At 41.7% G+C, this 57671-nt stretch carries 52 protein-coding genes; 48 read left to right on the top strand and 4 right to left on the bottom strand.

Annotated features, from left to right (window positions below; all coding sequences use genetic code 11):
* Positions 1–73 precede the first annotated feature (73 nt).
* From ACIQZD_RS07100 to ACIQZD_RS07045, 12 genes are all read left to right on the top strand, one after another.
* Positions 74–1033, top strand: a complete 960-nt coding sequence (locus ACIQZD_RS07100) for a polysaccharide deacetylase family protein (RefSeq protein WP_352921399.1) — start codon at positions 74–76, stop codon at positions 1031–1033.
* 46 nt (positions 1034–1079) lie between these two features.
* Entirely contained in the window at positions 1080–2306 is a 1227-nt protein-coding gene (locus tag ACIQZD_RS07095; protein WP_137019711.1) for a M16 family metallopeptidase, read from the top strand.
* Positions 2307–2468: 162 nt separating this feature from the next.
* A complete protein-coding gene (locus tag ACIQZD_RS07090; RefSeq protein WP_048684753.1) occupies positions 2469–2738 on the top strand; it encodes a YlmC/YmxH family sporulation protein in 270 nt (89 codons plus the stop codon).
* Between the two features lie 230 nt (positions 2739–2968).
* Complete coding sequence (gene dpaA, locus ACIQZD_RS07085) at positions 2969–3871, top strand: dipicolinic acid synthetase subunit A (protein ID WP_402901997.1); 903 nt, start codon at positions 2969–2971, stop codon at positions 3869–3871.
* Positions 3868–4470 (top strand): dipicolinate synthase subunit B, encoded by a 603-nt coding sequence (locus ACIQZD_RS07080; RefSeq protein WP_101224686.1) that lies wholly within the window; start codon positions 3868–3870, stop codon positions 4468–4470. Before dpaA ends, ACIQZD_RS07080 begins: the two co-directional genes overlap by 4 nt.
* A gap of 213 nt (positions 4471–4683) precedes the next feature.
* On the top strand, positions 4684–5739 hold the full coding sequence (gene asd / locus ACIQZD_RS07075; protein WP_402900151.1) for an aspartate-semialdehyde dehydrogenase: 1056 nt from the start codon (positions 4684–4686) through the stop codon (positions 5737–5739).
* A gap of 105 nt (positions 5740–5844) precedes the next feature.
* Positions 5845–7071, top strand: coding sequence for an aspartate kinase (dapG, locus tag ACIQZD_RS07070; protein ID WP_402900148.1), 1227 nt, complete (start codon positions 5845–5847; stop codon positions 7069–7071).
* Between the two features lie 49 nt (positions 7072–7120).
* Positions 7121–7987 (top strand): 4-hydroxy-tetrahydrodipicolinate synthase, encoded by an 867-nt coding sequence (dapA, locus tag ACIQZD_RS07065; RefSeq protein WP_402900145.1) that lies wholly within the window; start codon positions 7121–7123, stop codon positions 7985–7987.
* Positions 7988–8252: 265 nt separating this feature from the next.
* Positions 8253–9923 carry a ribonuclease J gene (locus ACIQZD_RS07060; RefSeq protein ID WP_402900142.1) on the top strand — a complete coding sequence of 557 codons (1671 nt, stop codon included), beginning with the start codon at positions 8253–8255 and terminating at the stop codon, positions 9921–9923.
* 127 nt (positions 9924–10050) lie between these two features.
* On the top strand, positions 10051–10797 hold the full coding sequence (locus ACIQZD_RS07055; protein WP_034313566.1) for a ClpP family protease: 747 nt from the start codon (positions 10051–10053) through the stop codon (positions 10795–10797).
* On the top strand, positions 10794–11021 hold the full coding sequence (locus ACIQZD_RS07050; protein ID WP_063231821.1) for a YlzJ-like family protein: 228 nt from the start codon (positions 10794–10796) through the stop codon (positions 11019–11021). Before ACIQZD_RS07055 ends, ACIQZD_RS07050 begins: the two co-directional genes overlap by 4 nt.
* Before the next feature lie 239 nt (positions 11022–11260).
* The gene (locus ACIQZD_RS07045) at positions 11261–13591 is read left to right on the top strand and encodes a DNA translocase FtsK (protein WP_402900138.1); all 2331 of its coding nucleotides are present in this window, start codon (positions 11261–11263) and stop codon (positions 13589–13591) included.
* A gap of 30 nt (positions 13592–13621) precedes the next feature.
* Here ACIQZD_RS07045 and ACIQZD_RS07040 read toward each other — a convergent pair whose 3' ends face one another.
* Entirely contained in the window at positions 13622–13921 is a 300-nt protein-coding gene (locus tag ACIQZD_RS07040) for a DUF6509 family protein (protein WP_402900135.1), read from the bottom strand.
* Between the two features lie 305 nt (positions 13922–14226).
* On the opposite strand from ACIQZD_RS07040, the gene ACIQZD_RS07035 reads away from it, so the two are divergent.
* The 27 genes from ACIQZD_RS07035 (at position 14227) to mutL (ending at position 46049) form a co-directional block, all read left to right on the top strand.
* Positions 14227–14952 (top strand): GntR family transcriptional regulator, encoded by a 726-nt coding sequence (locus ACIQZD_RS07035; protein WP_101224693.1) that lies wholly within the window; start codon positions 14227–14229, stop codon positions 14950–14952.
* Between the two features lie 160 nt (positions 14953–15112).
* Positions 15113–16201, top strand: a complete 1089-nt coding sequence (locus ACIQZD_RS07030) for a BMP family lipoprotein (RefSeq protein WP_214750721.1) — start codon at positions 15113–15115, stop codon at positions 16199–16201.
* A 203-nt stretch (positions 16202–16404) separates the two neighbouring features.
* Entirely contained in the window at positions 16405–17940 is a 1536-nt protein-coding gene (locus ACIQZD_RS07025) for an ABC transporter ATP-binding protein (RefSeq protein ID WP_402900130.1), read from the top strand.
* Positions 17933–18976 (top strand): ABC transporter permease, encoded by a 1044-nt coding sequence (locus tag ACIQZD_RS07020; RefSeq protein WP_101224696.1) that lies wholly within the window; start codon positions 17933–17935, stop codon positions 18974–18976. Before ACIQZD_RS07025 ends, ACIQZD_RS07020 begins: the two co-directional genes overlap by 8 nt.
* On the top strand, positions 18977–19936 hold the full coding sequence (locus tag ACIQZD_RS07015; RefSeq protein ID WP_214750719.1) for an ABC transporter permease: 960 nt from the start codon (positions 18977–18979) through the stop codon (positions 19934–19936).
* Between the two features lie 210 nt (positions 19937–20146).
* On the top strand, positions 20147–21427 hold the full coding sequence (gene yfmF, locus ACIQZD_RS07010) for an EF-P 5-aminopentanol modification-associated protein YfmF (protein ID WP_402900125.1): 1281 nt from the start codon (positions 20147–20149) through the stop codon (positions 21425–21427).
* A complete protein-coding gene (gene yfmH, locus ACIQZD_RS07005; protein WP_402900122.1) occupies positions 21427–22713 on the top strand; it encodes an EF-P 5-aminopentanol modification-associated protein YfmH in 1287 nt (428 codons plus the stop codon). The genes yfmF and yfmH overlap by 1 nt, the downstream gene beginning before the upstream one ends.
* Before the next feature lie 18 nt (positions 22714–22731).
* Entirely contained in the window at positions 22732–23457 is a 726-nt protein-coding gene (gene ymfI, locus ACIQZD_RS07000; RefSeq protein WP_241591249.1) for an elongation factor P 5-aminopentanone reductase, read from the top strand.
* 81 nt (positions 23458–23538) lie between these two features.
* Positions 23539–23796, top strand: a complete 258-nt coding sequence (locus tag ACIQZD_RS06995; protein ID WP_402839406.1) for a DUF3243 domain-containing protein — start codon at positions 23539–23541, stop codon at positions 23794–23796.
* 240 nt (positions 23797–24036) lie between these two features.
* The gene (locus ACIQZD_RS06990) at positions 24037–24828 is read left to right on the top strand and encodes a DUF3388 domain-containing protein (protein WP_402900117.1); all 792 of its coding nucleotides are present in this window, start codon (positions 24037–24039) and stop codon (positions 24826–24828) included.
* Positions 24829–24836: 8 nt separating this feature from the next.
* Positions 24837–25745 (top strand): helix-turn-helix domain-containing protein, encoded by a 909-nt coding sequence (locus ACIQZD_RS06985; RefSeq protein WP_402900114.1) that lies wholly within the window; start codon positions 24837–24839, stop codon positions 25743–25745.
* A gap of 163 nt (positions 25746–25908) precedes the next feature.
* A complete protein-coding gene (pgsA, locus tag ACIQZD_RS06980) occupies positions 25909–26493 on the top strand; it encodes a CDP-diacylglycerol--glycerol-3-phosphate 3-phosphatidyltransferase (RefSeq protein WP_034313524.1) in 585 nt (194 codons plus the stop codon).
* Between the two features lie 23 nt (positions 26494–26516).
* Complete coding sequence (locus ACIQZD_RS06975) at positions 26517–27749, top strand: competence/damage-inducible protein A (protein ID WP_307262640.1); 1233 nt, start codon at positions 26517–26519, stop codon at positions 27747–27749.
* Between the two features lie 347 nt (positions 27750–28096).
* Positions 28097–29143: a recombinase RecA gene (gene recA / locus ACIQZD_RS06970; RefSeq protein WP_101224704.1), complete on the top strand. Its 1047-nt coding sequence runs from the start codon at positions 28097–28099 to the stop codon at positions 29141–29143.
* Between the two features lie 353 nt (positions 29144–29496).
* Positions 29497–31056: a ribonuclease Y gene (rny, locus tag ACIQZD_RS06965; protein ID WP_063231807.1), complete on the top strand. Its 1560-nt coding sequence runs from the start codon at positions 29497–29499 to the stop codon at positions 31054–31056.
* 152 nt (positions 31057–31208) lie between these two features.
* A complete protein-coding gene (locus ACIQZD_RS06960; RefSeq protein WP_402900106.1) occupies positions 31209–32006 on the top strand; it encodes a TIGR00282 family metallophosphoesterase in 798 nt (265 codons plus the stop codon).
* Between the two features lie 174 nt (positions 32007–32180).
* A complete protein-coding gene (gene spoVS / locus ACIQZD_RS06955; protein ID WP_029281188.1) occupies positions 32181–32441 on the top strand; it encodes a stage V sporulation protein SpoVS in 261 nt (86 codons plus the stop codon).
* A 133-nt stretch (positions 32442–32574) separates the two neighbouring features.
* Positions 32575–33510, top strand: a complete 936-nt coding sequence (locus tag ACIQZD_RS06950; protein ID WP_402900103.1) for a dipeptidase — start codon at positions 32575–32577, stop codon at positions 33508–33510.
* A 216-nt stretch (positions 33511–33726) separates the two neighbouring features.
* The gene (locus ACIQZD_RS06945) at positions 33727–35484 is read left to right on the top strand and encodes a 2-oxoacid:acceptor oxidoreductase subunit alpha (protein ID WP_101224707.1); all 1758 of its coding nucleotides are present in this window, start codon (positions 33727–33729) and stop codon (positions 35482–35484) included.
* On the top strand, positions 35471–36337 hold the full coding sequence (locus ACIQZD_RS06940; protein ID WP_402900098.1) for a 2-oxoacid:ferredoxin oxidoreductase subunit beta: 867 nt from the start codon (positions 35471–35473) through the stop codon (positions 36335–36337). Before ACIQZD_RS06945 ends, ACIQZD_RS06940 begins: the two co-directional genes overlap by 14 nt.
* 150 nt (positions 36338–36487) lie before the next feature.
* On the top strand, positions 36488–36760 hold the full coding sequence (locus tag ACIQZD_RS06935; RefSeq protein ID WP_402900095.1) for a hypothetical protein: 273 nt from the start codon (positions 36488–36490) through the stop codon (positions 36758–36760).
* A 210-nt stretch (positions 36761–36970) separates the two neighbouring features.
* Complete coding sequence (gene tdh, locus ACIQZD_RS06930) at positions 36971–38011, top strand: L-threonine 3-dehydrogenase (protein ID WP_402901994.1); 1041 nt, start codon at positions 36971–36973, stop codon at positions 38009–38011.
* Between the two features lie 450 nt (positions 38012–38461).
* Positions 38462–40006, top strand: coding sequence for a tRNA (N6-isopentenyl adenosine(37)-C2)-methylthiotransferase MiaB (miaB, locus tag ACIQZD_RS06925; RefSeq protein WP_402900092.1), 1545 nt, complete (start codon positions 38462–38464; stop codon positions 40004–40006).
* Between the two features lies 1 nt (position 40007).
* Positions 40008–40436 (top strand): YlbF/YmcA family competence regulator, encoded by a 429-nt coding sequence (locus tag ACIQZD_RS06920; protein ID WP_101224709.1) that lies wholly within the window; start codon positions 40008–40010, stop codon positions 40434–40436.
* Positions 40437–40648: 212 nt separating this feature from the next.
* Complete coding sequence (locus ACIQZD_RS06915; RefSeq protein ID WP_034313495.1) at positions 40649–41188, top strand: outer spore coat protein CotE; 540 nt, start codon at positions 40649–40651, stop codon at positions 41186–41188.
* 272 nt (positions 41189–41460) lie between these two features.
* Positions 41461–44085 carry a DNA mismatch repair protein MutS gene (gene mutS, locus ACIQZD_RS06910; protein ID WP_402900088.1) on the top strand — a complete coding sequence of 875 codons (2625 nt, stop codon included), beginning with the start codon at positions 41461–41463 and terminating at the stop codon, positions 44083–44085.
* A gap of 23 nt (positions 44086–44108) precedes the next feature.
* Positions 44109–46049, top strand: a complete 1941-nt coding sequence (gene mutL / locus ACIQZD_RS06905) for a DNA mismatch repair endonuclease MutL (protein WP_402900085.1) — start codon at positions 44109–44111, stop codon at positions 46047–46049.
* A gap of 117 nt (positions 46050–46166) precedes the next feature.
* On the opposite strand, the gene ACIQZD_RS06900 is transcribed toward mutL, so the two are convergent.
* Entirely contained in the window at positions 46167–46817 is a 651-nt protein-coding gene (locus tag ACIQZD_RS06900) for a cupin domain-containing protein (RefSeq protein ID WP_402900082.1), read from the bottom strand.
* A 334-nt stretch (positions 46818–47151) separates the two neighbouring features.
* Here ACIQZD_RS06900 and ACIQZD_RS06895 point away from each other — a divergent pair, with 334 nt between their 5' ends.
* The 4 genes from ACIQZD_RS06895 (at position 47152) to ACIQZD_RS06880 (ending at position 51147) form a co-directional block, all read left to right on the top strand.
* Positions 47152–49044: an OPT family oligopeptide transporter gene (locus ACIQZD_RS06895; protein ID WP_402900077.1), complete on the top strand. Its 1893-nt coding sequence runs from the start codon at positions 47152–47154 to the stop codon at positions 49042–49044.
* The gene (locus ACIQZD_RS06890; protein ID WP_402900072.1) at positions 49034–49399 is read left to right on the top strand and encodes a PqqD family protein; all 366 of its coding nucleotides are present in this window, start codon (positions 49034–49036) and stop codon (positions 49397–49399) included. The genes ACIQZD_RS06895 and ACIQZD_RS06890 overlap by 11 nt, the downstream gene beginning before the upstream one ends.
* A gap of 219 nt (positions 49400–49618) precedes the next feature.
* A complete protein-coding gene (locus ACIQZD_RS06885) occupies positions 49619–50428 on the top strand; it encodes an SDR family NAD(P)-dependent oxidoreductase (protein WP_402900069.1) in 810 nt (269 codons plus the stop codon).
* Between the two features lie 110 nt (positions 50429–50538).
* The gene (locus ACIQZD_RS06880; protein ID WP_402901991.1) at positions 50539–51147 is read left to right on the top strand and encodes an SAM-dependent methyltransferase; all 609 of its coding nucleotides are present in this window, start codon (positions 50539–50541) and stop codon (positions 51145–51147) included.
* Between the two features lie 534 nt (positions 51148–51681).
* Here the strand turns inward: ACIQZD_RS06880 and ACIQZD_RS06875 are convergent.
* Complete coding sequence (locus ACIQZD_RS06875) at positions 51682–52398, bottom strand: GntR family transcriptional regulator (RefSeq protein ID WP_402901988.1); 717 nt, start codon at positions 52396–52398, stop codon at positions 51682–51684.
* A gap of 278 nt (positions 52399–52676) precedes the next feature.
* Between ACIQZD_RS06875 and ACIQZD_RS06870 the strand changes: the two genes are divergently transcribed.
* Genes ACIQZD_RS06870 through chbG form a run of 5 tightly spaced genes read left to right on the top strand, consistent with a single transcriptional unit; the run spans position 52677 to position 56772 of the window.
* The gene (locus ACIQZD_RS06870; RefSeq protein ID WP_048684685.1) at positions 52677–52985 is read left to right on the top strand and encodes a PTS sugar transporter subunit IIB; all 309 of its coding nucleotides are present in this window, start codon (positions 52677–52679) and stop codon (positions 52983–52985) included.
* Positions 52986–52989: 4 nt separating this feature from the next.
* Positions 52990–54339: a PTS sugar transporter subunit IIC gene (locus tag ACIQZD_RS06865; RefSeq protein ID WP_402900065.1), complete on the top strand. Its 1350-nt coding sequence runs from the start codon at positions 52990–52992 to the stop codon at positions 54337–54339.
* 17 nt (positions 54340–54356) lie between these two features.
* On the top strand, positions 54357–54704 hold the full coding sequence (locus ACIQZD_RS06860; protein ID WP_289317078.1) for a PTS sugar transporter subunit IIA: 348 nt from the start codon (positions 54357–54359) through the stop codon (positions 54702–54704).
* Positions 54701–56044, top strand: a complete 1344-nt coding sequence (locus ACIQZD_RS06855) for a 6-phospho-beta-glucosidase (RefSeq protein WP_402900060.1) — start codon at positions 54701–54703, stop codon at positions 56042–56044. The genes ACIQZD_RS06860 and ACIQZD_RS06855 overlap by 4 nt, the downstream gene beginning before the upstream one ends.
* The gene (gene chbG, locus ACIQZD_RS06850) at positions 56041–56772 is read left to right on the top strand and encodes a chitin disaccharide deacetylase (protein ID WP_402900057.1); all 732 of its coding nucleotides are present in this window, start codon (positions 56041–56043) and stop codon (positions 56770–56772) included. Before ACIQZD_RS06855 ends, chbG begins: the two co-directional genes overlap by 4 nt.
* A 95-nt stretch (positions 56773–56867) precedes the next feature.
* Here chbG and ACIQZD_RS06845 read toward each other — a convergent pair.
* The coding region (locus ACIQZD_RS06845) for an NAD(P)/FAD-dependent oxidoreductase (RefSeq protein ID WP_402900054.1) at positions 56868–57671 on the bottom strand (804 nt) is incomplete at its 5' end.

The following is a 57671-nucleotide window of genomic DNA, read 5'->3' as shown; positions in this document are numbered from 1 at the left end:
TGGCGTTAAAAGGATGTCAAGTTCTACCTTGTCCGTTTTCTTCATACATTTTTGTATGAAGGGGGCGTAAAAAATGAATAATAAATGGAAGCAGATAGTTGCGATAAGTGCCATTGCAGGTATATCATGGTTATTAGTGCAAAATCCATATACACAAATTTATTTGACCCAATTAACCGATGATTCAGTTGCTTCAATGAAGCAAGAAGACGAGCTTCTTTTACAAATAAAAGAATCAACAAAAAAATATGAGATTGCACCACAGGATGCACGAATAGATTCTGTCTGGAAAACCGTTCCTGCATATAACGGCCTGAAGGTAAATATTGATGATTCGTATAAAGCCATGAAGAAGGAGGGCGTGTTCGATAAGGATAAGCTGGTGTTTCAGCAGGTTCCTGCGAAGATACATATGGAGGATCTGGATCCGGCTCCGATTTACCGGGCCCATCCCGAAAAGCCAGTCGTTTCATTTTTAATCAATGTGGCCTGGGGGAATGAATACTTACAAGATATGTTGGCCGTGTTAAAAAAGTATAATGTCAAGGCCACTTTTTTCCTGGAAGGCAATTGGACCAAGAAAAACCCAGATTTGGCCAAAATGATCAAGGGTGGCGGACATGAAATTGGAAATCATTCTTATTCACATCCCGATATGAAAAACATCTCCGCACAAGCTACACGTGAGGAAATTCGAAAAACGAACGAAGTCATTGAAGCGGTGACGGGTTTGAAAATGAAATGGTTCGCACCACCAAGTGGAAGCTACCGGGACGAAACGGTGAAAATCGCGGATTCTTTCGGTATGGAGACCGTCATGTGGAGTGTGGATACGATCGACTGGCAAAAGCCAAGCCCTGAAGTCCTTCAACAAAGAGTGCTTTCTAAGGTACACCCAGGAGCATTTATATTGATGCATCCGACGGAATCAACTGCAAAATCATTGGAAACGTTAATAATTGAAATAAAAAAGAAAGACTTAGATGTTGTTACCGTTTCGGAAGCAGTAGATGAAGAGCGATCGAATCCATAATGTATTGGTTAAGATAGCAGCATAGAATGATTGGGAGGAATGTTAGTTGATTAAGAAATACACGTGTCAAAATGGAGTTAGAATTGTATTGGAAAATATTCCAACTGTACGCTCTGCAGCAATTGGAGTATGGATCAAAACAGGTTCAAGAAATGAAACACCGGAATTGAATGGGGTTTCACATTTCTTGGAGCATATGTTCTTCAAAGGGACAGCTACGAGAAATGCGCGTGAAATTGCCGAGTCATTCGATAGTATTGGCGGACAGGTGAATGCATTCACTTCAAAAGAATATACATGCTATTATGCTAAAGTAATGGATAACCATGCAAGCTATGCGCTTGAAATCCTTGCTGATATGTTCTTCAACTCAACATTTGATGGGGAAGAATTGAAAAAAGAAAAAAATGTCGTCTACGAAGAAATCAAAATGTACGAAGATACACCAGATGACATTGTCCATGACCTCTTAAGCAAGGCGGTATATGAAAATCATCCCCTTGGCTATCCGATACTTGGCACGGAAAATACGCTTGAAACGTTCAATAGTGATACATTAAAAAAATACGTCCATGACATGTATACACCCGATAAAGTAGTTGTATCCATTGCTGGGAATGTAGATGAAAAAATGATTAAGGAAGTCGAAAGCTACTTTGGCTCGTATCAAGGAGGGGAAGATCGTCTTGAATTGGTCAAGCCTTCCTTCCATGAAAATAGGATCACCCGTAAAAAAGATACGGAACAAGCCCACTTATGCCTTGGTTACAAAGGGTTGGAAATCGGCAATGATAAAACATACAGCCTTATTACCTTGAATAATATTCTTGGAGGAAGCATGAGCAGCCGCCTATTCCAGGACGTCAGGGAGCAACGAGGCCTTGCCTATTCCGTTTATTCCTATCATTCCAGCTATCAAGATAGCGGTATGGTGACAGTATATGGGGGGACAGGCACAAATCAGCTTGACAGCCTGTATGAAACCATTCAGGAAACACTGGATACTTTAAAAAGGGATGGCATTACGGAAAAGGAATTACGGAATAGTAAAGAGCAACTTAAAGGCAGTTTGATGCTTAGCCTTGAAAGCACGAATAGCCGCATGAGCCGGAACGGAAAAAATGAGCTGATGTTGGGTGAGCACCGTTCCCTTGATGATATCATCATCAAGATTGACGAGGTGACGGAGGATACCGTCAATGAATTGGCAAACCAGATCTTTACGGAACATTCCTTGTCATTAGTGAGCCCGCTGGAAAACTGGGATAAATAATGACGAACAAGTCTGCACCTTCCTTTAATTAATGGGAGGTCAGGCTTTTTTTCTTTGAAAGCGGGAGGGTCCAATGTTATGGACAATATTTGGATAAATGCCTTCTAAGTTTACCTTTTTCGGATATAGATTGAATAGAAGGCGAAAAAGGGGGAACCAAATTTGAGGTTGAGCGAATTGAGCGGTAAGGAAATAGTCGATGTGAATAGGGCGGAAAGATTAGGGATCCTTGGTCAGACCGATTTGGAAATAGATGAAACTGGACAAATTACCTCGTTGATCATCCCATCTGTCAAATGGTTCGGCCTTTTAAGGAATGGCAGTGAAATAAGAGTTCCTTGGGAACATATAAAAAAAATCGGTGCGGATATGGTCATCATTGATTTTCAGGAAGGACTTTCACTTAAAGACGGAGAGCATATGGACGGATGATTACGCTCGCGCCAAGGCTCCTTGAACTTCTTGGAATGCAAGCTCGAAAACGCCTTAGCTGGCAATAGCTATGGCGTTTTTTCTTTTCTTATCACCGTTTTTTAAGTGAAAACATAAGATGGCAGGGTAACTAGAGAATGTAGCAAAAACCGAATTGCTTCCTGAAGGAATTGTATATCATGAGGCAAGGAATGTTTAGGATCTTTTATATAAAGAAGGTGACGGTTTTAATGCTAACAGGCATGCAAATCGCTGTAATTGGTGGAGATGCGCGTCAGCTTGAAGTTGTCCGTAAACTGACGGAGCTTGATGCAAAGCTATTATTGGTAGGTTTTGAACAGCTCGACCATGCTTTTACCGGAGCGGTTAAGGAAAAAATGGAAGATATAAACTTCAAGGAATTAGATTCAGTTATTTTACCTGTCCGGGGCACGGATTCAGATGGGAAAGTAGAAACGATCTTTTCCAGTGAAGAGGTTGTTTTGACTGAAGAAATGATAAAAAATACCCCGGAACATTGCATTTTTTATGCAGGAATCAGTAACGACTACCTTAATGAGATATTCAAGAAAGTGGATCGCAAACTCGTTCTATTGTTCGAACGTGATGATGTGGCTATTTATAATTCGATTCCCACTGTTGAGGGGGCAATCATGATGGCCATTCAACATACGGATTTTACTATCCATGGATCGAATGTAGCCGTTCTCGGACTGGGAAGGGTCGGAATGAGTGTAGCCCGGTCATTCCATGCACTAGGAGCAAAAGTGAAGGTGGGGGCAAGAAAAAGCGAAGATATTGCGAGAATCAGTGAAATGGCATTAGCCCCTTTTCATTTAAATGAACTCGCTGCAGAAATGAAAGATGTTGATATATGTATCAATACGATTCCTTTTCCGATAATTACCGCAAAAGTTATAGCCAATATGCCCGTTCATACATTAATCATCGACCTTGCTTCAAAACCGGGGGGGACGGATTTTCGTTACGCTGAAAAAAGGGGAATTAAGGCGCTGTTGGCACCGAGCCTACCGGGTATAGTTGCCCCGAAAACAGCTGGTCAGATATTAGCGAATGCACTGGGACTATTGATTCAAGGCGAGTTCTTGAAAAGGAAGGGGAAAATGATATGAGTCTCAAAGGGAAACGTATTGGTTTCGGATTAACAGGATCACATTGCACATATGATGAAGTGTTTCCGGAAATAGAAAAACTTGTAAATGAAGGTGCGGAAGTCATTCCAATCGTAACATCCACTGTCCAAAACACGGAAACCCGTTTTGGAAAGGGAGAGGACTGGGTTGAAAGAATAGAAAAATTGACGGGGAACCATGTCGTTGATACAATCGTCAAAGCAGAACCTTTAGGACCTAAATTGCCACTTGATTGCATGGTGATCGCTCCTTTAACGGGTAACTCAATGAGTAAAATGGCAAATGCACTTACCGATTCGCCAGTACTTATGGCTGCAAAAGCGACGATGAGAAATCACCGTCCAGTCGTGGTCGCGATATCAACAAATGATGCACTTGGGTTAAATGGTGTCAATCTAATGAGGCTGATGGCAGCTAAAGATATTTATTTCGTTCCATATGGCCAGGATAATCCCAAAGGCAAACCAAGTTCCATGGTTGCAAGGATGAGCATGATAAGGGATACGATCATAGCGGCACTGGAAAGGGAACAGATTCAACCTGTCATCGTCGAAAGGTTCAAGGATGATTTAGTCTGAACAAGTATTTCTGCCTCAAACCAGCTTTCTAACGACTGACATATATGCATAAATTTGTAGGTTGAAGTTATAAAAAACCACTCCACTACCAGAATATTTTGTTAAAGTACGACCCTTTGGAATGTTAATGTGTTAAAATAAATGATATTCTGAAAAAGAAGCAGTAAATCCAATAAATAACTAATTTAAGAGATAGAAAAGGAGTATGTATAAATGACTGAGACACAGGGATTGCGTATTGCAGTTGTGGGAGCAACTGGAGCAGTAGGACAACAAATGATTTCAACACTCGAACAAAGGGACTTACCGATTAAGAAAATCATCTTTTTATCATCGGCTCGTTCCGCAGGAATCAAACTTACGTTTAAGGGCGAAGAAATCGAAGTGCAGGAAGCAAAACCTGAAAGCTTTGAAGGCATCGATATCGCTTTATTCAGTGCTGGAGGAAGCGTGTCTAAGGAATTGGCTCCAGAAGCAGTGAAACGCGGTGCGATAGTAGTGGATAATACAAGCGCATTCCGCATGGATGAAAATGTGCCGCTAGTCGTTCCTGAAGTAAATGAAGAAGACTTGAAACAGCATAATGGGATCATTGCTAATCCGAATTGTTCAACTATCCAAATGGTTGTGGCATTGGAACCTATTCGCAAGACATACGGCTTATCAAAAATTGTTGTTTCTACCTATCAGGCTGTTTCGGGTGCAGGTGCAGCTGCGATAAATGAATTAAAGGAACAAGCTCGCGACTTGCTTGATGAAAAAGAAATAGATCCGAAAATTTTACCGGTAAAAGGGGACGAAAAGCATTATCAAATCGCATTTAACGTCATTCCCCAAATCGATAAATTCCAAGATAACGGGTACACATTCGAAGAGATGAAAATGATTAATGAAACAAAGAAAATCATGCATATGCAAAACCTTCCAGTGGCTGCAACTTGCGTGAGGCTTCCTGTTGTAACAGGTCATTCTGAATCTGTATACATTGAAGTTGAAAAAGAAGGCATAGCGGCTTCTCAAATCAAAGATTTAATGAAAATGGCACCTGGAATAGTGTTAGAAGATGAACCGGAACAACAAGTTTACCCTACGCCTGCTTCATCCGTCGGCAAGAATGATGTATTCGTCGGTCGGATTCGCAAAGATTTGGATGAAGATAAAGGCTTCCATTTGTGGGTGGTTTCCGATAATCTATTAAAAGGAGCAGCTTGGAATTCCGTTCAAATTGCTGAGAGCCTTTTGAAATTAGGTTTGGTTACCGTTAAGTAAAATTTTATTCTTAATGAACTCGACAGAAAATTAAATTCCAATAGGATAGAGAGTTTTTGTCAGCTTCCCGGATTGGGAAGCTGGCTTATATTTGGGGTGCATATTATGAAAATTATCGTCCAGAAATACGGTGGGACATCCGTTCGTGATGAGGAAAGCCGTTCATTCGCCAAGGGGCATATTGAAAATGCGATTAAAGAAGGCTATAAAGTGGTGGTTGTGGTTTCAGCAATGGGAAGAAAAGGCGATCCTTATGCAACGGATACCTTACTTTCCCTTGTGAATGGAGCGAAAGCCTGCCTTTCAAAACGGGAACAGGATTTACTTATGTCAGTAGGGGAAACGATATCATCTGTCGTATTTACGAACATGCTCTTGGAACATGGTATTGATGCGGTCGCATATACTGGAGCTCAAGCGGGATTCTTGACGAATACCGACTATTCAAGTGCGAAAATTATCGAAATGAAATGCGACCGTCTCATGAAAGAACTTGAGGTGAAGGATGTTGTCGTTGTAGCAGGTTTCCAGGGAGCGGCTAAAAACGGGGACATCACGACCATCGGGCGTGGTGGAAGTGATACTTCAGCCGCAGCATTAGGTGCGGCATTGCAAGCTGAACGGGTCGATATTTTTACGGATGTGGAAGGAATCATGACGGCAGATCCACGTATTGCCGATCATGCTCGTCCATTATCAATCGTTTCATATACGGAAGTTTGCAATATGGCATATCAAGGGGCAAAGGTCATTCATCCGAGAGCTGTTGAAATTGCGATGCAGGCGAAAGTCCCGATTCGGATAAGGTCAACATACAGCGAAGGCTTGGGAACACTTGTTACTAGCATGAACAAGGGAAGCCAGGGCAGTGACATACGTGAAAGGCTCGTGACTGGGATTGCCCATGTACCAAAGATCACTCAAATCAAGGTCCGTGCGAAAAAAGATCAATATAATCTACAGGCAGAAGTTTTTAAAGCAATGGCCAATGCCTCCATTTCAGTGGACTTTATAAATATATATCCAAGTGGCGTAGTTTATACCGTTTCCGAGGAGATGACAGAACTTGCCCTCTCGATTTTGGCCGAGCTTGGTCATGAACCGGTCATTGAACGGAATTGTGCCAAGGTTTCTGTAGTCGGTGCAGGCATCAATGGAGTGCCAGGCGTTGCAGCGAAGATTGTCACAGCGCTTTCCGAAAAGGAAATTGCCATTCTCCAGTCAGCGGACAGCCATACGACAATTTGGGTACTCGTAAAAGAGGAAGATTTAATAGAAGCTGTTAATTCCTTGCACTATGCGTTTCAATTGCATGAAAGGGAAGTCCAATAATCAGGTTTTTAATAAATAAAGGTTTTAAAAATTAAAGAGGTGTTAGATAATGATATTTGGTAGAGTATCAACCGCAATGGTCACCCCTTTCGATAGCAAGGGAAATGTTGATTTTCAAAAGACGACTTCATTGGTTAATTACTTATTAGCGAATGGAACCGATTCGCTTGTGCTTTCGGGAACGACAGGGGAATCTCCAACTTTATCTTCGGAGGAGAAAATTGCATTATTGCGTCATGTTTCAAAGGTTGTTGAAAAACGTGTGCCCATCATCATGGGTACAGGAAGCAACAATACGTATGCGTCCATCGAGTTGACAAAAAAAGCGGAACAAAATGGCGCCGATGCGATAATGCTGGTTGCCCCGTATTATAGTAAATCGAATCAAGAAGGTCTGTACCAGCATTTTAAGGCTATTGCAGCTAGTACGACTCTCCCTGTCATGGTATATAATATCCCTGGGCGCGCTTCGGTTAACATTGAACCGGAAACGATCATCCGCCTTTCAAAAATTCCTAATATCGTAGCCGTTAAGGAAGCGAGCGGGGATTTAAACGCTATGACCCAAATCATAGCCGGCACGGATGAAGATTTTGCATTATATAGCGGGGACGACGCTTTAACACTCCCAGTATTGGCGATTGGTGGTGTGGGTGTAGTTTCGGTTGCTTCACATATTGCAGGTAATGAGTTGCAGAAAATAGTGGAGGCCTTCATCAGCGGGAACTTGAAAGAGGCAGCCAGGCTGCATCAGGAACTGTTACCGCTTATAAAAGGTTTGTTTGCAGCGCCAAGCCCTGCACCTGTCAAAACAGCGCTTCAGTTATATGGAATTGACGTTGGATCGGTGAGACTTCCAATTGTGCCATTGACTGAGCAGGAGCGCCTTGCATTAACCAAGGTATTAAAAAAATAAAAAGACACGGAACAAGCTGATCGTTGAAGATTGGCTTGTTTTTACATAATGATGTATATGAATGGGATATACTTTCCGATTTCGGATGAAATGATCAATCGAAACTGGATAAAAGTACTAAGGATCTCTTACATAATAGGTTGTTTTATTGGATTAAATGAAAAAGTCCCACTGAAAATGGTAAGTGTTGTCATGTTTTTTGAACATCGGTTATAATGAAATCATTGGGAAATTATGAACGGGATTTTTTAAGGAGGATATTCGATTGGTTAAAGATAAAAATAATGGAATAAAAGTGATTTCTCTTGGAGGACAAGGGGAACTTGGTAAAAATATGTACGTCGTTGAGGTGAACGAGGACATCTATCTTCTTGATGCAGGGTTAATGCTGCCAGAAGACGAAATGCTCGGAATCGATGCGGTTATCCCAGATATTACGTATTTGATGGATAATAAGGAACGGGTGCAGGGGATATTCATTTCCCATGGTCATGAAGACCATATGGGAGCGCTTGCTTATGTCTTGAAATATTTACCGGTCCCTGTTTATGGAACAAAGCTTACCCTTGCTTTAATCAAAACGAAATTAAAGGAAGATGGCTTTAACGGCAGGGCGACATTCACTGAAATCGATTCGGATTCTCTTTTAAGTTTCCCTCAAGCAGCCGTGTCTTTTTTCCGGACAAACCATAGTATTCCTGATTCCGTCGGAGTCGTGATCCACACTCGTGAAGGTGCAATCGTTTATACAGGGGATTTCAAATTTGATCAAGCAGCAACAGATCTATATAAGCCGGAAATCGGTAAAATGGCCAGTATCGGTGAAGAAGGTGTCTTATGCTTGCTTTCGGATAGTACCGGAGCCGAGAGGCCAGGTTATACGACATCAGAAGCAGTTGTGGCCAAAGATATTACAGAGGTATTTCATGCTGCCTCCGGAAGGATCATCGTTGCGTGCTTCGCTTCGAATATCAACCGGATTCAACATGTTTTCAATGCAGCGGCAGCAAGTCGCAGAAAAGTGGCAGTTGTAGGGAAAAGCCTGCAACGCGTTTATGAAACAGCCTTGAACCTTGGCTACTTAAAGGTCGAAGAAGAGCTGATAATCCCAATTAATGAAATTAGCCAGTATGACGACCGTGAAATCGTCGTGTTATCGACTGGTCATCAGGGGGAGCCCATTGCGGCACTTCAAAAAATGGCAAAACAGACCCATAAGCAGGTGACGATCAAAAAGGGAGACACAGTTTTGATCAGTGCATCACCCTTACAGGGCGGCGAACTTATTTTATCCAAAACCGTCGATTTGCTATACAGGGTAGGTGCAGAAGTGGTATCTGCAAATAAATATAAAGTGCACGTAACGGGTCATGGCAGCCAGGAAGAACTTAAAATGATGATCAATTTGATGAATCCTAAATTCCTTATCCCTGTACATGGGGAATACCGCCATTTATATGCCCATCAAAAAGTTGGGATTGCAGCGGGGATTAAGCGTGAAAACATCATCATTGCCGAAAAAGGTGATGTCATCGATCTTAAGGGCAATAAAATGGGCCTTTCCGGCAAAGTCTCTGCAGGAAATATCTTGATAGATGGCAGCGGTGTTGGAGATGTGGGTAATATCGTTCTTCGTGATCGGCGCTTGTTATCCCAGGATGGCATTTTGATTGTAGTGGTCACGTTGAACCGTCAGGATAAAAGCATTGCAGCAGGCCCTGAAATCATTTCAAGGGGCTTCGTATATGTTCGCGAATCAGAGAAAATGATTGGCGAAGCAACTGAAATAGTAAGTGAAATCGTAAAGAAAAATGGGTCGCGCCAACCATTTGATTGGTCCACGCTGAAGCAGGAAATGCGTGATGCGTTAAACCAATTCTTCTATGAAAAAACGAAACGCCGTCCAATGATTTTACCGATCATCATGGAATATTAAGTAAGGAACCCCTGATTTAACAGTCAGGGGTTCTTTTTCTGTTTCAAACCTCTTATATCTTGAAGAATGAAGTCCGAGTCTCGAGACATAATAAAGCTATAGGCTATAAGTGAAAGGGGTTGGCATAGTGGATAATGCACCATTACCAAATGAAAATGAAGGCAAGCAGGAAGGTAAGAATTCAACTTTAATCGAGAAAATTCAGCAGCTGGGAGCTACCAATGTTCCGCAACTATCTCAGGACTCAAAAATCCATTGTTTGACGATCATTGGACAAATTGAAGGACATATGCAGCTGCCGCCTCAAAATAAAACGACCAAATATGAACATGTTATTCCGCAAATTGTGGCAATTGAACAAAATCCCAATATAGAGGGGTTGCTAGTCATTTTAAATACAGTGGGAGGAGATGTCGAAGCGGGACTAGCCATCGCAGAAATGCTGGCTTCCCTTTCAAAGCCATCAGTCTCGATTGTACTTGGGGGAGGTCACTCGATCGGTGTGCCGATTGCGGTTTCGTGTGACCATAGCTATATTGCTGAAACAGCAACGATGACGATTCATCCCATTCGTTTGACAGGTCTAGTCATTGGCGTGCCTCAAACCTTTGAATACTTGGATAAAATGCAGGAAAGAGTCATCAAATTTGTTACGCGGCACTCCAACGTTACGGAAGAAAGTTTTAAGGATTTAATGTTTGCTAAAGGAAATTTAACTCGTGATATCGGTACGAATGTAATTGGGGCCGAGGCAGTTGAAATCGGAATGATCGATGATGTAGGAGGAGTAGGCCAGGCCATGAGAAAACTGAATAGCTTCATGGAAGAAAGAAGGCCAAAAATTGCCGGGGAAGAGGAGGGGCTTCTGCAATGACGCTTTATACGATCGTTCCTGAAGAAATAATTTTCCCTCATCACCATGAGAAGACGGCAAATTTAATAGAAATGATCTATAATGGTGTACATGTGATGGTTGAACATGACGGGGGCCGCACGTTTCGCATTGATCGAATTGTAAGCACGGATCCTGAAGATTATATGAATGTACACATTCAGCCAGGAGCTGTCATAAATGTGTTCGAACAGATGAATCCTTAGTAAAAAAGACTAACTGAGGTAAATTATGATATACTGGAATGAAAATCAGCAGCCGCTTGGCTGCTTTATTCATTATATGGGCAAATTGTCCGCATTAAGAATAAATGGTACATATATCAAGGACAGGGTCAAATTTATTTGGTATAATCAGTGAGCGAACATTTGTTTCCTGAAGGGAAATCATGTAATGATGTTGAATAGGAAAGTTAGAATAGTTTCATGAAGAATCAGGTGATATTATGGCAAAGAAGAAACGCAGAAAAAAGAATAGTACAGAGAAGTTAAAAGTAACGCTTAAATATGAATTGATTGGCCTCACTTTAATAGGCTTGGCCATCATTGCCATTGCCAAGCTTGGAGCAGTTGGAAATGGGACGGTCTTTTTAATCCGCTTCTTCATGGGGGAATGGTATATCCTCTTTTTGTTGGGAGCAATCGCAGCTGGGTTCTATTTGATGATAAAGAGGGAGGTCCCTTACCTATTAAAACGGCAATTCGTCGGGATGTATTTCCTTGTTGCGAGCATGCTCCTACTAAGTCATGTGACGCTGTTCAACATGCTTGCAGATGGAGGACCGTTCACTAAGCCCAGCGTCATTTCGAATACATGGGAACTATTCTGGATGGAAGTGACCGGCAAGGCCAGCACAAAGGACCTTGGGGGCGGTATGATTGGAGCGATATTATTTGCAGCCTCATACTTTTTATTCGACGAAGCTGGATCGAAAATCGTTTCATTCCTTTTTATCATTGTAGGTGTCGTCCTATTGACAGGGAAAACGTTAGGTGAAACCCTCGGGAAGTTTTTCATGGGTCTTGGCGGCTTTTTCAAAAAGCAATGGTCTGCATTCAGAGATGATATGAGAACGTGGAATGAAGACAAAAAAGAAAAGAAAAAGAATCCGGTTAAAAAGAAGAAACGGGAAAAAGAACCGGTGGAAGAAACGGATCAGCCCCTTCTTCAAGAAGAGGATACACAGCAAATGGCGACGGAGCGGATCATTTCCAGCTTTGCTGATAAAGCCTATAGCGGCGATGACGAAATAATTTCGGTCGTTACGGAACCTGAAGCTGATAACAAAGAGGACCAGGATGATGCCGTTCCGCCTATGAATTTTACGGAAGTGGAGAATAAAGAATATCTTTTACCGCCTCTTTCTTTATTATTGCAGCCCAAAAAAACGGACCAAAGCGGAGAATACCAATTGATCCATGAAAATGCGGCTAAGCTTGAGCGCACCTTTCATAGCTTTGGAGTGAAAGCGAGGGTCACTCAAGTTCATTTAGGCCCAGCCGTAACGAAATACGAAGTTCATCCGGACGTAGGGGTGAAGGTAAGTAAAATTGTCAGCCTATCCGATGACTTGGCCCTTGCACTGGCCGCAAAGGATATTAGAATCGAAGCTCCGATTCCCGGAAAATCGGCTATCGGAATAGAAGTGCCCAACTCCGAAGTGGCGATGGTGTCATTAAGGGAAGTTTTAGAGGCCAAGGAAGTTGACAAGCCTGACGCAAAACTGCAAATAGGCCTAGGTCGGAATATTTCCGGTGAAGCGGTTAAGGCGGAGCTCAATAAAATGCCGCATTTACTAGTGGCTGGTGCTACTGGCAGCGGGAAATCCGTTTGTATCAACGGGATTATCACGAGTATCCTGATGCGGGCAAAACCGCATGAAGTGAAAATGATGATGATTGATCCAAAAATGGTGGAGCTGAATGTCTATAATGGAATTCCCCACTTACTAGCACCTGTAGTGACAAATCCAAAGAAAGCTGCACAGGCTTTGCAAAAAGTGGTCAGTGAAATGGAAAGGCGTTATGAGCTATTTTCTCATTCCGGTACGCGCAATATTGAAGGCTACAATGATTATATTAACCGGTATAACATCGAAGAAGATGCCAAACAACCGCTCTTGCCTTATATCGTAGTCATTGTCGATGAGCTGGCGGATTTGATGATGGTCGCCTCAAATGATGTTGAGGATGCCATCACACGGCTTGCACAAATGGCACGTGCCGCTGGCATCCACTTGATAATTGCCACTCAGCGGCCATCCGTAGATGTAATTACAGGGGTCATTAAAGCGAACATCCCATCTCGGATTGCTTTTAGTGTCTCGTCAATGACCGATTCGAGAACGATCCTCGACATGGGCGGAGCTGAAAAACTGTTAGGCCGGGGTGACATGCTCTTCCTGCCTGCAGGAGCTTCAAAACCGGTTCGCGTCCAAGGTGCCTTTTTATCCGACAATGAAGTCGAGGAAGTTGTCACATATGTCATTTCACAGCAAAAAGCACAATACAACGAAGAGATGATACCCGATGAAATTGGAGAAACTTCAAATGGTGAGGTCGAAGATGATTTATATGGGGATGCCGTGTCCTTGATCGTTGAAATGCAGACTGCATCGGTTTCCATGCTGCAGCGCCGTTTCCGGATTGGCTATACGCGGGCAGCGAGATTGATTGATGAAATGGAAGCGAGGGGAATTGTCGGTCCATATGAAGGCAGTAAACCACGAAATGTGTTGGTCACAAAAGATGAACAGGATGAAGCGCATTCATCATAGGTAAAAAAAACCGGGCAGCAGCCCGGTTTTTTAATTATTCATCGCCTCGTCTAAATGTTTAAGGCAAAAGTCGGTAATCATCGCTTCTTCATCTTCTTCTAAATCGAATTCGAGTGCGCCCTCATTACCTTTTTCAAAAATATCATATTTAATCAATTTTCCTTCTTGCTCTTCCACTGCAAAAAGCACCCGGATATATAAACCATTTTCTGAAAAGAGCTCATCCTCTTCAGGCACTTCAATATCCAAGAACAACTCGTAACGTTCCCCGGACAAAATACCAAATGGATCATTCAATTTTTCGATCGTATATTCTGTAATCTTTAACATCTTGTGTACATCCCTTCAAAGAAGATAAATCCTATTATACAGGAAAACAGCATCTTGAACAGAGCTGCATTCATTTTGCATTTTCAAAAAAAAAATTATCTGATTTAGGAGAATAATCGTGCAAATTTCGCGGCCTCATCTAGATTGAAAGACACAGGGAAGGGTAATTTCTCCTAAATTCTTTTAAAGTAAATAGTAAAACACTATTTATTTATATCAAAAAAAATGTTATATTATTTTCGATTAGTAGGAATGATTCAACATCAGAGGTCTGATGTCTTAAGAAATTAGCTGGGGGAAACTGTATGTCAATAAAATCAGATAGTCGACATTTATATTTGCAGGTCATTGATTACCTGAAGCAGGATATTGAAGCTGGAGTCTATCAGGAAAATGAAAAATTCCCTTCAGAATTCGATCTTGCAAAAAAATTGGGAGTGAGTAGGGCGACACTTCGAGAAGCGCTGCGAATTTTAGAAGAAGAAAACATCATCATTCGCCGCCATGGAGTTGGGACTTTCGTCAATCCGAAACCTCGGTTCACTTCAGGTATCGAGCAATTAAAAAGTGTCACGAACATGATTGAAGAGGCAGGAATGAAACCGGGTACGATTTTCTTAAGCTCGACGGCCCAAGAACCTACAGAAGAGGATATACGCAGGTTTTCGTGTTCGACAGATGAACGCATCGTCATCATCGAACGAGTAAGGACTGCGAATGGGGAGCCAGTCGTCTACTGTATTGACAAAATTCCTGAATCTATACTATCAGAAAATTTTGACCGTAATGATGAGTCTCTTTTAGATATTTTGGAAAGAGATGCGCATCGAAAAATTACGCATGCCGTAGCAGAGATTGAGCCTATTGGATATCATGAGAAAGTTTCTCCTATCCTTAAATGCTCGCCAGAAGCCGCACTACTCGTTCTAAAGCAGATGCATCTGGATGATTGGGACCAGCCTATCCTGTATTCTGTAAACTACTTTAAAGCCAATATGTTCAGCTTTCATGTTCTTCGTAAACGTGTGTAGGCCTTGACTCTGCATACGGGTGAATGCAAGCGTTTGTTTCGATTCCGAAAAAGTCGATCAAGCGGATGCAAAAAAAATTAACGAGAAGTGAAAACGCAAACATAAATGACTTTTCAGAACATTCCTGCTCAAAAAACTATGTAAAATAGGGGGATAAAAATTGAAAAAGCGCAAATTAGGACTAGCTCTTTCACTTGTTCTTGCAGCCGGTACGCTACTAGGAGCATGTGGCAATTCAGAGAATGATGATAAAGAATCTTCAAATGGGAAAAACAAAGATAACTTCACTGTTGCAATGGTAACTGATACTGGCGGCGTGGATGACGAGTCGTTCAACCAATCCGCTTGGAAGGGCATTCAGGAATTCGGTAAGGATAATGGTCTGGAAAAAGGTAAGGATGGCTACAACTACCTGCAATCTAAATCTGATGCAGATTACGCTAAAAACCTGAATACGCTTGTACGTGAAGATTACCAACTAATCTATGGTATCGGTTTTCTTTTAGCCGAAGCTGTTGGTGAAGTGGCCGACCAACGTCCGGATTCACACTTTGCTATCGTGGATACAGTTGTAGATAAAAAGAATGTAGCCAGCATTAATTTTAAAGAGCAGCAAGGTTCATTCCTTGTAGGTGTAATTGCCGGACTGCAAACGAAAACAAACAAGGTCGGTTTTATCGGCGGAGTTGAATCTGAATTAATCAAGAAATTCGAAGTTGGCTTTAAGGCTGGGGTTTTATCTGTAAATCCGGATGCGAAAGTTGAAGTTAAATATGCCGGAGATTTCAATAAAGCTGATATCGGTAAATCCACAGCAGGCTCCATGTATTCTTCAGGTATCGATATCATTTATCATGCTGCTGGCGGAACTGGAAAAGGTGTATTCACTGAAGCAGTCGAGCAAAAGCAAAAAGATCCTAAGAGAGAAATTTATGTTATCGGTGTAGATAGCGACCAAGCTAAATTAGGGGCAGTTCCTGGAACTGACGACAACATCACACTTACTTCCATGTTAAAACGTGTTGACGTGGCAGTTAAAGACCTTTCCGAGAAAGCGAAAGAAGGAAACTTCCCAGGCGGAAAAGTAATTGAGTACGGTATTGAAGAAAATGGTGTAGGCATTTCCGATACAAAAGATAACGTAACTGAAGAATCTTTAAAAGCGGTTGAAGAGTGGACAGAAAAAATTAAATCAGGTGAATTCGTAGTTCCGGGCACGGATGAAGAATTCGAAAAACTTGGTTTATAAGCTGTAATGCCAGAAAGAATAGGGAGGCGAATTGCCCTCTATTCTTTCTTTTCCCAATTGCTCATTGCAACTGAAAAATATCGAATGAAAAACTATGATAGAATCGTAGTTTTTCATTTGGTTTTTTTAAAAAAATCAATATGCTAGTAGATGCAATCAAATGATTTAAGAATATTTACACTCATTTTAGGAGTTGATAATACGTGGAATATGTAATTGAGATGCTTAATATCCGTAAGGAATTCCCCGGCATCGTCGCAAATGATAACGTTACCCTTCAGGTTAAAAAAGGGGAGATTCACGCATTATTAGGTGAAAATGGCGCGGGCAAATCCACTTTGATGAATGTCTTATTCGGCTTATACCAGCCTGAACAGGGAGAAATCCGTGTGAATGGCAAGCCAGTCAAGATTACCAGTCCTAACATTGCCAATGATTTAGGGATTGGGATGGTCCATCAGCATTTTATGCTCGTTGACCCCTTTACAGTAACAGAAAATATCATTTTAGGAAAAGAACCTTCAAAAGCGGGTAAAATCGATTTAAAAGAAGCGAGCGAGGAAGTTAGGAAACTATCGGAACAATATCAGCTTCGTGTTGACCCCTATGCGAAAATTGCCGATATATCAATAGGGATGCAGCAGCGTGTCGAGATTCTTAAAACGCTATACCGTGGTGCGGAGATATTGATTTTTGATGAGCCGACCGCTGTATTGACTCCTCAAGAAATCAAGGAATTGATTTATATTATGAAAGCCCTTATCAAAGAGGGGAAATCCATCATTTTAATTACACACAAACTTAAGGAAATCATGGAGGTTTGTGACCGGGTAACGGTAATACGCAAAGGCCAGGGAATTGGTACAGTGAATGTCAACGAAACGAATCCTAACGAATTGGCCAGCTTAATGGTCGGTAGGGAAGTTCTGTTCAAGACGGAAAAAACGGCAGCTATTCCTTCGGATGTAGTTCTCGAGGTCCAGGAACTGGAAGTCAAGGATTCCCGGGGCGTTTCAGCTGTTCGGAACTTGGATTTAACTGTCCGTGCAGGAGAAATTGTCGGTATCGCCGGTGTAGATGGAAATGGACAATCCGAACTAATTGAAGCATTGGCTGGCCTAAGGAAGACAACCGCAGGTTCGATAAAGCTAAATGGAAAAGAAATCAGGAATCTGAAGCCGCGTAAAATCACTGAAGCAGGTGTCGGCCATATTCCAGAAGACAGACATAAGCATGGTTTGGTTCTCGATTACAGCATTGGGGAAAATATTGTCTTGCAAACCTATTATCAAAAGCCTTTTTCAAAAGCTGGTATCTTGAACTCAAAGAAAATATTTGAAAAGGCCCGTTCACTGATCAAAAGTTACGATGTTCGCACTCCGAGTGAATATACCCCGGCAAGGGCGCTTTCTGGAGGGAATCAGCAAAAAGCGATCATCGGCCGGGAAGTTGATAGGAACCCGGATTTATTGATTGCCGCACAGCCGACACGCGGACTTGATGTAGGGGCGATCGAGTTTATCCATAAACGTCTAATTGAACAGCGTGATGCAGGAAAAGCGGTACTCCTCATATCATTTGAATTGGAAGAAATCATGAACGTGAGCGATAGAATTGCCGTTATATACGAAGGGGAAATCGTCGCAATAGTCGATCCGAAAGAAACGACTGAACAGGAGCTTGGCCTTCTTATGGCTGGCAGTAAACGGACGGAAGCAGGGGGAAAACAAAATGTCTAAGTATTTATCTAAATTAACGAGTCCGTTAATAGCAGTTATCCTCGGCTTAGTCGTCGGGGCCATAATCATGTTAGTTAGCGGCTATGACCCTGTTGCCGGCTATGGCTCCATGATAAATGGGATTATCGGGGATTCTTATTATGTAGGGGAATCCGTCAGGACAATCATCCCTTATATCCTTGCTGGTTTGGCAGTGGCTTTTGCTTTCCGTACGGGCCTATTCAATATCGGTGTAGAAGGGCAATTAATTGTAGGCTGGCTGGCGGCAGTTTGGGTCGGAATCGCTTTTGACCTACCAAGGATCATCCATTTGCCGTTTGCCATATTAGCTGGTGCAGCTGCTGGTGCCTTGTGGGCATTTATCCCTGGTTATTTAAAAGCTAAGTTCCGTGTACATGAAGTAATCGTTTCGATCATGTTGAATTATACAGCATTATATGTGACGAATTATTTAATTCGGAATGTAATGACTGACAAGCTGGATAAAACAGAAAGAGTTGCTGATACAGCATCATTGCGGTCTCCTTTTTTTGAAAGCATTACGGATTTTTCCCGGATGCATTGGGGAATAGTGGTTGCGATTATTTGCGTGATCATCATGTGGTTCCTTCTTGAAAGGACAAAAACCGGCTTTGAACTGAAAGCGGTAGGTTTCAATCAGCACGCGTCCGAATATGCAGGGATGAGTGTAAATAAGAACATCATACTTTCCATGGTTATTTCAGGTGCGTTTGCAGGGCTTGCAGGTGCGATGGAAGGCCTTGGAACTTTCGGTTATGCCGCAGTCAAAGGCGGGTTCACAGGTATGGGCTTTGATGGGATTGCAGTAGCCTTACTAGGAGCGAATACGGCTATTGGTGTAGTGCTGGCAGCCTTATTATTTGGGGGACTGAAAGCAGGGGCGTTAAATATGCCGCTAGAAACCGGCATACCTAGTGAAATTGTAGATATTGTCATAGCATTGATCATTTTCTTCGTCGCATCCAGTTATTTTATTCGTTGGATTGCCGCTCGATTTAAGAAAGGGGTGAAATAAGTGGATTTTTACCAAGTATTACAAATTATTATTCCATCTATGATTGCTCTAGCTGCACCACTTATTTTTACTTCACTCGGAGGAGTGTTTTCTGAACGGGCAGGTGTCATAAACATCGGTTTAGAAGGATTGATGGTCATCGGTGCCTTTACAGGGATCGTTTTTAACTTAATGTTTGCTGATGTTTTTGGAGAATGGACTCCTTGGCTTGCTGTGCTAGCGGCAATGATTGCCGGCTTGCTGTTTTCCATTCTGCACGCTGTGGCATGCATTACGTTCAGGGCGGACCAAACGGTTAGTGGGGTAGCCATCAACTTGTTGGCAGTAGGTCTGACCATGTTTTTGGTGAAGCTGATTTTTGACAAAGGTCAAACTGATAGAATCACGGAAACATTCCCAAGGATTGATGTTCCTTTACTAAGTGATATTCCATTTATAGGACCCATCTTTTTCGCGAATGGATATTATATCGTATATATAGCGATCCTTATATCCTTTGTCGTCTGGTATGTACTTTATAAAACACCATTCGGGTTAAGGATCCGTGCAGTGGGTGAGCATCCCATGGCTGCTGATACGATGGGTGTCAATGTTACGAAAATCCGATATGCCGCCGTTTTATTATCAGGTGCTTTTGGAGGTATCGGCGGAGCGATATATGCTACCATCTTTTCGAATGAATTCAATCATGCGACAATTAATGGGCAAGGTTTCATGGCCATTGCCGCCATGATTTTTGGTAAATGGCACCCGGTCGGAGCAATGGGTGCAGCGTTATTCTTTGGTTTGGCTCAAAGTTTAAGTATCGTTGGCTCGAGCCTTCCCTTCTTCAAGGATATTCCATCGGTTTACCTATTGATCGCTCCTTATGTTCTGACAATCATTGCATTAACTGGTTTCATTGGACGTGCAGATGCTCCTAAAGCATCCGGACAGCCATACATCAAAGGAAAAAGATAAGGTTTTAACCGGTCAGCAAACTTGCTGGCCGGTTTTTTCTTTTGAGATTGAGCCGTAAAGTGATGGTGAGCTGGTGAAAAACCAAAAAAAGTAGCTGTAACTTGCATGATTTTTCCTTTCACATGTATATTTTAAGTAGATGTTTAAAAGGGTTCCAATCTACAAACAATAAGCTAATAAAGGTGATTTATATAATGAGGAGGATTATTCATGTCTATTGCTTCCGATACAATTACGGAAAAAAGCGGCTACAAGCTTCATGTGGTCCGGACGGATAAATATAAAACGAATACTCTCGTGCTGAAGATGAAAGCACCGTTGACAAAAGAGGACGTTACATATCGTGCATTGCTGCCATATGTGTTACAAAGCAATACAAGTAAATATCCTACAACACCCGAGCTTCGATCTTATCTTGATGATTTATATGGAGCAGGGTTTTATGTCGATGTAGCTAAAAAAGGCGAATATCAAATCATAAGTTTTACTATCGATATCGTCAATGAAAAATTCCTTAGTGATTCAACCCCGCTTCTCGAAAAGGCTTTTAGGTTATTATCAGAGGTGATCTTTAATCCGAAGAAGAATGGCGAGGCCTTTGACTCTAAAACGGTTTCCAATGAAATCCGTTCTTTAAAACAACGGATTCAATCCATTTCCGATGACAAAATGCGATATTCAGCTATACGCCTTGTAGAGGAAATGTGCAAAAATGAACCATATGCTTTAGAAGCGAGCGGTAATCTACAAGACTTGGAAACGATAACTCCTGAGTCCCTTTTCGCCTATTACAAAAAAGTGCTGGCGGAGGATGAAATCGATTTATATGTAATTGGTGACATCGATGAATCGGAAGTGCAGGCTCTGGCTGACAAGTATGTTTCATTGCAAGAACGAGTGCCTGTGAGACTGCCAGGGAAGATGCGCAAGGTAGTGGAGAAGGAAAAAGAAATCATTGAGAATTCGGATGTGAAGCAAGGGAAATTGAATATCGGTTATCGAACCCAAGTTGCCTACGGTGATCCGGATTATTATGCACTTCAGCTCTTCAATGGGATTTTTGGTGGCTTTTCACATTCAAAACTTTTCATCAATGTCCGGGAGAAAGCCAGCCTTGCTTATTATGCAGCTTCGAGGCTCGAAAGTCATAAAGGTCTATTAATGGTCATGGCCGGCATTGAAAATGCCAACTACAAGCAGGCATTGGACATCATTCATGCACAAATGAAGGAAATGAAGCAAGGGAACTTTTCCGAAGAAGAGCTGGCACAGACAAAGGCGGTCGTTAAGAATCAGCTACTTGAAACCATTGATGTTTCGAGAGGACTTGTGGAAATTTTATATCATAATGTGGTTTCCGGGCAGGATATATCACTCGACGAGTGGTTTGCAAACACAGAGCGGACGACAAAGGAAGAAATCATTGCAGTTGGTCAAAAGATTCAGCTTGATACGATTTATTTCCTAACGGAAGAGGAGGTGCAAGGGTAATGGAAAAAATAGCATTCACTCAATTGAAAGAAGAACTTTTCCATGAAAAAATGGATAATGGCCTAGAAGTGTATATTCTTCCGAAAAGTGGCTTCAATAAATCATTTGCCACTTTCACGACGAATTATGGTTCAATCGACAACCATTTCAAACCTTTGAATGAAACGGAATTCACTAAAGTACCTGATGGAATTGCCCATTTTCTTGAACATAAGCTTTTTGAAAAGGAAGATGGAGATGTTTTTCAGCAATTTTCAAAGCAGGGAGCATCTGCAAATGCCTTTACTTCTTTCACCCGTACAGCTTATTTATTTTCCAGCACGTCCGATTTCGATAGGAATCTAACTACCTTAATCGACTTTGTCCAGGATCCTTACTTTTCGGAAAAGACGGTAGAGAAGGAAAAAGGAATCATTGGGCAGGAAATCAATATGTATGATGATAATTCGGACTGGCGATTATATTTCGGAACGATAGCCAATATGTATCATCAGCATCCCGTGAAAATCGATATTGCCGGTACTGTGGAATCCATTGCAGATATTACGAAGGATATGCTTTACGAATGTTATAATACGTTTTATCATCCTAGCAACATGCTCCTATTCGTTGTAGGACCGGTTGATGTTGAAAGCACCATGAAGCTGATCCGGGATAATCAAAAAAATAAAGGGTACAATGAACAACCTGAGGTGGAACGTAAGTTTGACCAAGAGCCTGAAGTCGTTGCCAAGGACAAGGAAGTCTTAAGAATGAACGTCCAGACACCAAAAGTGATGCTGGGAATCAAGGCGACCAATGTCCATCAATCCGGTTCACAGCTTTTGAAAAGGGAATTGGCAACCAATATTTATCTGGAAATGCTGTTCGGCAAAAGCTCACCTTTGCATGAGGAGCTATATGAGGAAGGGTTGATCGATCAAAGCTTCTCATATGATTATACACAGGAACAAGGTTTTGGGTTTGCGTTAATTGGCGGGGACAGTGCCAAACCTGATGAGTTGACGGAGTCTTTATTTGGTATCCTGCAAAAATCAAAAGCCGGAACCGGCCTGAATGAAGAAAGCCTGCAAAGGACAATCAAGAAAAAAATCGGTTCTTTCCTTCGTTCTCTGAATTCGCCGGAATATATAGCGAATCAATTCACCAGATATGCATTCAATGATATGAACTTGTTCGATGTTGTATCAGTATTGGAAAAACTAACGATCGAAGATATCAGGGAGGTCGCCAAGGACTTAATATCCGATGAACGGATGACAGTCTGTCAGGTACTTCCTAAATAATATAAAGGGGGCTCGAATGTGGGGAAACGTTTTGCCCTTATTACTGGAGCCAGTGGAGGAATCGGCCGGGAAATCGCTATAAAGCTCGCCGAGGAGAATTATTCACTTTATTTACATTATAACAGCAATGAAGAAGCGATACTTGAATTGATTGAAGAACTGAAGCCCCATCAAGTTGAACTTATTCCGGTTCAAGCGGATTTGGCTGCACCGGATGGATACAAGAAATTGGCGGAAAATATCTTTGCCCTCCATGCAATCGTCCTCAATAGTGGCAATAGCTATTATGGGCTAATATCAGACATGGATGAGAAAATCGTTAATGAAATGGTGCAGCTGCATGTAACGAGCCCTTTCCAATTAACAAAGGAACTGCTTCCAAAGCTTATGTACCAAGAACAGGCTGCCATCGTTGCGGTCACATCGATTTGGGGGCAGACAGGTGCATCCTGTGAAGTATTATATTCAATGGTCAAGGGCAGTCAAAATGCTTTTATCAAGGCGCTTAGCAAAGAAGTCTCGCTTAATGGAATCCGGGTGAATGCCGTTGCCCCCGGTGCGATTTCCACTTCCATGCTCGAATCTTTCAGTGCAGAAGACCTGGAGATCATCAAAGGCGATATCCCGATGGGCAGGATGGGGCATTCAAAAGAAGTCGCGGAGGCCGTATACTATTTGCTTTCCGACAAGTCATCCTATATAACCGGGCAAATTTTAGGCGTAAATGGCGGATGGTACACATGATTTTTTTTTAAGACATGTATAATTTCCTCGGTTCCTTCACAAAATATCTATGTACTATTTTGAAGGAAAGGGTGACCATTCATGTCTGTACTGGACAATTGGGATCAATGGAAAAACTTCTTAGGCGACAGATTACATCAAGGTGAACAACAAGGCTTGTCAGAAAGCGCTGTTAACAACTTGGCTTACGAAATCGGTGATTACCTGGCCAATCAGGTTGAGCCCCAGAATGATCAAGAGAAAGTGCTTGCTGATCTTTGGTCAGTTGCAAGCGATCAAGAAAAACACGCCATGGCAAGTGTCATGGTCAAGTTAGTCGAGAACAATGGAACAAAGTAAAATATCCCTCCAAAGGCCCTGTTATTAATTAACAGGGCCTTTTGGATTTAAGTGGATGATTATTTATCCTCTTATATAAAAATGAATATTTTTCTAGGGTTTTTCCTTTTAACTTATCACGAAATGCTATATTATAGAAGCTAGACAATTAATAATAAAGTGTTCAGACCTTGAAATTTACGATGGATAAGTTTTTTGCCCTGAGTAGGGTAAAAGCTTTTAGGCTTAAGGAGTGTTATCGTGGATAATAAAGAATGGTATTTTGAATATGAAATCCAAGTCAACCGTCCTGGTTTATTAGGGGATATTTCATCCCTTCTGGGTATGCTTTCCATTAATATCATCACCATTAACGGGGTCGATGAAGGCAGGCGTGGTTTACTTTTGAAGGCGAAAGACAGCCGTAATATAGAAAGATTCGAGTCAATTCTCCGTACGATGGATACGATAAAGGTCATTAAGCTGAGGGAACCTAAATTGCGTGATCGCCTCGCAGTCAGGCATGGACGTTATATTCAGCGCGATGCCGATGAGAAGAACACCTTTAGGTTTGTCCGTGATGAACTGGGCTTGCTTGTCGATTTCCTGGCCGAGCTGTTTAAACAGGAAGGTCATAAATTGATCGGGATACGAGGGATGCCACGTGTCGGGAAAACTGAATCCATCGTAGCCTCGAGTGTATGTGCTAATAAGAGATGGTTGTTTGTGTCATCGACCCTTTTAAAGCAGACTATCCGCAGTCAGCTTATTGAGGATGAATATAATAATGATAATTTGTTCATTTTAGATGGAATTGTTTCCACTCGCCGTGCAAACGAGCGTCATTGGCAGTTGATTCGCGAAATAATGAGGCTTGATGCTGTCAAAGTAATCGAACATCCGGATGTTTTTGTCCAAAATACAGAGTATACCCTCGAAGACTTTGATTATATTATTGAATTGCGAAACAATCCTGAAGAAGAAATAACATATGAAGTTGTCGACCAAAAAGACCAGTTTTCAGGGTCCGATTTTGGTTCCTTTGACTTTTAAAATGGCAGGTGTTTTATTTGACTGAGTTAGGTAATCGATTAAAGGAAGCTAGGGAAGCCAAAGGCCTTAGCTTAGAAGATTTACAGGAATTAACGAAGATTCAAAAGCGTTACCTTATAGGCATTGAAGAGGGAAATTACAGTATGATGCCTGGAAAGTTCTATGTACGGGCATTCATAAAGCAATATTGTGAAGCGGTCGGACTGGACTCAGAAGAGATTTTCGAACAACATAAAAGTGAAGTGCCATCAGTCTATAGCGAGGAATTGCCAGAACAGCTTTCAAGGGTCCAATCCCGGAAAACTATACCGGCAGGAGATTCAAAGGTTGTGGAAATGTTACCGAAGATCCTGGCTGTCGTTTTAGTAATTGGTGCGGCCGTTTTGATATGGGTACTGGTATCGAATTATATGAGTAACCCAGATAATGATGATAAAAAGAACGCTAAAGAGAATGAAGCTGTGGGCTACAATAAAAGTGATGGGTTTAACGAAGAAAAAGAGAATGCAGACAAAAAACAGAATGAAGAAAAATCTGAGTCATCTGATGAGAAGAATGAAGAAGATGCAGTTGTCAAAGATGAAAAGAAAGAGCAAAAACTTGCCGTCACCAGTTCCAGCGGTAAAAATAGTACGTATGAATTAAAAAATACCGATACCTTTAAATTAAAGGTGACCTCAAAAGGATCACCATGGGTCGGCATAAAAAATGGTGAAGGTAAATTACTATTCCAGGGCACTATCGACAAGGACAAAAGCCAGGAAATTGATTTCACCAATGAAAAAGAAGCTGTCATCAATATAGGCAGAGCATATGAAACTGAGATTTATGTGAATGATGAGAAGCTGGAGTATTCCATTTCACCGACTGAAGTGAATACGCAATTGGTTACGATACAATTTACGAAAGCCGAATAGTCATCTTATAGATGACTATTTTTGCTCTATATAATAGTAAGGCGACGGGAAATGGATTGCCCGGCATATAAGATTGGATTTTGAGTTAAATTATACATAAAAGCGTATTTTAGATATAAGACGCAGGCCCGAATGGCAGGCGTAAATTTTGGAGGTAAAAGTTTTGAATCTGCCTAATAAGATTACAGTAGCAAGAATCTGTTTAATACCAGTATTTTTAATCATCATGCTCGTTCCTTTTTCATGGGGGACGCTGACTTGGGGAGAATACAGTTTGCCAGTGGCGCACCTAGCTGGAGCCATCCTCTTTATTATCGCTTCCACTACGGATTGGATCGATGGCCATTTTGCCAGAAAATATAATATGATTACTGATTTAGGGAAATTTTTAGATCCACTGGCTGATAAGCTTCTGGTTTCGGCTGCCTTAATCGTTTTGGTTGATCTAGATTTAATGTACGGTCAATCATGGATCGCCATCGTGATCATAAGTCGCGAGTTTGCAGTCACCGGATTGCGTTTGGTGCTAGCGGGTACAGGGGAAGTGGTTGCAGCGAACCAGCTTGGCAAAATTAAAACATGGGCACAAATTGTTTCTATTTCGGCTTTATTGCTGCATAACCTTCCATTTGCCCTCATTTCACTTCCATTTGCCAATATCGCATTGTGGATTGCATTAATCTTTACAATCTGGTCTGGTTTGGATTATTTTATAAAAAACAAAGAAGTATTTGTTAATTCAAAGTAAAAACGAATGGTGGTTTTGAAAAGATGGATGCAGAAATCATTGCAGTGGGCTCAGAGCTTCTTTTAGGACAAATCAATAACACTAATGGAAGGTTCTTATCGCAGCAGTTTGCGGAAATGGGGATCAACGTTTTTTACCATACTGTGGTCGGGGATAACGACCGCCGTTTACAACAAGCTATAGAAATCGCTGAATCGAGGGCGAACTTGATTGTCTTTACCGGTGGACTCGGTCCTACCAAAGATGATTTAACGAAAGAAACGATTGCTCGCCATATAGGGAAAAAGCTCGTTTTTAATGATGAAGCTTTGCAATCCATTGAAGCTTACTTCCAAAAACGGGAACGGCCGATGACGGAAAACAACAAAAAGCAGGCCCTTGTCTTAGAAGGCAGTGAAGTGTTGGCAAACGATCATGGCATGGCACCGGGAATGGTCTTGTCCAAATCCGGGATTACATATATGCTTCTCCCTGGTCCGCCAAGTGAAATGGAGCCGATGTTTTTAAGTTACGGTTATGAAAAGATCATGAATAAACTGGAAAAGCATGAACGGATCGATTCCAAGGTTCTTCGGTTCTACGGTATAGGTGAAGCCGAACTGGAAACGGTGATTGAAGATCTTCTTGTCAATCAAACGAATCCGACAATTGCTCCGCTGGCAGCCGAAGGGGAAGTGACGTTAAGGATTACCGCTAAAGACTCTTCTAAAGAAAAATGCGAAGAGCTTATTTTAGAAGCGGAAAAAGAAATTCTTAGCAGGGTCGGTAAGTTCCATTATGGAAGTGATAATACTTCGCTAATAAAGGAACTTGTAAAAGAATTAACAGTCCGCAAGCTTTCAATTGCGGCAGCTGAAAGCTTGACCGGAGGGATGTTCCAAGAACAGCTGACAACCATTCCTGGCGCCGGTAAAGTCTTCAAAGGCGGAATTGTCTGCTATACGAATGATGCGAAGTCGAACGTTCTTGGCGTCAGCGATGATACCATATCTGAGCATGGGGTGGTCAGCGGTGAGTGTGCAATGGAAATGGCCTCTAATGTTCGGAGCAAGCTCGATGCGGATGTAGGCATAAGCTTTACGGGTGTTGCAGGTCCGGATGAACAAGAAGGCAAGCCTGTAGGGACAGTATTCATTGGCATTTCCTATCGGGATGGAAACACTCATTTCAAGGAGTTGAATCTTTCCGGAAGCAGGGCGCAAAACCGGATTCGGAGTGTGAAGTACGGCTGTCATTACCTATTAAGGGATTTATAAACGCTATAAGCAGAGCTTTTTACAGCTCTGCTTTTTATTTGGTTTTAGAAGTTTGTTTCTTGAAAAATAGGGAAAAAAAGAAAAAAGTTAATTCAATGAAAATGTTTTTTTTAGGGAGCAAGTGAAAGGAAATGGAGATTTCCTTAAGATAAAACGCTTTTTTACAGAGAATACCCCCAAAGAAAAAAACGAATGAATGTTCGACTTTTTGCTTGGCAAAATTATAAAAAGAGTATATAGTAAAGATAGGTTTTGAGACAGGATGCAAACCTTGATCTCGAATAATTGCTAAGTAAGTACACCTTTAATCGGACAGCCGATTATTTGAATATAGAGGAGGAAATTGAGTGAGTGATCGTCAAGCGGCTTTAGATATGGCGTTAAAACAAATTGAAAAACAATTTGGTAAAGGTTCTATTATGAAACTTGGGGAACAGTCTGATCGTAGGATTTCAACGATTTCAAGCGGTTCTTTAGCATTGGACGTAGCATTGGGAGTGGGCGGATATCCAAGAGGCCGGGTCATTGAGATATATGGACCTGAAAGCTCCGGTAAAACGACTGTTGCATTACATGCTATTGCAGAAGTACAAAAGACTGGCGGCACGGCTGCATTCATTGATGCAGAGCATGCTTTAGATCCAGCATATTCAGAAAAACTTGGTGTGAATATAGATGATTTACTGCTTTCGCAGCCTGATACGGGTGAACAGGCCTTGGAGATCGCTGAAGCATTAGTTCGAAGTGGAGCTGTAGATATCATTGTCATTGATTCGGTTGCAGCACTTGTTCCTAAAGCTGAAATCGAAGGCGAAATGGGAGATTCCCATATGGGTCTTCAAGCGCGGATGATGTCCCAGGCGCTTAGAAAACTGTCTGGTGCCATTAATAAATCAAATACCATTGCCATTTTCATAAACCAAGTCCGTGAAAAAATCGGTGTTATGTTTGGGAATCCAGAAACGACTCCGGGAGGCCGGGCATTGAAGTTCTATTCAACTGTTCGTCTGGAAGTGCGCCGTGCGGAACAATTAAAACAAGGTAATGAAATCGTCGGTAATAAAACGAAAATCAAAGTTGTAAAAAACAAGGTTGCTCCACCATTCCGTCAAGCAGAAGTTGACATCATGTATGGTCAAGGGATTTCCCAGGAAGGTGAAATCATCGATATGGGTGCAGATCTTGATATCGTCCTTAAAAGCGGTTCGTGGTATTCATACAATGAAGAACGTGTCGGACAAGGCCGCGAAAATGCGAAGCTGTTCTTGAAAGAAAATCAGGATATCGCTCAGGAAATTTCTCAGAAAATCAGAGATCACTATAATCTCGATGGAGAGCATGAATTACCGCCAGAAGAAAATGAACCAGAAGAGCATTTTGAATTGCTTGATTAATGGTATTTGGAAAAGGCCTAAGCTTGTTCGCTTAGGTCTTTTCTATATATTTTGAGAAAAGTTTGAAATTTTCAGTGGAATAAATGGCATTGAAATAAGATTTACAGACTTCTTCCATAACGAATGCTGTACATTATGAAGGTCGATATTAAGAAAACTTGAATAATCATTGATACATAAGGGACAAACGCTTGACAATAAAAATTCTCAACTATACAATTAATATGTATATTTTACAATTTTTCAAACTAAAATTTTGAAAATTAAGTGCTGTATATTGAATTTATGTGCAATGTACTTGCCGACAGTTCAACATTTTATGTAAAAAGTTCATAGCAAGGGGAGGTGAAACGATGGAACCCATGACAATCATCTTCACTTTGCTTGGCCTAATCGTCGGTGCAGTTGTTGGTTATTTTATTCACAAATCAAAATTTGAGAGTAAAATAGCAGGGGCAAAGGGCTCTGCTGAACACATCCTTGAGGATGCAAAACGTGAAGCGGAAGCACTTAAGAAAGAAGCCTTGTTGGAAGCAAAAGATGAAATTCATAAAGTTCGTGCCGATTCGGATCGGGAAGCCCGTGAAAGAAGGAACGAATTACAAAAACAAGAAAATCGGTTATTGCAAAGAGAAGAGAATCTGGACCGCAAGGATGAAACGTTAGACAAACGTGAAAGCCTTTTGGAGAAAAAAGAAGATTCTCTAAACCAAAGACAACAGCATATTGAAGAGATGGAAAGCAAAGTGGACGAGACGGTTCGTAAGCAGCAAACAGAGCTTGAACGTGTTTCCGGTTTAACTCGTGAAGAAGCTAAAGCAATCATTATAGACCGAATGGAAAACGAGCTTGCTCACGATGTAGCGCTTATGATTAAAGAAAGTGATACCCGTGCCAAAGAAGAAGCTGATAAAAAAGCAAAAGAAGTTCTTTCTCTTGCCATTCAGCGTTGTGCGGCTGATCATGTTGCAGAAACCACCGTTTCTGTAGTAAATCTTCCAAACGATGAAATGAAAGGACGGATAATCGGACGTGAAGGACGAAATATCCGGACGTTAGAAACGCTAACAGGTATTGACCTTATTATCGATGATACTCCTGAAGCTGTCATTTTATCTGGATTTGATCCAATTAGACGGGAAACGGCACGCTTGGCTCTTGAGAAACTTGTTCAGGACGGACGGATCCATCCGGCCCGCATTGAAGAAATGGTTGACAAAGCAAGACGTGAGGTAGATGAACATATTCGTGAAATTGGTGAACAAACGACTTTTGAAGTTGGAGTTCACGGTCTCCATCCAGATCTCATCAAAATACTAGGACGTTTGAAGTTCCGTACCAGTTATGGGCAAAACGTACTTAAACATTCAATTGAAGTGGCCCAGCTTTCAGGTTTACTGGCCGCTGAGCTTGGTGAGGATGAAGTTCTTGCCCGCCGTGCAGGTTTACTGCATGATATTGGGAAAGCGATTGATCATGAAGTGGAAGGCAGTCACGTTGAAATTGGCGTTGAATTAGCAACCAAATATAAAGAGCATCCAACTGTCATTAACAGCATCGCTTCACATCATGGCGATACTGAACCAACTTCCATCATTTCAGTGCTTGTGGCTGCCGCTGATGCATTATCAGCAGCAAGACCGGGAGCTAGAAGTGAAACGCTTGAAAATTACATTAGAAGACTTGAAAAACTTGAGGAAATTTCCGAATCCTATGATGGAGTGGAAAAATCATTTGCGATTCAAGCCGGACGAGAAGTGCGGATTCTAGTGAAACCAGAACAAATTGATGATCTTTCGGCCCATCGACTCGCGCGTGATATCCGGAAAAGGATTGAAGAAGAGCTCGATTACCCTGGTCATATAAAAGTCACGGTCATCCGTGAAACAAGAGCAGTCGAATACGCTAAATAATCGTTAATGAAAAACGAAGTGGTGCAAACCACTTCGTTTTTTCTTTTTCGGATATTAATCGTTAAGCGTAATTCCTATAATTACCCCGAATTGTGTTACAATACATACTTGAATAATTCATATAATTAGGTGAATCCAGAAAGGGTTTTACAATGAAATTGCTATTTATTGGAGATGTAGTGGGGTCTCCTGGTCGTGACATGATCCAAGAATACCTTCCTAAGTTAAAAGAAAAGTATCGTCCGCACATCACGGTCATCAATGGCGAGAATGCAGCAAGCGGCCGAGGAATTACAGAAAAGATTTACCGCAGTTTTTTAGAGTGGGGAGCGCAGGCGGTGACCATGGGAAATCATACATGGGATAACCGTGATATCTTCAATTTTATTGATGAAGCGAAATATCTCGTCCGTCCTGCGAACTTTCCAGACGGGACACCTGGAGAAGGAATGAAATTTTTAAAATTGAACCAGTATGAAATAGCGGTCATCAATTTGCAAGCGAGAACATTCATGCCGGATTTGGATTGTCCGTTCAAAAAGGCTGAAGAACTCGTGGCGGAGGCTCAAAAAAAGACACCAATCATCTTTGTCGATTTTCATGGAGAAGCTACAAGTGAAAAGCAGGCTATGGGGTGGTTCCTGGATGGGAAGGTTACAGCCGTTGTCGGTACACACACACACGTCCAGACAGCCGATAACCGTATATTGCCTGGAGGCACCGCTTACATATCAGATGTAGGCATGACAGGACCATATGATGGCATCCTTGGTATGGGAAGAGATGCAGTCATCCATCGGTTCCTAACTAGCCTTCCTGCTCGTTTCGAAGTGCCAAAAGAGGGGCGGACCCTATTAAGTGGGGTACTCCTTGAAATTGATGATAAAACTGGCAAGGCTAAAAAAATAGAAAGGATACTGATTAACGAAGATCACCCCTTTTATCATTGATTCGAACGGATGGACAGTCAAACTGGCCATCCGTTTTTCCATTCATTAATAAATGGTGGACAATCCCGGTTTTCTTTGTCATACAAGTTTTACTTGATGAATATAGTAGCAGTGGAAAGTGTTATAACTATTGAGCCAAGTTAGAATCGGCAGGGAAAACAAGGAGGACTAGGAATGGAAATATTAAAAGTTTCAGCAAAATCTAATCCTAATTCTGTAGCAGGCGCACTAGCGGGAGTGCTCAGGGAAAGAGGGGCAGCCGAAATTCAAGCAATCGGTGCAGGTGCGTTAAATCAAGCCGTCAAGGCAGTAGCAATCGCAAGAGGGTTTGTCGCACCTAGTGGAGTTGACTTGATTTGTATTCCTGCCTTTACAGATATACTTATTGATGGTGAAGAGCGAACGGCAATAAAACTAATCATTGAACCAAGATAATTCCATGTTTGGATGCCCTGTTTGTCGGATGGCGAGCAGGCTCTTTTTTGTCGTGAAATCCAAATGACGAAAAATCCATATCCCTTTATAATGGAATATAGATTCATAAAAAGGCACAGGAAGGGGGATTATATTGGCGATTTTTGATGCCCATTGTGATGTACTGATGAAGATGTTCATCGATCCGGATATTTCTTTTGCAAATAGTGATAAGTTACATATAACAAAGCGGGGATTATTGGATGAAGGGGGAAAGGTCCAATGTTTTGCAATATATATTCCTGAAAAAGTCCACCCTGATATGAGATTTCAAGCGGCTTTGGCAATGGTGGATATTTTTCATGAAAAGATTTTATCAGAGCCGGAAATGAAATTTATAAAGACCAAGGCAGACATCGAATCTTTAAAAGAAAAGGAAATAGGTGCAATGCTAACTTTGGAGGGGTGCGATTGCATCGGGAATGATTTGTTGAAATTGAAAACCCTTATTCATCTTGGAGTGTCCTCCGTAGGCCTAACTTGGAATTACGCCAACTTGGTAGCGGATGGGGCATTAGAAACAAGAGGGGGCGGCTTGACAGGGTTTGGAACCGAGGTGGTCGCGCAATTGAATGAGAAGTCGATTTGGTGCGATTTATCCCATTTATCCGAAGCGGGGTTTTGGGACACCCTAAATTTGGCGGAATTCCCAATTGCCTCCCATTCGAATGCTTATCATCTATGTCCGCATCCGCGAAATTTAAAAGACGGGCAGATAAAAGCCCTTTTGCAGAAGAATGGGGTGATCGGTGTAACCTTTGTCCCGCAATTTCTGGCAAATGGTGAATCGGCTGTGATAAAGGATATCCTGAAACATATTGAGCATATATGCAGTTTGGGCGGGGAAAGACAAATTGGATTAGGGTCTGACTTCGATGGAATCGATCATATGGTAGAGAATTTGATGTCATATAAGGATTATCATAACTTAATAAATGAACTGAACAGGCTTTATTCCAGTGAGTTTGTAAAAGGTCTCCTTTTTGATAATTTCACTCGTAACTTTCCGCTTAGAAAGGAAATATCTTAAGTGATTTTCAATTCTTACTATATAGATATGAATAAATATTCTGAAAATATAAAAAATAAAAGCAAAAAGGTTGCAATTTGATGATTTAACCGATAGAATTGAAAGCGTTTAGTACACCTTTCCTAAATTAGAACGATAATTTTACATAGTTGAATGTTCTGAAGAGAGGTGCGGTTAAATGCATTTATATACGAACGTCCTAAAGGAGTGTAAGACATGATCAATCAACTTTCATGGAAAGTTGGCGGACAACAAGGTGAAGGTATTGAAAGTACAGGAGAAATATTCTGTATTGCCCTCAATCGCTTAGGTTATTACTTGTATGGCTACCGTCATTTCTCATCCCGAATCAAGGGTGGACACACGAATAACAAAATTCGTGTAAGTACTACGGAAACTCGTGCTATCTCTGATGATTTAGACATCTTAGTTGCTTTTGACCAAGAAACAATTGACGTCAATTATAAAGAATTACATGAGGGTGGCATCATAATTGCAGATGCAAAATTCAAACCTGTCTGCCCAGAAGATACAAAGGCAGAATTATATATTGTTCCCTTTACGGAAATAGCAGCCGAATTAGGAACATCATTAATGAAAAATATGGTCGCCATCGGTGCGACATGTGCTGTTCTGGGAATGGAAATTTCCGTATTCAACGATGTGGTTGATGAAATATTCGGCCGTAAGGGTGAAGAAATCGTTAAGAAGAATATGGATGCCATTACTGCTGGCTATAAGGCAATGGAAGTGTTGCTTGGAGAAAAACTGGGCGCTATGGAGCTGGAAAAGGCAGACGGCCAAAAACGAATGTTCATGATTGGAAACGATGCTATCGCTTTAGGTGCAGTTGCAGGCGGTTGCCGCTTTATGGCAGCTTACCCGATTACTCCTGCCTCGGAAATTATGGAATACTTAATTAAAAAACTTCCTCAATTTGGCGGGACGGTCATCCAGACCGAAGATGAAATCGCGGCGGCTACAATGGCAATCGGTGCAAACTATGGCGGTGTACGTGCCATCACAGCTTCAGCTGGACCTGGACTTTCCTTGAAAATGGAAGCGATTGGTTTAGCGGGCATTACCGAAACGCCAATTGTCATCGTCGATACTCAACGTGGCGGTCCATCTACGGGACTTCCTACAAAACAGGAGCAATCCGATTTAATGGCCATGATTTATGGTACACATGGTGAAATACCTAAAATCGTCATGGCTCCGAGTACTGTTGAGGAAGCTTTTTATGATACGGCGGAAGCATTCAACCTTGCAGAGGAATATCAATGTCCAGTTATCGTTCTATCCGACTTACAGCTATCATTAGGTAAACAAACGGTTCAGCCGCTTGATTACGGCAAAGTGGAGATAAGACGCGGTAAATTGGTGGACTTTGAAATAGAAGAGGCTGAAGACAAATCTTACTTCAAGCGTTATGAAGTAACGGAAGACGGAGTCTCACCGCGTGTAGTGCCTGGTATGAAAAATGGAATTCACCATGTTACTGGTGTTGAACATGATGAAACGGGCAGACCTTCCGAGACGGCTTTGAATCGTAAATTGCAAATGGATAAACGGATGCGTAAGCTGAATAATTTAACTAACACATTCCAAACACCAGTATACAAAAACACACCGCATGAAGAAGCGGACTTATTAATTCTTGGCTTTAACTCAACACGCGGGACGATTGATGAAGCGATCGGCCGGTTAGAAACGGATGGAATGAAAGTGAATCACGCACAAATCCGTTTGATTCATCCTTTCCCAGCTGATGAAGTCCTATCATTGGTGCAAAGTGCTAAGAAAGTAGTAGTTATTGAAAATAATGCGACTGGACAATTGGCTAATATCATCAAGATGAATGTCGGACATGTTAATAAAATTAAAAGCATCCTAAAATATGATGGCAATCCATTCCTCCCGCATGAAATTCACACACAATGCAAGGAGATGTTCGAATATGGCAACGTTTAAAGAGTTTCGGAATGATGTAAAACCTAACTGGTGTCCTGGCTGCGGAGATTTTTCCGTTCAGGCTGCCATGCAGCGTGCGGCAGCGAATGTGGGATTGGAGCCGGAGAATTTGGCTGTTGTTTCCGGTATCGGCTGTTCAGGGCGTATTTCCGGTTACATCAAGTCATATGGTTTCCACGGCATCCATGGCCGCTCACTGCCAATTGCCCAAGGAGTAAAGATGGCCAATCGTGAATTGACCGTTATAGCTTCAGGCGGTGACGGAGATGGTTTTGCAATCGGGATGGGACACACCATCCATGCGATCCGCCGTAATATCGACATTACGTATATTGTCATGGATAACCAAATATATGGATTGACAAAAGGCCAGACTTCCCCTAGGTCCGCTGCTGGGTTTAAAACGAAATCCACTCCGGAAGGATCAATAGAACAGGCTGTTTCACCTATGGAATTAGCATTATCAGCTGGCGCTACGTTTGTCGCCCAAAGCTTTTCCACAGACTTGAAAGACCTGACGGCGATCATTGAAGCAGGGATAAACCATAAAGGGTTCTCCTTTATCAATGTTTTCTCTCCTTGCGTAACATACAATAAAATCAATACGTATGATTGGTTTAAACAAAACTTGACTAAATTAAACAGTATTGAAGGCTATGATTCATCAAATAAAGAACAGGCCATGCAGACTTTGATGCAGCATGACAGCCTTGTGACAGGGATTATTTATCAAGATACTTCACGCCCTTCGTACCAGGAATTAGTGCCAGGGTATGCTGAAAATGCGTTAAATAAATCAGATCTGACTCTTGATCAAGCGCACTTTGATAAGCTTGTGGCTGAATTCATGTAAAAAGTTAAAAGGTTCACCCCTTAAGATGGGGTGAACCTTTTTTGTGACTAATTGGAAAGCTCGAGTAGAGAGAATCACTATACTCTCTAAATTAGCTTACCACCAACCGTTATTGCTTCCACCGCCGAAGATATTGCAACGGTTCCTTCTGTGACAATGGCGGTCCCGATCACGGTCCCGATCACGGTCGCGGTCGCGGTCGCGGTCGCGCCTATTACAGCCTCTCACAGCACGACAAAAATCGTCTGCGATTCTATCGTTGTCCCGATCCCGATCCCGATCCCGATCGTGGTGGTGATCGCAATCGTGATGGTGATCGCGGTCACGCCTATTACAGCCCCTCACAGCACGACAAAAATTGTTTGCGATTCTATCGTTATCTCTGTCCCGATCGTGATGATCGTGATTATTGCATCCACATGACATATAAGTCACTCCTTCATAATTTTGTTTTACAAGATATCTTATTCGAGAGCGGACAAGATGCTATAGAAACATGACCCATTTAACAAAAATGTACGAATTCCCCAGCCGATACAAAAGCGTTTATGGTATTTTTTTATTTAGCTTTTCATATCTTTACATATTAAGGAAGATGAAAGTAGCAGCCCTATTTCAGGGGGAGTGTACATGTTGAGAGGTAAAATGAAAGCCGTCGTCAAACACCACCGAGGTTATGGGGCCCAATTACAAGATGTCGATATACCGGATATTCGTGATGACGAGGTCTTGATTCGAGTGAAAATGACCTCGATATGCGGAACGGATATTCATATTTTCACCTGGGATGAATGGTCGCAGGGAAGAGTGAATCCACCATACGTATTTGGGCACGAATTTGCTGGGGAAGTAATGGGGATAGGAGCAAGTGTCAGCAATGTTTCGGTTGGTGATTGCGTATCTGCAGAAACACATATCGTTTGCGGCACATGCAGGCAGTGCTTAACCGGGCAATTCCATATTTGTAAAAAAACAAACATTATCGGTGTCGATAAACAAGGATGCTTTGCAGAGTATATAGCTCTGCCGGCCAAAAATTTATGGAAAAATCCAAGTGATATGCCACTTGATATGGCTACCATCCAAGAACCGATGGGCAATGCAGTCCATTCCGTGCTAGCTGGCGAGGTGCTGGGCAAAACGGTGGCAATAATCGGCTGTGGACCAATCGGGCTGATGGCGATTGCAGTAGCAAAGGCCGCAGGTGCTGATAAAGTAATCGCTCTTGATATTAATGATTATCGACTGCAGCTGGCCCAAAAGATGGGTGCTACAGACCTCATTCATTCAATTAAACAAGATCCATTGAAAATCACGAAAAGCCTCACAAGTGCCGATGGGGTGGATGTCGTTTGCGAAATGAGCGGTAATCCGGCAGCTATCCAACAAGGGTTTAAGATGGCGACGAATGGTGGAAGAATATCCATTCTAAGTTTGCCGTCTAAGCCCGTCACCCTTAATATAACGGAGGATATAGTATTCAAGGGCCTTACTGTCCAAGGAATAACAGGAAGGAAGATGTTTTCAACCTGGCAACAGGTTTCAAGCCTGCTTGAAAGTGGCAAGGTTGATGTAAAACCAATGATTACCCACCGTTTTCCACTAAGCGAATTTGAAAAGGGATTTGAACTGATGATCAAAGGTCAGTGTGGTAAGGTACTACTGATACCTTAAGAGTGAGAAGGTTTACGAGTAAAACGCAAATTCACGAGTAAAGTGCCCAAACTCACGAGTAAAGTGCCTAAACTCACGAGTAAAGTGCCCATATACACGAGTAAATCGCTCAAATTCAAGAGTGAATTGCATGGTCTGCATTTGAAATAGCTGTGAGGAATAGTATCATCCTATCATTTTAATAAGAAGGGGCTAATTTCGTCTTAGCCTCTTCTTTCATGTTCTTATTTTCCGTATTTGTGAAAAATTTCTTACAATTCAAGAAGCCATGACAGAATGATTGTTTCTTGCTGTTAAAAGCTTTATACTATAATAATGTGGATATATCACACTTAAAAGCAAATATTTACTGGTAATTCCTAAAAAGGAATCCGTATAAAACCATTAGAAGATAGGTCTTGAAATAGTTGGTGAAAGAAATAAACTAACTATTTTGAAAGGAGATTAACCATGAACGAGAAACAACGATTAGAATCACAACAAGTACAGGCTGAGAATCCAGCGGACAAAAAATCCGAAAAGGACTTCAGTAAGTACTTTCAAGCCGTTTATATTCCGCCTTCCTTAAAAGATGCGAAAAAGCGAGGAAAAGAAGAAGTAGAATATCATGATGACTTTGCCATTCCTGAAGGTTTCCGTGGAATGGGAGAAGGTAAAAAGTTTTACATTCGTACTTATGGCTGTCAAATGAACGAACATGATACAGAAGTCATGGCGGGCATCTTTATGGCACTTGGTTATCAGCCGACAGACACGGTGGATGATGCTAACGTCATTTTACTTAACACTTGTGCGATTCGGGAAGGCGCAGAGAATAAAGTGTTCGGTGAATTGGGGCATTTAAAATCATTGAAATTGGAAAAGCCGGATCTATTGCTTGGGGTTTGCGGTTGTATGTCACAAGAGGAGTCAGTTGTAAAGCGGATTCTAGAGAAGCACCATTTTGTAGATATGATTTTCGGAACGCATAATATCCACCGACTGCCGCAAATTCTTAATGAAGCTTATCTTTCCAAGGAAATGGTCATTGAGGTTTGGTCTAAAGAAGGTGATGTAATCGAGAACCTTCCGAAAGTGCGTAAAGGAAAAACGAAGGCATGGGTCAATATCATGTATGGCTGCGATAAGTTTTGTACATACTGCATCGTACCGTACACAAGAGGGAAAGAAAGAAGCCGCAGGCCTGGAGATATCATACAGGAAGTCCGTCATTTAGCGGCACAGGGTTACAAGGAAATAACCCTGCTTGGACAGAATGTGAATGCTTATGGTAAAGATTTTACGGATATCGAATACCGTTTCGGTGATTTGATGGATGAAATCCGCAAAATCGATATTCCCCGTATTCGTTTTACGACAAGCCATCCCCGTGATTTCGATGATCACTTGATTGAAGTATTGGCTAAAGGCGGTAATCTCGTTGACCATATCCATCTTCCAGTTCAATCGGGAAGTACGGACACACTTAAAATCATGGCCCGTAAATATACACGTGAACAATATTTAGAGCTAGTAAAAAAAATCAAGGAAGCTATCCCAAATGTATCGCTAACCACTGACATCATTGTAGGTTATCCGAATGAAACGGAAGAGCACTTTGAAGAAACGATGTCTTTATACCGTGAAGTTGGTTTCGATGCGGCATATACTTACATCTATTCACCACGTGAGGGAACACCGGCTGCGAAAATGCAGGATAATGTACCGATGGAAGTGAAAAAGGAACGTCTGCAACGCTTGAACGCCCTTGTCAATGAAACGTGTGCATTGAAAATGAAGGAGTATGATGGGCAGATTGTTGAAGTGCTCGTTGAAGGCGAAAGCAAGAAGAATGCGGAAGTATTAGCAGGTTATACAACGAAAAATAAGCTCGTGAACTTCAAAGGACCAAAATCCGCTATTGGCCAAATCGTAAAAGTGAAAATCACCGGAACGAAAACATGGTCACTGAATGGGGATATGGTTGAAGAAGCAACGGCGATTGAGGTGGAGTAATATGACGAAATATACTAAAGATGACATTCTGAACAAAGCTGCCGAGCTTGCTGAAATGATCGCAAGCACGGAAGAAGTCGATTTCTTTAAACGGGCAGAAGCTCATATCAATGAAAACCAAAAAATCCGTGAAATGATCGCCAGCATCAAGAGCTTACAAAAACAGGCAGTAAACTTCCAGCATTACGGCAAAGAAAAAGCATACAGTCAAGTCCAGGCCAAAATTGATGCTCTGGAAAAACAATTGGATGAACTTCCGATCGTGCAAGAATTCAAACAATCGCAAGTGGATGTAAATGACCTTTTACAAATGGTTTCATCACAGGTATCGAATAAGGTGACGGACCTGATTATTGAATCGACTGAAGGAGACGTCCTTCGCGGTGAGACAGGTTCAAAGGTACAAGCAGGCGGCGGAAGCTGTTCATGAATATTAAAAAAGCCCTTCTGATTTCAGAAGGGCTTTTTTAGATGCGGAAATCCTTATACAGTGCCCATTCGTGACACATATCCCAAAACATGCGCATAAAATAACCTAGGTTTAAAACATTACAGCAGTTTTCAAACAATTAAAATTCTACGCACACTAGACTTTTACCACGCATAGGATGAATGGAAACTGTATGAGGAGGGTTCGCTAGCATGTCACAATATAGAGAGATAATTACTAAAGCGGTGGTGGCAAAAGGACGCAAATTCACAAAGTCCTCTCACACCATTTGCCCGGCTCATCATCCTTCTAGCATTCTAGGTTGTTGGATCATCAACCATAAATACGATGCAAAGAAAGTCGGCAAAAAGGTAGAAATTCACGGCAGCTACGAAATCAACGTCTGGTATTCCTATAACCAAAATTCGAAGACGGAAGTTGTAACTGAAAAAGTGCAATATACCGACGTTATTTCGCTGAAATACCGTGATCCCGATTGTCTTGATGACCATGAAATCGTTGCAAAAGCTGTCCAACAGCCGAATTGTTTAGAAGCTTGCATCTCCCCATGTGGACAAAAAATCATTGTCCATGTGGAAAGGGAATTCTTTGTGGAAGTCGTCGGCGAAACGAAAATTTGTGTCGCTGTAAGTCCAGATGGCCGCTGTGAGGATGACTGGGGCTCTGATTTCGATGATGAGGATTTCGAAGATTTAGATCCGGATTTCCTTGATGAATTCGAAGACGAATAGAATATAGAAATTAATACCGGATGACATTCCCTTCATCCGGTTTTATTTAATTTGAAGCGGGACAAGTCCCTTGCAGGACTGGCTATGAGAAAAAAATAGGGATGCAATGTTACTATATCCGTGCGTATGGCTTTGCAGATACAGCTAGCTCACAATTTAAAGGATAATTGATTTACCATGCAATTTCGAATACAGGCAATGTTGCTTTCCCGTATGTTATAATGAAGGACATAAATGTGTAATAGATTTTAGTTTGGAAAGGTTTTGAAGGAATGGCTGGATATACTCCGATGATACAGCAATATATAAAAATTAAGGCAGAGTATCAGGATGCCTTTTTATTTTTTCGTTTAGGCGATTTTTATGAAATGTTTTTTGACGATGCGCTGAATGCATCTCAAGAGCTCGAAATCACATTAACAAGCCGAGAAGGCGGTAGTGAAGAGCGAATTCCGATGTGCGGCATTCCGTATCACTCGGCTGCTAATTATATTGATATATTGATAGAAAAAGGTTTTAAAGTAGCTATTTGTGAACAAACCGAAGATCCGAAGCAAGCCAAAGGCGTGGTACGCAGGGAAGTTGTTCAGCTGATTACCCCGGGAACGAAAATGGATAGTAAGGGTCTTCGTGAAAAGGAAAATAATTATATTGCCACGATCACTTATTTCACGGATGGTCAGTTTGGCTTTGGATACAATGATTTATCGACAGGGGAAAATAAGGTCACTCTTATTGAGAGTTTCGAGGAAGTTCTGAATGAATTTGCCATCCTTGGTGCGAGTGAAGTGGTCATTGCCGAGGATTTCAATGAAGAATGGAAAAAAAAGCTGCAAGAACGGGGCGCTGCCGCTCTATCCCTAGAGAATAATTTGGATCAAAGCGAGTCATTCGTTGCACTGCTTCATCTGTTAAAAGACCAGAAACTGGCGATAACGACTTCACGTTTATTGAATTATCTATACCGTACCCAAAAACGCAGCCTGGATCATTTACAGCCAGTGCTTGCATATGAAACATCTCAATATATGAAAATTGATTATTATAGCAAACGTAATTTGGAATTAACTGAAACCATTCGTTCCAAAGGTAAAAAAGGCTCATTATTATGGCTGCTTGATGAAACGAAAACAGCCATGGGCGGAAGAATGTTGAAACAATGGATTGATAGACCGCTCATTAATAAAAAACAGATCGAGCGGAGACAAAGCCTTGTTGAAACCCTGAAAAATCAATACTTCGAACGGCAGGACTTACGTGAACGCCTGAAGGAAGTGTACGACTTGGAGCGGCTTGCCGGAAGGGTGGCCTTCGGGAATGTAAACGCTCGGGACTTGATTCAACTGAAACGTTCATTGCAACAGGTGCCAATCATTCGTGAAATCGTGAAGTCAATGGCTTCAAATCAGGATATTTCAATTCTGGCCGATAAATTGGATCCTTGCGAAGAAGTGACGGATTTGCTTGAAACGGCGCTTGTAGAAAACCCGCCATTGTCCGTGAAGGAAGGAAATATCATTCAGGACGGTTTCCATAAGGAGCTGGATACATACAGGGATGCCAGCAGAAACGGGAAAACTTGGATTGCACAGCTTGAACGGGAAGAGCGGGAACGCACAGGGATCAAATCATTGAAAATCGGATATAATCGTGTTTTTGGCTATTATATTGAAGTCACACGAGCCAATTTGCATCTGCTTGAAGAAGGCCGTTATGAACGGAAGCAAACTTTAACGAATGCCGAACGTTATATCACACCTGAGTTGAAAGAAAAGGAAGCTTTGATTTTACAAGCAGAAGAAAAAAGCATCAGTTTGGAATATGGCCTATTCCTCAATCTTCGTGAAGAGGTCAAAAGCTATATCCCGCGCTTACAGGATTTAGCGAAAGGTGTCAGTGAACTGGATGTCTTGCAGTGCTTTGCGACGATTAGCGAAGAACGCCATTATGTGAAGCCTGTCTTTTCTGATGATCGAAGAATCGTACTGAAGGAAGGCCGGCATCCAGTGGTCGAGAAAGTCCTTCAATCACAGGAATATGTCCCCAATGACTGCTTCATGGATGGAGACCGGGAGTTACTCTTGATTACAGGGCCGAATATGTCGGGTAAAAGTACGTATATGCGTCAGATAGCGCTAACATCGATTCTAGCGCAAATTGGATGCTTCGTATCCGCAAGTATAGCTGAATTGCCTATTTTTGATAAGGTGTTTACTAGGATCGGCGCGGCAGATGATTTGATTTCCGGCCAAAGTACATTCATGGTCGAGATGCTTGAAGCAAGAAATGCCATCATGAATGCGACAGAAAACAGTTTGATATTATTTGATGAGATCGGGCGGGGAACATCAACTTACGATGGGATGGCGCTTGCCCAGGCCATCATTGAATATATTCATGAGGAAATTGGGGCAAAGACTCTCTTTTCGACTCATTATCACGAATTGACAGTGCTGGCAGCGGAACTGCCAAAATTAAAAAATATCCATGTCAGTGCCATTGAGCAAAATGGAAATGTCGTTTTCCTTCATAAAATTAAAGAAGGTCCAGCAGATAAAAGTTATGGAATTCACGTTGCAAAGCTAGCTGATTTACCGGAGCAGTTAATAGATCGGGCGGCCGCAATTTTAGCGCAGCTGGAAAATGAAAATGGACAGGCAAAGGAGATTCCTGAACAGCCTTCTGCTGTAAAAGCACCTATTGCCGAAGTCGCCCAAGTAACATCCGTCAATGAGGCACAGCTTTCCTTCTTTGGGGAAGAGACTCCTAAAGGAAAAGTGAATTCCTCGCCTAAGGAAAAAAAGGTGCTCGATGACATAAAATCACTGGATATCCTTGAAATGACGCCGCTTGAGGCGATGAATACCCTTTATAAATTACAAAAGAAACTTAAATGAGATAATAAAGCGAGGCGATAAAAATGGGGAAAATCAAACAGCTCGACGAGGCTTTATCTAATAAAATCGCAGCTGGCGAAGTTGTTGAACGCCCAGCCTCAGTCGTTAAGGAACTTGTGGAAAACGCAATAGATGCAAACAGTACCATTATAGAGATTGAATTGGTGGAGGCTGGACTTGGTTCCATTAGGATCGTGGATAATGGCGATGGGATTTTGGCTGATGACATAGAAGCGGCATTTAAACGTCACGCCACAAGTAAAATAAAAGATGAAAATGATCTCTTCAGAATCCGAACACTCGGCTTCCGCGGTGAAGCAATGCCCAGTATTGCTTCAGTTTCCCGTTTTGAAATGAAAAGCAGCACTGGCGAAGGTGTAGGAACGCGCATACTTCTTGAAGGCGGCATGGTTAAGGAACTTGAGGCTTCATCCAGCCGTAAAGGAACGGATATCCTTGTTTCCGACTTGTTTTACAATACTCCTGCAAGGTTGAAGTATATGAAAACCATTCATACCGAGCTAGGAAATATTACGGATGTCGCTAACAGGCTCGCACTTTCGCACCCGGATGTTTCTATACGGTTAACACACAATGAGAAGCGTATCCTGCATACGAATGGTAACGGCGATGTCAGGCAGGTGCTAGCCGCAATCTATGGGACGAATATTGCCAAAAAGATGATTCCGGTTCAGGCAAGCTCCCTGGACTTCAAATTATCCGGATATATCGTCATGCCCGAAGTCACCCGGGCTTCAAGGAATTATATTTCAACCATGATAAACGGCCGCTTCATTAAAAACTATGCGCTCGTGAAAGCAATCCTGGATGGTTACCATACACTTCTACCTATTGGGCGTTTTCCAATTGCTTTGTTGAATATTGAAATGGACCCGATTCTTGTCGATGTCAATGTACATCCGTCCAAAATGGAGGTAAGGCTCAGCAAGGAACAGGAATTGTTCAGTCTTGTATCGGAAACGATCAAATCTTCGTTTAAAAAGATGTCTCTAATTCCAAGTGGATATACACCTACAGCAAAGCCGGAACAGGTGAAAAGTGAGCAAACTACTCTGGAATTGGACCATGTTGTGGAAAGCGGCAAGCGGGTCCTTGAAGAAGCCAAGAAAGAAGCTACACTCTTGAAGGATACCTTGATTCGGGAAAAGCAGGAACAAAAGAGTTATGGTGATCATAATGAAGATTTCAATTTTGAACCAATAAAGGAAATAATCTATAGCAATGAACAGCAGCAAATGGAAGATGTCTATGTACCGGTCTTACAAGTTGATAAAAGCAAACCATATTTCGAGTCAGCTGAAAAGTATACAACCTACACTGTCGAACAAGAGGAAGAAATCGAGGCGAATGAACATGCTAACCGCATCCCTCCCGTGTACCCGATTGGGCAAATGCATGGAACATATATTTTCGCCCAAAACGAAAAAGGTTTATATATCATAGACCAGCATGCTGCCCAGGAACGGATTAAATACGAATATTTTAAAGAGAAGGTCGGACGTGTTGAAAAAGAGCTACAGGAAATGCTGGTTCCCATCACCCTTGAATTTTCAACAGACCAATGTATCCGGATAAATGAATATCGGCATGAGTTGGAAAAAGTCGGCGTCTATTTAGAGGAGTTTGGCTACAACGCCTATATTGTCCGATCGCATCCACAATGGTTCCCTAAAGGAATTGAACAGGAAATCCTTGAAGAAATGATTGAACAATTGCTCTCGATGAAAAAGGTCGACATCAAAAAATTGCGCGAAGAAGCAGCTATCATGATGAGTTGTAAAGCCTCCATAAAGGCAAACCGTCATCTGCGCAATGATGAAATCCAAGCACTTTTGGATGAACTAAGGCGCACAACCGATCCCTTCACATGCCCTCATGGAAGACCTATCATCATCTCTTATTCCATTTATGAAATGGAGAAAATGTTTAAGCGGATCATGTAATTAAAAGCAATGGAGAACCCTAATGTAATGGGGTTCTCCATTGCTTTTTTCGATTTATAGATGCATCCATGAATAGGTATAGGCCTTGATCAGGTAAACTGCTTCCCAACGTTATCTTCAATAATAATATGGGGGATTGGGCTGGTAATGATAGTTGTATGCCGGGGCAGTGTACATTTGGTTATCATAGTGATTAATATATTGAGGATATTGCTGCATGTCTTCTTCGGCCGCTCGATGGCAGTTGGCTGGCGGACCGATGAATGTTGATGGCTGAACAGGTGCAATTGCTTTTTTCCATTGGTTTTCATCCATGCAATAAGTATGTGCCATAATTTTTGCAGGCGTCAATTTCAAGATATCCGAACCGAGGATCACCTCAGGTGTTGGTGCATTAAAAATGGCGAGCAAATGAGTATTATCCGTATTAGCCACTTCATAATGCCACCAACCTTGTGGGACGTTGGCTACTTGACCTGGTTTAATGGGATAATTTTGTATTTGCTTTGTAAAAGGATTCAGTAATGAAACGGTTGCCGCTCCAGAAATGCAATACACGAGCTCTGCTGCATTTTGGTGATAATGCGGTTCTACGACATTGTCTGTACTAAGGTAAATATCTAATAATGAAACATTTTCGAGTGTGTTCAATTGTTTGATACCTAATACATTTATATAGTTTTGATTGTCTTTTTTCATTAAATTGCTTTTATTAATATCGAAAAAGTATTGTGTGGATGGTGAAGTATAGTCCATATAGGAGACCATGAATTTATCATTCCTTTTTTAAGACTTGATTTTTCAGGATATGTTAGATCTCATTTTAATGTGCAATAACCCAGTGGGTTATTTGCCTATGGAGCTAATAAGGAGTATTGATGATACTGTCATTGAATGAATGATAGGCAGTGACTTCGTGTAACGTATTAGCTATGGTTATTATATCAATATTATTTTTATATATTTTAAAACCGAATCTACTAAACTAAATTTTTGATATAATCAAACTTTTGATAAGCGTAATTTTCCCATTGCATGACTTTAAATTACAGTGATATAATGTTCTCTGTGATTTTAAAGTTTAACATAGGAAGTGGCTAAATTGTCGAACAATTCGAAAGAGAGTAAATTCGTCCCGTACGTCTCTGCATCTAAATCTCTACCGGAAATGACTGCAACTGCAATCATTCTAGGGATCATTCTTGCAATCGTATTCGGGGCGGCAAATGCATACTTAGGCCTACTTATTGGTTTAACTGTCTCTGCTTCAATACCCGCGGCGGTAATTTCAATGGCTATATTAAGAGGGGTTTTTCGCAGGGATTCAATATTAGAAAACAATATTGTGCAAACGATGACCACGGCAGGTGAGGCTATTGGTGCCGGTGCTGTATTTACCATTCCAGCATTATTCATGTGGGACATGGACGTGAGTCAAGCATTCATCATTTTCGTTGTATTAACTGGGGGATTTTTAGGGGTCTTCATGATGGTTCCCCTTCGCCAGCTTTTGATTGTAAGGGAACATGAAACATTACCTTATCCTGAAGGTACGGCATGTGCCGAGGTCCTGAAGTCAGGAGAAAAGGGTGGTACAAGCGCTAAGCTAATCGGAGCCGGTTTGGTTATTGGCGGTGTGGTTAAAGGGCTTGGTGATGGGTTTAAGCTTTTCAAGACAGAGGTTGAAACAGGAATCACGAATTTTAAAAATGCAGTGGTTGGTCTTGATGCCTTTCCTTCCCTTTTGGGTGTAGGTTATATTATTGGACCGCGTGTTGCAGGACAAATGCTAGGTGGGGGGTTATTAGCCTGGGTCGTTCTTATACCGGCCATCAGCTTTTTTGGCGGAAGCAATGGAACAGCCATTTTCCCTTCTGATGTACCGATCGGTGAATTGGATGCATGGGGAATTTGGGATAATTATATACGCTACATTGGTGCTGGTGCCGTTGCAACTGGCGGATTGATCACATTGATCAAAACATTACCAATACTTTTCAGTTCAGTTTTCGATACTCTTAAAGGTGTAAAAGCCAATAAAGGGCAACTAAAATCAGGTTCGATCCGTACAGAACAAGACATACCGGCTAAATACGTTTGGCTGGGGACGATCATCGTTATTTTAATCATTGCTTTCACACCTATCACAGATGTAGGAATCATCGGTGCGATTGCAATTGCGATTTTTGGGTTTTTATTCGTGACAGTGGCTTCAAGGGTTGTTGGGATCGTCGGAAGTTCTTCTTCCCCAGTTTCAGGAATGACGATAGCCACACTATTGATTGTAGCGATTGTCTATAAAGCTACTGGTTTTACTGGTACGACGGGAATGGTAGCCGCTTTAACCGTCGCTGCAATCATTTGTACGGCTCTGGCGGTTTCAGGTGATGTTTCTCAAGATCTAAAAACAGGATATATCGTCGGCGGAACACCATGGAAACAACAAGTTGCCATGATGATCGGTGTTGTTGCGTCAGCTTCTGTCATTGGTTTTATCCTGGTTCTGATGGATAACGCATATACAATGGGATCTGCAGAACTGCCTGCACCTAAAGCGGCACTAATGAAAATACTTGCTGAAGGTGTTCTTGGAGGAGATTTACCTTGGACACTCATCTTTATCGGTGCGGCCATTTCGATCACATTAGAATTTTTCGGTCTAAATTCACTTGTTGTTGCTGTCGGCATTTACTTGCCGGTCCATACTAGTGCCCCAATCATGATAGGTGGATTTATTCGTTTCTTCGTTGAGTTTTTCTCGAAAACAAAAGAAGCGCTTAAAGCACGGGTTGATAGAGGTGTATTATTTGCCTCTGGTTTAATAGCGGGTGAATCATTGATTGGTGTACTTATTGCCATATTGATCGCAGCTGGTGTCCAAGTTCCGGCTGCGGCTAAATTAGCCAGCAATTTGCTACCTTTCCTACTATTCCTTGCTCTAGCTGGATTGCTATGGTTCGTATCCAGCAAAGGGAAAAAAGAAGATGCTTCGTAAACGCCAATCAAAAAAGAGGAACCTGTTAACCATGGTTCCCCTTTTGGAAAAACGCGTCACTATGGTACAAGAATCTTCGGAAGCAACTTTTTTAGTCATTCAAAGGACCAATTTTATGGAACGAATTACAATTCGTTTCTTTAAACAACCATCAGTCCGTAAAATCAAGCTTGATAAGTTTGGGGCATATGCCATTAAACAGATGGAGTTCCAAAGCAATGTAAATCAGATTTCTGAAGCGATGAGTGAACATTTTGGTGAGGAAGCAGAACCAGCCTTACCGAGGTTGATGAAATTCCTGGAAATTCTAGAGGCTCATGATTGGATCATATGGAATGATGAAGAAGAAAAATGAAAAAAGCTGAAGCACTTTTTGATGCTTCAGCTTTTTTCTGTTTTAAATTTGGTAAATCAAAAATTTTCATGGTTACGACATTTTATTAATCTACATATTTACGAAAGTGAACTTTGAGTATAATTATTTGTAACAACTTTATATATGTTTTATTCTTGTACCGTTAGTCATGATTAATAAAGCAAAAATATTCATATTTTGAAAAGCAGGTGGATTATTATGGGAAGAGTACAAGGTAAAGTAGCATTAGTGACTGGTGGAGCTTCAGGTATAGGGTTATCCATATCCACACTATTGGCTAAAGAAGGCGCAAAAGTCGTGATTGCTGATTTTAACGAAACAGGAGCGAAAGAAGCGGCTGAAAACATTAAAAAACAAGGTGGGGAAGCGGCTGGAGTATTCTTGGATGCTGGGCAAGCAGATTCCATCCAGGCAGCAGTCGACTTTACCATTGAACAATATGGAACGGTTACGGTACTTGTTAATAATGTGGGTTTAACTAACCTGGATAAAGATCTGGATGTCGTGAATTTAGATTTGGAAGAATGGGACCGACTTATGGATGTGAATTTAAAAAGTGTGCTATTGGGAAGCAGGTTTGCGATTCCTCACATGATTAAAGCGGGAGGAGGTTCGATTATCAATACGGCCTCCATGGCTGGTTTTACAGGTGACTCCGTACGATCTGCATATGGTGCATCCAAAGCGGGGGTAGTGAATTTGACCCGTTATATCGCTGCACAGTATGGTAAAGATCATATTCGATGTAATGGAGTGGCACCAGGTCTTATTTTAACTCCTGCAGCGAAAAATAATATGCCTCCGGCCGTACTCGATATTTTTGCCAAATTTAATGCATTGCCATATCATGGTGTAGCGGATGATATCGGTTATACCGTTCTATTCCTTGCATCCGATGAGTCCAAATTCATTACAGGTCAGACGATCCAAGTGGAAGGCGGTCATTATATGGCCAACCCAAGCATCTCTGATTTTAATGATTATGTAACTAAAGCAAAATCCAATTAATTGTCTGGACATTCCTAAAACAAAACCTTACCCTGGATTAGATCAACCTTTTCCGGGGTTTTTAGTTAGGAATCCCTTTATTGAAAAACCATGAAGCAGGTGCATTAACAATGGAAGAAACGAATTATGACGAAATGCTGAACATCAAAACGGAAGGTGAACAAAAAAACTTCAATGATTCTTTGCATTATCACCGATACGAACCTACGCCATACAGCGCATTAGAACATTTATTCAAAAAATATGCACTGAAAAGAAATGATCGCATCGTGGATTTTGGATGCGGTAAAGGACGCTTGAATTTTTTCATCCATCATTTATATCAATCATCTGTGGTCGGCGTGGAGATGAATGAAAATTTCTATAAAGAAGCAATCGAAAATCTGAATGGCTACATGAAGAAAAGGAAAAACATCAATGGCAATATAGAATTCCGCTGCTGTTTGGCGGAAGAATATGATATTGATATGAAAGACAATCGCTTTTATTTCTTTAATCCGTTCTCTGTTCAGATTTTCATGAAAATCATCAATAATATATTGCTTTCCTTTGAAAAAGAACCGCGCCAAATCGAACTGATTTTATTCTATGCTTCACAGGATTATATTTTTTTCCTCGAAAATCAAACCGCCTTCGAATTGAAAAACGAAGTGATGTTACCTGGCTTGACTGAATCTAATCCTTTTGAGAAATTCGTCATATACCAATTGTCAATTTGAATGGATACTCGTTTTTTGGTGATATTCAAGCAAATATTAAAAGCCCCCAAGCGATATTTCATAGGTGCTTGGGTGCAATGGAGTAACGAACCATGATGGGTGCTTAATTTACCGTGCCATTTGCGCCGACTGTCTGCAAAGCCTCATCAAAGCAAGCGGCGGTGGGGTCTCGGCTAGCCAGTTATTCCGCAGGAGTGACGCAAATTTCTTCAATCCAATGAAGTTTCACCCATAAAAAAGTAAAAAACATGAAGGGTAACTAAGTCTTCCGAACCTCCTTTTATCGACAAAAGGGTTTCTATCTAAATTTTAAAACTAAGTTGATTGGAGCGGGTGTTCGAGACCCCTGCGGGAAAAGCGCGTCCAGGGGAGACCCCGCAGGCGCCGTGGAGGCTCCCGGACCGCCCGCGGAAAGCAAGTGCCTGGAGTGGAATTCAACGTTCCAATTTTACAAACCCCTAAAAAAATCGAGTTTGTCTACTGTCTGGGATGCCTTAATTAATTAGGCATCCCTCTTTTTTTATATATTTATAATCAATAGTTCCGCTCGATGACAAAGTGCGCACGATCGGCTCTAAAGAGAGTTTTAGAGAATTCAATGACCGATCCGTCATTCTCATATGTGTAAGTTTCCAATGAAAAACAAGGTGAGCCGTTCGGTACGTCCAATTTGTCAGAAATGGAATCGTCGGCAAGTGAAAACTCCAAGTGTTCGACTGTTTTTTTTACTTTTAAATTGAATTGTGTCTCAAGTACTTTAAAGAGTGATTTTTCGCAGGCTTCGATATTAAGCCCGGGTGTTTTATACCAAGGGAGAAAGGCAATTTCATATTGAAGGGGGATGTCGTTTACGTAACGTATCCGTTCCAGTTTATTTACGGGGTCTCCAATATTTTGTTTGAAAAGCTTGGCAAGGGTAGCGTTTGCTTCAATCACCTTTAAGCTAATGACCTTCGTAGAAGGGTTTTTTCCTTGCATCGTGACTTGCTCAGAGAATTTTTCAACCGTGCTTGTAAGAAATTGCTTCACTTTATTCTCCGAAACGAAAGTCCCTTTGCCTTGAACACGGTAAATGTAGCCTTCGACGTTCAATTGCTGTAAGGCCGTGCGAACTGTTGTCCTGCTTACTCCGTATATTTTACAAAATTCAGCCTCGGTCGGTAATTTTGTATTTGGTTGATATTCGCCATTTTTTATGAGATCGATAATCGATTCCTTAACTATGGAATGCAATGCCGCTTCTTTATTCATGGTCTCCACAGTGATTCCTCCTATGTTCATTCCCAATATATACATATAGATTATCTCGGATAAGTTCAATAATCAACTTTAAATTGAAAATTTGTAGTAACAAATTAAAAATTGTGTTGATATTTTTTCGATTTGTAACTACAATGTATGTATGGAGGCAATAATACCCATTTCATATCCAAGGGAAGTGATAAAAAAGTAACATCGATTATAAAAAATGCGGTTTAGTCTTACTTAAAAATACTGAATAATCAATCATTAAAAGGGGGGTAATTTCAATGAATATCTTATTATGTTGTTCTGCAGGGATGTCTACTAGTTTATTAGTTACCAAGATGGAGGAAAGTGCAAAAAAACAAGGGGTAGAGTGTCATATATGGGCGGTTGGTTCTACAGAAGTGAACAATGAAATAGATAAGGCCGATGTGATTTTATTAGGTCCGCAGGTTAGATATCTTCTTTCCAAGCTACAGGAAGCGGGGAAAGAAAAGGGTATTCCAGTTGCAACCATCAATCCAATGTTCTATGGACTATGTAATGGTGAAGAAGTACTAAAACAAGCCACTACTTTAATAAAAGGAGAATAAGGATATGATGACTTTTATTGATAAGTATATTATGCCTGGGGCGGTAAAGGTGGGAAATAACCGGCATTTGCTTGCAATTCGTGACGCATTGATTGGAATGATAGCGATTACAATGATCGGGTCCTTCGCCGTCCTGTTTAATAATCTCGGGCAAGTCATCAAGCCTTACGGAAGAATGATGGAGGCCATCTTCGGTCCTGCATGGAATACGCTCGGCGGTGATATTTGGTTTGGAACCTTTGCATTCATGACGGTATTCGCTGTATTCGGCATTTCTTATAAATTGGCACGATCATACGGTGACGATGGTTTTGAAGCGATGCTGGTTTCCGCAGCCTGTTTCTTCTTATTATTACCTCAAATCGGCAATGTCACTTTAACCATCGATGATAAGGATGTAACAGGAGGGGCATGGGGTTTTGTAAGCGTTAACTATTTTAATGCTACAGCCCTATTTACAGGAATTGTCGTTGCCTTAATTGCCACTGAAATTTTTGTGAGACTTTCACGAGTGAAATATTTAGTCATCAAGCTTCCTGATGGGGTACCCCCAGCGGTCGCCCGTTCATTTGCAAAGTTAGTGCCGGGTATGGCGACGATATTTATCGCAGGTGTATTTGGACTGCTATTCCGTAAAGCTACGGATGGGCAGGTATTGAATGACTGGTTGAGTAAAGTGATTGTATCTCCATTACAAAGTGCAGTAGATTCATTGCCATTCGCTATTTTACTAGTATTTCTTGTTCATTTATTATGGATGATCGGTTTGCATGGACCCAATATCCTTGGTGGGATAACGACACCGCTTTTTGAAAGTTCGGGTGTGAAAAATATTGATTTATATGCAAAAGGCGTCAAAGACATGGACCAATACGGGGTATTGGCGGGTTCTTTCCTGGATGCATTTGTTTATTTAGGCGGATCTGGTGCAACATTGGGCCTGATCATTGCAATGATCATTGCCGGCCGAAAACGGTATAAACAGATGATTGCACTCGGAGGGGCACCAGGAGTGTTCCAGATTAACGAACCCATTCTTTTCGGATTGCCTATCGTTCTGAATCCAATGTGGTTCATCCCATTTGTTCTCGGCCCGGTAATTACAACGGTGATCTCTTATATCGCGGTAAGCAGCGGAATGGTTTTCCCGATCGTTGCTAAGATTCCATGGGTTACCCCTCCGATTGTTGGTGGATTCCTGGCCACAGGCGGGCATGTGTCTGGAGCGGTCTTGGCTGCGATCAATCTAGTCATTTCAACAGCTATTTATTTACCATTCGTTTATGCTCAAGTGAAGATAGACACCAAAAATGAAACAAAGCTTACAAAAGATTCAGAAACGCTAAGCGTTTAAGAAAGTAGTGATGAAAAATGGAAAAAGAAGAATTATACCAGCTATCCTTTCAATTGATTTTATATAGCGGGAATGCGAGAAGCTTTGCAATGGAAGCGTTGCAGGAAGCAAAGAAAAAGAATTTTGATTCTGCCCGTTTGAAAATCGCCGAGGCGGAAACGGAATTACTGCAGGCACATAAATACCAAACCCAATTAATCCATGCTGAAGCGGGAGGGGACCATTTTGATCTTCCCATCATCCTGGTGCATGCACAAGATCATTTAATGACGGCGATGACAGTAAAGGATCTTGCAATGGAAATGATCGATCTACGCGAAGAATTCTTACATGCAAATGTTGTGAAGGAGAGGACTGCCGAATGAGCAAGGGGCTGAAGATTGTCACGATTGGCGGAGGATCGAGCTATACGCCAGAACTGATCGAAGGTTTCATCAAATATCATGAAGAACTTCCCGTAAGTGAAATTTGGCTCGTGGACATCGAAGCGGGAAAGGAAAAGCTTGAAATTGTCGGGAATTTGGCAAGAAGGATGATTGAAAAGGCTGGTGTGGATATTGATGTCCACCTCACGCTAGATAGAAAGAAAGCGCTTAAAGGCGCAGATTATGTAACAACCCAGCTGCGGGTTGGCCAGCTCGCAGCAAGGGCACTTGATGAAAAGATTCCATTGAAACACGGAGTGATCGGACAGGAGACGAATGGACCTGGCGGGCTTTTCAAGGCTTTTAGAACGATTCCCGTCATTCTGGATATTGCTCATGAAATGGAGGAATTATGTCCGGAAGCATGGCTGATTAACTTCACGAATCCTGCAGGAATGGTAACGGAAGCAGTTCTGCGTCACAGTAATATTTCCAAAATAATCGGACTTTGCAATGTGCCGATTGGTATGGAACGAGGTGTTGCGGATTTGATGAATGTGGAGCCATCAAGAGTCCGGATCGACTTTGCCGGCTTGAACCATATGGTTTACGGATTGGATGTATTCGTTGATGGCGAGAGTGTCAAAGATCAAATCATCAATTTGATTACGGATCCAGCTAAAGCTGTCACGATGAAGAATATACATGCAATGGGCTGGGAGCCGGAATTCCTGAGAGCGTTAAACCTGTTTCCGTGTCCATACCATAACTATTATTACAAAACGGGAGATGTGCTGGCCCAAGAATTGAAGGATGCAGAAAAAGGGGAAACACGTGCAGAGGTCGTTCAAAGACTTGAAGCAGGTTTATTCGAGCTATACAAAGACCAGGATCTGGCTATCAAGCCGCCACAGCTTGAAGAGCGCGGAGGTGCGTACTACAGCGATGCGGCTGTGCGGTTGATTTGCTCGATGCATACGGATAAGCGAGATATTCAAGCGGTAAATACGGTCAACCATGGTGCGATTGAAGGCATCCCTTACGGCTCGGCGATCGAAACCAGTTGCGTGATAACTAAGGATGGTCCTAAGCCGATCAATGTAGGGGAGCTTCCTGTCGCTGTCCGCGGATTAATTCAGCAAATCAAATCCTTTGAAAGGGTAGCCATTGAAGCTGCAATTTCGGGGGACTATGATACTGCGTTGCTTGCCATGACGATCAATCCACTCGTTCCAAGTGACCGGGTTGCAAAGCTTATCTTAGACGAAATGCTGGAGGCACATAAAGATTATCTGCCGCAGTTTTTTGAAAAAAAGGAGTTGCAGGATAATTTATCATGATTGAAGTCCTTGTAAATGCAGATGATTTCGGGTTAACTAAAGCGGTGAATTATGGGATTTTGGATAGCCACAAATATGGAATTGTCAATTCGGCAACAATCATGATGAATGCGAAAGCAACGGAGCATGCGATTGAAATCGCAAAGAAGACACCATCGTTGAAGGTAGGTATACACTTAGTGCTGACATGGGGGAAACCTTTGTTGAGTGATGTTCCGAGTTTGGTTGATGAATCTGGTTTCTTTAAGAAGCAAGGGTTGGTCTATGGGGATCCTACCGGTATCTCCTTGTGCGAATTGGAGAGGGAGTGGTCAGCACAAATCGAAAGATTCTTGGAATTTGGTCTATTCCCGACTCATTTTGACAGCCATCATCATGTACATGGGATCACAGCATTTCTACCGGTTATTAAAAAGCTGTCAGATAAATATGGATTGCCAGTGCGTAATGCCGGAACGCACCTTGCTGGGATACAAACCGTTACAGATGTATTCCTGGATGATTTTTATGGAGAAATGGTGGTTGAAGATTACTTTCAAAACTTGAAGGGGAAGGTAATGGATGGGGCGAGCGTGGAGATTATGACTCATCCTGCTTATATGGATGAAGAATTGATGGAAGTCTCCTCTTATAATGATAAACGCTTAAAAGAAACCCGGATTTTGACAAATGCAAAATTACCTGAGGGATTTTTCCTTAGATTCAGCATCAACCAGGTTAACATTTGATTTTGATAAATATAGCCCATCTAATTGCAAAAGAGGACCATTCATCCAAATGATGAATGGTCCTTTTAAATTAAATGAGTGCTTTATCTTAAAAATTAATAAGCCAAGCTGAATAGGGCTTTGATGTGTGATAGATAGCGAACATTACTTGCTTCTTTCATCAATGTAGCAGGAAGGCCTTTAAGGGACGTGTTATTGGCCCCAACCGTTGCCACCGCATCCTTACGGCCAAGGCTCGCAAGTGTACCTGAGTTTACAGGTGAAAATGCTTCAAGCTTCTTGCCTTCAAAGGCTGCGAATAGGTTGTAACCAACAAGCTCACCCATTTGCCAAGCATTTTGAGCAGTAGGAGCGTATGGACGGCCGCCTTCTGGAGGGAAAGCAACGGCACTGTCTCCGACAACGAATACGTCTTTATGGGATTTGGATTGCAAATACTCATTAACGGTTGCTTTGCCGCGATCCACTTCAAGGCCTGATTCGCCTACGATAGGAAGAGCCGCAACTCCGCCTGTCCAAACAAGCGTATTGGCCGTTATCGTTTGTCCATCTTTCAATTCGATTTGATTGCCTTTAACACCTGTTACAGGCAGACCTGTCAAGAATTCAACGCCGCGTGCTTCCAAGCTTGTCATCGCACGTTCGATTAGGTGGTCAGGCAGGACCGGAAGGATTTTTGGACCAGCTTCCACAAGCTTGATTTTCAAGTCCTTGAAGTCCACTCCGAACTTTTTGGCGATTTTAGGGAAATGATCCACGATTTCACCGATTAGCTCGACGCCCGTCAATCCGCCGCCGCCGATCACGATGGTAGCGTCCGCTTCATTATTCGTTTGTGCATATTCGCGAATGCGATCTTCGATATGTTTGTAAATCTTGTTTGCATCATTTACGGATTT

The organism is Peribacillus sp. NPDC096447 (assembly GCF_044762725.1).
Taxonomy (GTDB): Bacteria; Bacillota; Bacilli; order Bacillales; family DSM-1321; genus Peribacillus.
This window is presented reverse-complemented; position numbering and strand designations above follow the sequence as displayed.

Coding starts and splice junctions, on each gene's coding strand:
- ACIQZD_RS07100 (WP_352921399.1), top strand. CDS start 74: ATGAATAATAAATGGAAGCAGATAGTTGCGATAAGTGCCATTGCAGGT.
- dpaA (WP_402901997.1), top strand. CDS start 2,969: ATGCTAACAGGCATGCAAATCGCTGTAATTGGTGGAGATGCGCGTCAG.
- ACIQZD_RS07080 (WP_101224686.1), top strand. CDS start 3,868: ATGAGTCTCAAAGGGAAACGTATTGGTTTCGGATTAACAGGATCACAT.
- asd (WP_402900151.1), top strand. CDS start 4,684: ATGACTGAGACACAGGGATTGCGTATTGCAGTTGTGGGAGCAACTGGA.
- dapG (WP_402900148.1), top strand. CDS start 5,845: ATGAAAATTATCGTCCAGAAATACGGTGGGACATCCGTTCGTGATGAG.
- dapA (WP_402900145.1), top strand. CDS start 7,121: ATGATATTTGGTAGAGTATCAACCGCAATGGTCACCCCTTTCGATAGC.
- ACIQZD_RS07050 (WP_063231821.1), top strand. CDS start 10,794: ATGACGCTTTATACGATCGTTCCTGAAGAAATAATTTTCCCTCATCAC.
- ACIQZD_RS07045 (WP_402900138.1), top strand. CDS start 11,261: ATGGCAAAGAAGAAACGCAGAAAAAAGAATAGTACAGAGAAGTTAAAA.
- ACIQZD_RS07040 (WP_402900135.1), bottom strand. CDS start 13,921: ATGTTAAAGATTACAGAATATACGATCGAAAAATTGAATGATCCATTT.
- ACIQZD_RS07035 (WP_101224693.1), top strand. CDS start 14,227: ATGTCAATAAAATCAGATAGTCGACATTTATATTTGCAGGTCATTGAT.
- ACIQZD_RS07020 (WP_101224696.1), top strand. CDS start 17,933: ATGTCTAAGTATTTATCTAAATTAACGAGTCCGTTAATAGCAGTTATC.
- yfmF (WP_402900125.1), top strand. CDS start 20,147: ATGTCTATTGCTTCCGATACAATTACGGAAAAAAGCGGCTACAAGCTT.
- yfmH (WP_402900122.1), top strand. CDS start 21,427: ATGGAAAAAATAGCATTCACTCAATTGAAAGAAGAACTTTTCCATGAA.
- ACIQZD_RS06995 (WP_402839406.1), top strand. CDS start 23,539: ATGTCTGTACTGGACAATTGGGATCAATGGAAAAACTTCTTAGGCGAC.
- ACIQZD_RS06975 (WP_307262640.1), top strand. CDS start 26,517: ATGGATGCAGAAATCATTGCAGTGGGCTCAGAGCTTCTTTTAGGACAA.
- rny (WP_063231807.1), top strand. CDS start 29,497: ATGGAACCCATGACAATCATCTTCACTTTGCTTGGCCTAATCGTCGGT.
- ACIQZD_RS06960 (WP_402900106.1), top strand. CDS start 31,209: ATGAAATTGCTATTTATTGGAGATGTAGTGGGGTCTCCTGGTCGTGAC.
- spoVS (WP_029281188.1), top strand. CDS start 32,181: ATGGAAATATTAAAAGTTTCAGCAAAATCTAATCCTAATTCTGTAGCA.
- ACIQZD_RS06945 (WP_101224707.1), top strand. CDS start 33,727: ATGATCAATCAACTTTCATGGAAAGTTGGCGGACAACAAGGTGAAGGT.
- ACIQZD_RS06940 (WP_402900098.1), top strand. CDS start 35,471: ATGGCAACGTTTAAAGAGTTTCGGAATGATGTAAAACCTAACTGGTGT.
- miaB (WP_402900092.1), top strand. CDS start 38,462: ATGAACGAGAAACAACGATTAGAATCACAACAAGTACAGGCTGAGAAT.
- ACIQZD_RS06920 (WP_101224709.1), top strand. CDS start 40,008: ATGACGAAATATACTAAAGATGACATTCTGAACAAAGCTGCCGAGCTT.
- ACIQZD_RS06915 (WP_034313495.1), top strand. CDS start 40,649: ATGTCACAATATAGAGAGATAATTACTAAAGCGGTGGTGGCAAAAGGA.
- mutS (WP_402900088.1), top strand. CDS start 41,461: ATGGCTGGATATACTCCGATGATACAGCAATATATAAAAATTAAGGCA.
- mutL (WP_402900085.1), top strand. CDS start 44,109: ATGGGGAAAATCAAACAGCTCGACGAGGCTTTATCTAATAAAATCGCA.
- ACIQZD_RS06900 (WP_402900082.1), bottom strand. CDS start 46,817: ATGGTCTCCTATATGGACTATACTTCACCATCCACACAATACTTTTTC.
- ACIQZD_RS06890 (WP_402900072.1), top strand. CDS start 49,034: ATGCTTCGTAAACGCCAATCAAAAAAGAGGAACCTGTTAACCATGGTT.
- ACIQZD_RS06885 (WP_402900069.1), top strand. CDS start 49,619: ATGGGAAGAGTACAAGGTAAAGTAGCATTAGTGACTGGTGGAGCTTCA.
- ACIQZD_RS06880 (WP_402901991.1), top strand. CDS start 50,539: ATGGAAGAAACGAATTATGACGAAATGCTGAACATCAAAACGGAAGGT.
- ACIQZD_RS06875 (WP_402901988.1), bottom strand. CDS start 52,398: ATGAATAAAGAAGCGGCATTGCATTCCATAGTTAAGGAATCGATTATC.
- ACIQZD_RS06870 (WP_048684685.1), top strand. CDS start 52,677: ATGAATATCTTATTATGTTGTTCTGCAGGGATGTCTACTAGTTTATTA.
- ACIQZD_RS06865 (WP_402900065.1), top strand. CDS start 52,990: ATGATGACTTTTATTGATAAGTATATTATGCCTGGGGCGGTAAAGGTG.
- ACIQZD_RS06860 (WP_289317078.1), top strand. CDS start 54,357: ATGGAAAAAGAAGAATTATACCAGCTATCCTTTCAATTGATTTTATAT.
- ACIQZD_RS06855 (WP_402900060.1), top strand. CDS start 54,701: ATGAGCAAGGGGCTGAAGATTGTCACGATTGGCGGAGGATCGAGCTAT.
- chbG (WP_402900057.1), top strand. CDS start 56,041: ATGATTGAAGTCCTTGTAAATGCAGATGATTTCGGGTTAACTAAAGCG.